Annotated in this window: 36 protein-coding genes and 1 pseudogene (1 of these 37 cut by a window edge); 25 read left to right on the top strand and 12 right to left on the bottom strand. The window is 71.0% G+C overall.

The window, feature by feature from the left end:
* Window positions 1-115 precede the first annotated feature (115 nt).
* From B4915_RS04215 to B4915_RS04205, 3 genes are all read right to left on the bottom strand, one after another.
* Window positions 116-340 (bottom strand): type II toxin-antitoxin system antitoxin, encoded by a 225-nt coding sequence (locus B4915_RS04215; protein ID WP_105804566.1) that lies wholly within the window; start codon window positions 338-340, stop codon window positions 116-118.
* Window positions 341-349: 9 nt separating this feature from the next.
* Entirely contained in the window at window positions 350-1,324 is a 975-nt protein-coding gene (locus tag B4915_RS04210) for an SPFH domain-containing protein (protein WP_105804565.1), read from the bottom strand.
* A 138-nt stretch (window positions 1,325-1,462) separates the two neighbouring features.
* Window positions 1,463-2,230, bottom strand: coding sequence for an aminotransferase class IV (locus B4915_RS04205; RefSeq protein ID WP_181158452.1), 768 nt, complete (start codon window positions 2,228-2,230; stop codon window positions 1,463-1,465).
* A gap of 140 nt (window positions 2,231-2,370) precedes the next feature.
* Between B4915_RS04205 and B4915_RS04200 the strand changes: the two genes are divergently transcribed.
* From B4915_RS04200 to holA, 5 genes and pseudogenes are all read left to right on the top strand, one after another.
* Window positions 2,371-3,777, top strand: a complete 1,407-nt coding sequence (locus B4915_RS04200) for an anthranilate synthase component I family protein (RefSeq protein ID WP_105804563.1) — start codon at window positions 2,371-2,373, stop codon at window positions 3,775-3,777.
* Window positions 3,778-3,901: 124 nt separating this feature from the next.
* Window positions 3,902-6,415: a leucine--tRNA ligase gene (gene leuS, locus B4915_RS04195; RefSeq protein WP_105804562.1), complete on the top strand. Its 2,514-nt coding sequence runs from the start codon at window positions 3,902-3,904 to the stop codon at window positions 6,413-6,415.
* A 634-nt stretch (window positions 6,416-7,049) separates the two neighbouring features.
* A complete protein-coding gene (locus B4915_RS04190) occupies window positions 7,050-7,751 on the top strand; it encodes a ComEA family DNA-binding protein (RefSeq protein ID WP_245907328.1) in 702 nt (233 codons plus the stop codon).
* A 476-nt stretch (window positions 7,752-8,227) separates the two neighbouring features.
* Window positions 8,228-9,691: pseudogene (locus B4915_RS14880) on the top strand (ComEC/Rec2 family competence protein); the annotation flags it as partial.
* Window positions 9,692-10,286: 595 nt separating this feature from the next.
* Window positions 10,287-11,300: a DNA polymerase III subunit delta gene (gene holA, locus B4915_RS04180; protein WP_105804602.1), complete on the top strand. Its 1,014-nt coding sequence runs from the start codon at window positions 10,287-10,289 to the stop codon at window positions 11,298-11,300.
* A 111-nt stretch (window positions 11,301-11,411) separates the two neighbouring features.
* Here holA and rpsT read toward each other — a convergent pair whose 3' ends face one another.
* From rpsT to chvE, 4 genes are all read right to left on the bottom strand, one after another.
* Entirely contained in the window at window positions 11,412-11,672 is a 261-nt protein-coding gene (gene rpsT / locus B4915_RS04175; protein WP_105804561.1) for a 30S ribosomal protein S20, read from the bottom strand.
* Window positions 11,673-11,808: 136 nt separating this feature from the next.
* Window positions 11,809-12,999, bottom strand: coding sequence for a multiple monosaccharide ABC transporter permease (gene mmsB / locus B4915_RS04170; RefSeq protein ID WP_105804560.1), 1,191 nt, complete (start codon window positions 12,997-12,999; stop codon window positions 11,809-11,811).
* 3 nt (window positions 13,000-13,002) lie between these two features.
* Window positions 13,003-14,517 (bottom strand): multiple monosaccharide ABC transporter ATP-binding protein, encoded by a 1,515-nt coding sequence (gene mmsA, locus B4915_RS04165; protein ID WP_105804559.1) that lies wholly within the window; start codon window positions 14,515-14,517, stop codon window positions 13,003-13,005.
* 167 nt (window positions 14,518-14,684) lie between these two features.
* Window positions 14,685-15,806, bottom strand: a complete 1,122-nt coding sequence (gene chvE / locus B4915_RS04160) for a multiple monosaccharide ABC transporter substrate-binding protein (protein WP_105804558.1) — start codon at window positions 15,804-15,806, stop codon at window positions 14,685-14,687.
* A 259-nt stretch (window positions 15,807-16,065) separates the two neighbouring features.
* Here chvE and B4915_RS04155 point away from each other — a divergent pair, with 259 nt between their 5' ends.
* Window positions 16,066-17,259 carry an ROK family protein gene (locus tag B4915_RS04155; protein ID WP_181158451.1) on the top strand — a complete coding sequence of 398 codons (1,194 nt, stop codon included), beginning with the start codon at window positions 16,066-16,068 and terminating at the stop codon, window positions 17,257-17,259.
* 13 nt (window positions 17,260-17,272) lie between these two features.
* Here B4915_RS04155 and xylB read toward each other — a convergent pair whose 3' ends face one another.
* Both xylB and xylA read right to left on the bottom strand, forming a co-directional pair.
* A complete protein-coding gene (xylB, locus tag B4915_RS04150; RefSeq protein ID WP_105804556.1) occupies window positions 17,273-18,712 on the bottom strand; it encodes a xylulokinase in 1,440 nt (479 codons plus the stop codon).
* A gap of 41 nt (window positions 18,713-18,753) precedes the next feature.
* The gene (gene xylA, locus B4915_RS04145) at window positions 18,754-19,941 is read right to left on the bottom strand and encodes a xylose isomerase (RefSeq protein ID WP_105804555.1); all 1,188 of its coding nucleotides are present in this window, start codon (window positions 19,939-19,941) and stop codon (window positions 18,754-18,756) included.
* 175 nt (window positions 19,942-20,116) lie between these two features.
* Between xylA and lepA the strand changes: the two genes are divergently transcribed.
* The 12 genes from lepA (at window position 20,117) to B4915_RS04085 (ending at window position 31,649) form a co-directional block, all read left to right on the top strand.
* The gene (gene lepA, locus B4915_RS04140) at window positions 20,117-21,967 is read left to right on the top strand and encodes a translation elongation factor 4 (protein ID WP_105804554.1); all 1,851 of its coding nucleotides are present in this window, start codon (window positions 20,117-20,119) and stop codon (window positions 21,965-21,967) included.
* Window positions 21,964-22,620: a DUF1990 domain-containing protein gene (locus B4915_RS04135; RefSeq protein ID WP_105804553.1), complete on the top strand. Its 657-nt coding sequence runs from the start codon at window positions 21,964-21,966 to the stop codon at window positions 22,618-22,620. The genes lepA and B4915_RS04135 overlap by 4 nt, the downstream gene beginning before the upstream one ends.
* 4 nt (window positions 22,621-22,624) lie before the next feature.
* The gene (gene hemW, locus B4915_RS04130) at window positions 22,625-23,863 is read left to right on the top strand and encodes a radical SAM family heme chaperone HemW (protein WP_105804552.1); all 1,239 of its coding nucleotides are present in this window, start codon (window positions 22,625-22,627) and stop codon (window positions 23,861-23,863) included.
* A 101-nt stretch (window positions 23,864-23,964) separates the two neighbouring features.
* Complete coding sequence (gene hrcA / locus B4915_RS04125) at window positions 23,965-25,002, top strand: heat-inducible transcriptional repressor HrcA (protein ID WP_105804551.1); 1,038 nt, start codon at window positions 23,965-23,967, stop codon at window positions 25,000-25,002.
* A 56-nt stretch (window positions 25,003-25,058) separates the two neighbouring features.
* Window positions 25,059-26,159 (top strand): molecular chaperone DnaJ, encoded by a 1,101-nt coding sequence (dnaJ, locus tag B4915_RS04120; protein ID WP_105804550.1) that lies wholly within the window; start codon window positions 25,059-25,061, stop codon window positions 26,157-26,159.
* Window position 26,160: 1 nt separating this feature from the next.
* Window positions 26,161-26,952, top strand: coding sequence for a 16S rRNA (uracil(1498)-N(3))-methyltransferase (locus B4915_RS04115; RefSeq protein ID WP_105804549.1), 792 nt, complete (start codon window positions 26,161-26,163; stop codon window positions 26,950-26,952).
* A gap of 70 nt (window positions 26,953-27,022) precedes the next feature.
* The gene (locus B4915_RS04110) at window positions 27,023-27,373 is read left to right on the top strand and encodes a histidine triad nucleotide-binding protein (protein ID WP_105804548.1); all 351 of its coding nucleotides are present in this window, start codon (window positions 27,023-27,025) and stop codon (window positions 27,371-27,373) included.
* A 106-nt stretch (window positions 27,374-27,479) separates the two neighbouring features.
* Entirely contained in the window at window positions 27,480-28,454 is a 975-nt protein-coding gene (locus B4915_RS04105; protein ID WP_105804601.1) for a PhoH family protein, read from the top strand.
* The gene (gene ybeY, locus B4915_RS04100; RefSeq protein ID WP_105804547.1) at window positions 28,451-28,912 is read left to right on the top strand and encodes an rRNA maturation RNase YbeY; all 462 of its coding nucleotides are present in this window, start codon (window positions 28,451-28,453) and stop codon (window positions 28,910-28,912) included. Before B4915_RS04105 ends, ybeY begins: the two co-directional genes overlap by 4 nt.
* Window positions 28,909-30,195 (top strand): hemolysin family protein, encoded by a 1,287-nt coding sequence (locus B4915_RS04095; protein ID WP_105804546.1) that lies wholly within the window; start codon window positions 28,909-28,911, stop codon window positions 30,193-30,195. Before ybeY ends, B4915_RS04095 begins: the two co-directional genes overlap by 4 nt.
* Window positions 30,192-31,154: a GTPase Era gene (gene era / locus B4915_RS04090; protein WP_105804545.1), complete on the top strand. Its 963-nt coding sequence runs from the start codon at window positions 30,192-30,194 to the stop codon at window positions 31,152-31,154. Before B4915_RS04095 ends, era begins: the two co-directional genes overlap by 4 nt.
* 90 nt (window positions 31,155-31,244) lie before the next feature.
* Window positions 31,245-31,649, top strand: a complete 405-nt coding sequence (locus B4915_RS04085) for a DUF5684 domain-containing protein (protein WP_181158450.1) — start codon at window positions 31,245-31,247, stop codon at window positions 31,647-31,649.
* A gap of 45 nt (window positions 31,650-31,694) precedes the next feature.
* Here B4915_RS04085 and B4915_RS04080 read toward each other — a convergent pair whose 3' ends face one another.
* Window positions 31,695-33,518, bottom strand: a complete 1,824-nt coding sequence (locus B4915_RS04080; RefSeq protein ID WP_105804544.1) for a DUF2207 domain-containing protein — start codon at window positions 33,516-33,518, stop codon at window positions 31,695-31,697.
* A 181-nt stretch (window positions 33,519-33,699) separates the two neighbouring features.
* Here B4915_RS04080 and leuA point away from each other — a divergent pair, with 181 nt between their 5' ends.
* From leuA to B4915_RS04045, 7 genes are all read left to right on the top strand, one after another.
* Window positions 33,700-35,466: a 2-isopropylmalate synthase gene (gene leuA / locus B4915_RS04075; RefSeq protein ID WP_105804543.1), complete on the top strand. Its 1,767-nt coding sequence runs from the start codon at window positions 33,700-33,702 to the stop codon at window positions 35,464-35,466.
* 122 nt (window positions 35,467-35,588) lie between these two features.
* Window positions 35,589-36,215 carry a Holliday junction branch migration protein RuvA gene (ruvA, locus tag B4915_RS04070; RefSeq protein WP_105804542.1) on the top strand — a complete coding sequence of 209 codons (627 nt, stop codon included), beginning with the start codon at window positions 35,589-35,591 and terminating at the stop codon, window positions 36,213-36,215.
* Window positions 36,212-37,231 carry a Holliday junction branch migration DNA helicase RuvB gene (gene ruvB, locus B4915_RS04065; RefSeq protein WP_105804541.1) on the top strand — a complete coding sequence of 340 codons (1,020 nt, stop codon included), beginning with the start codon at window positions 36,212-36,214 and terminating at the stop codon, window positions 37,229-37,231. Before ruvA ends, ruvB begins: the two co-directional genes overlap by 4 nt.
* 161 nt (window positions 37,232-37,392) lie before the next feature.
* Window positions 37,393-37,842 (top strand): preprotein translocase subunit YajC, encoded by a 450-nt coding sequence (yajC, locus tag B4915_RS04060; protein ID WP_105804540.1) that lies wholly within the window; start codon window positions 37,393-37,395, stop codon window positions 37,840-37,842.
* Between the two features lie 78 nt (window positions 37,843-37,920).
* A complete protein-coding gene (gene secD, locus B4915_RS04055) occupies window positions 37,921-39,753 on the top strand; it encodes a protein translocase subunit SecD (protein WP_245907327.1) in 1,833 nt (610 codons plus the stop codon).
* A gap of 2 nt (window positions 39,754-39,755) precedes the next feature.
* A complete protein-coding gene (secF, locus tag B4915_RS04050; protein WP_105804538.1) occupies window positions 39,756-40,793 on the top strand; it encodes a protein translocase subunit SecF in 1,038 nt (345 codons plus the stop codon).
* 67 nt (window positions 40,794-40,860) lie between these two features.
* Window positions 40,861-43,119 (top strand): RelA/SpoT family protein, encoded by a 2,259-nt coding sequence (locus B4915_RS04045; RefSeq protein WP_105804537.1) that lies wholly within the window; start codon window positions 40,861-40,863, stop codon window positions 43,117-43,119.
* A gap of 47 nt (window positions 43,120-43,166) precedes the next feature.
* On the opposite strand, the gene B4915_RS04040 is transcribed toward B4915_RS04045, so the two are convergent.
* Entirely contained in the window at window positions 43,167-43,685 is a 519-nt protein-coding gene (locus B4915_RS04040; RefSeq protein WP_146120021.1) for a hypothetical protein, read from the bottom strand.
* Window positions 43,686-43,818: 133 nt separating this feature from the next.
* Window positions 43,819-43,836: the 3' portion of a DUF349 domain-containing protein gene (locus tag B4915_RS04035; protein WP_105804535.1), read on the bottom strand. 1,218 nt of this gene lie beyond the right edge of the window; only the last 18 of its 1,236 coding nucleotides appear in the window; the start codon falls outside the window, past its right edge; it ends in the stop codon at window positions 43,819-43,821.

Here is a 43,836-nt window from a genome sequence, read left to right as displayed (position 1 = left end):
CCCGCCTGACCGCCAGCCACAGAATCCGGCCCGGCTTGCCCGAGCGGAGCGGGGCCCGGCCCGGGCAAACCGGGCCGGATTCCGGGGGACGGGGGAGCGGGAGGGGGGCGAGGGCTCAGGCGGGCGGACGGCCGCGGCGACGCGGGGGCGCGAGCGAGGTGGGGGTCCGTCCGGCGTCCGCGAGCGCGCGGCGGAGCAGCATCTCGATCTGGGCGTTGACCGAGCGCAGATCGTCCGCCGCCCACTTGGCGACGGCCTCGTGCACGGCCGGGTCGAGGCGGAGCAGCAGCTGCTTGCGCGCTGCGGCCCGCCTCGGCGCGTCCTCGTTCGGCTCGGTCATGATCTCGCTCTAGCTGTACAGGGATCCGGTGTTGATGACCGGTGTCACCCGCTGCTCGCTCGTGAGCACGAGCAGCAGATTCGAGACCATCTGCGCGCGGCGCTCGTCGTCGAGGCTCACGATGTCCTCGTTCTCGAGGCGGTCGAGCGCCTGCTCCACCATGGTGACGGCGCCCTCCACGATCTTCTCGCGCGCGGCGATGATCGCGCTCGCCTGCTGCCGCTGCAGCATCGCCTGGGCGATCTCAGGAGCGTAGGCGAGCGAGGAGATCCGCACCTCGACCACCTCGAGGCCGGCGATCGCGACCCGTGCCGCGACCTCCTCGGCGAGCTCCGCCGAGACCACGTCGGTGCTCCCGCGCAGCGACTGCTCGCCCGGGCCCGGCTCGTCGTAGGGGTGCGTGGTGGCGACGTGGCGCAGGGCCGCCTCGGCCTGGGTTTCGATGAACTCGCTGTAGTCCTCGACGGCGAAGACGGCCTTCGCGGTGTCGGCAACCTGCCACACCACGATCGCCGCGATGTGGATCGGGTTGCCGTCGGAATCGTTGACCTTGAGTTCGTTCGTCTCGAAGTTGTGCACCCTCACCGACACCTTGCGGCCGGTCGTGAACGGGGCGACGAAGCTGATGCCGTCGCGCCGCACGGTGCCGACGTAGCGTCCGAAGAACTGCCGGACGGAGGTCTGGCCCGGCGCCACGATCGTGAACATGGTGAAGACGAGGGCCGCCGCGATGACGAGGAGGATCCCGAGCGCGAGAACCGCTCCGCCCACTGCGTGGCCGGCGTCGAGCTGCACGCCGCCGAGGATCGCGATCGCGATCCCTCCGGGGACGGCGAGGACACCGAGCACGAAGGCGGTGATCCCGGCGGCGCTGCCCTTGTGCCACGCGGGCCGCTCCGCGATGTCGACGCGGACTCCGTCGTGGCCCACCGGCTCGGTGGCGACGCTCTCGGGCGGGGACGACGACTGCGGTTCGGTGTTCATGGGGCGGTCCTCTCTGGTGGGAAGCGATATTAAAGTGATATCACATTATCGCTTCTGCGGCGCAGGCGCGACACGGCGCCGGCCGCCGCCCCGTCCAGGGAGCCCGGCGGCGGCCCCTGGATCCGTGCAGAGCGCGCGTCACGAAGCGCCCGGCACCGGCTCCCAGCAGCGATCGAGGGCGGCACGGAAACGCCGCAGGCGCAGGAGCTCCGGAGCGGGGAGTGCGACGCCGTCGATGTGCGTGACGAGCCGGATGCCGTGCAGCGCGTTCACCGACCATACCTCGCAGCGTGCGAGCACCGCGGGCGGGCGCAGCCCCCGGGAGGCCGTCACTCCGTGCTCGGCCGCGATCCCGAGCAGCAGCGCCTCCGTCACCGAGGCGACCCGCGCCACGCTGTCAGCGGTCCACAGGCGTTCCCCCTCCCACCACGCGAGGCTCGTCGTAGCGCCCTCGACCGCGTGGCCGGCGCCGTCGAGCAGCAGGGCCTCGGCCCCGAGTTCGCGGTTCAGTGTCGTGAGCCGAGAGAGGTTCGGGCCCTTGCGCTCCGGGTGGACCAGCCGCGTGCCCGCCACGGTGCGCATCCGCAAGTCGTCCCGGAGCTCGGGCAGCGGCCGCAGCGAGAGCCCCGCGCGCGGCTCGCCGCCCTCCGTGCCGGCCCACAGCTCCAGGCGGGGGAATCCGGGCCCGTAATCCGCGATCCGCTCCGGGGCCTCGGTCAGGAACGCCTCAAGGCGCTTCCGCGCCGCCCCCTCGGCGGGCGCGGACTCGTCGAGCGCCTCCCGCGCCGCCGCCCCGAACCTGGCCAGGTGCCGGCGGAATCCCCTCACCTCGGGTGCCCCGCTCACCGGGTTCAGCCGCACCCGGAACGAATCCGCTGCGAGCAGCTCGGGAGAGTCGACGGTCACGCTCCCCACCCTACGCGCCCCGGCGAGTCCTCACCGGAGCGGGCGCACCGGAGCGGGCGCACCGGAGCGGGCGAGACCCGGAGCGGGAGCGGGGGAGACGGCGAGGACGGGCGACACCGCGAGGCCGCTACAGTGGTCCCGTGAGTGGGAGCGGGCTCGAAGCCGTCGACGCGCTCGCCGCGGCGCGTGCGCTCGCCGCGAGCGGCGTCGCCTGGTGCTGGCTCGACGGCGCCGGCGCCCCGGCCCGGGCGGGCGCCGAGGGGCCATCCCGCGTGAGCTACCTCGGCATCGCGAGCGAGGTGCGAACCGCGGAGCGCGGGCGTGAACGGGAGTTCCTCGCGGATCTGCGTCCGGCGGCCGGCGAGGGCCACGGAGCGCCGGGCGGCCCCGGCACAGTGCACGGCCCGGTCGGTTTCGACGGAGGCTGGGTGGTCGCCCTGGGCTACGAGTTCGGCGTCGCGCTGCTCGGCCTCGATCCCGCGGCCGACGACGCCAGCCCTGCCCTCGCGCTGCGCCTCGGGGCCGTGCTGGCCGTGGACCACGAGCGCGGCACCGCCGAGCTGCGGGGCGAGGAGGCCGCCGCGCGACGTCTGGCTGGGGCACTCGGGGGCGCGATCGGCGGGCCCTCGGCAGCTCGAGCGGTCCGGGATCCCGGATCCTCGGCCTCCGGACCCCGCGATCCCGGAGCCCCCGGCCCCGGATCCTCCGACCTCGGGCGCCCCGTGGCCCGCTGGCGGCGCAGCGACGCGGCCTACGCCGCGGAGGTGGAGGCCTGTCGCGCGGCCATCCGCGACGGCGAGGCCTACGTGCTGTGCCTCACCGACACCGCCGAAGCCGAGGGGGCGTTCGATCCTCTCGCCCTGTACGAGCGGCTGCGGTCAGCGGGCGCCGCGACGAGGGGCGGCCTCATCGTGGCCGGGGAGCGGGCGCTCGTCAGCGCGAGCCCGGAGCGCTTCCTGTCGCTGCGCGGGCGGCGGATCGCCACCCACCCCATCAAGGGCACGCGATCCCGCGGGACGACGCCCGCCGAGGACCGCGCGCTCGCCGCTGAGCTCGCCGGCGACCCGAAAGAGCGCGCGGAGAACCTGATGATCGTGGACCTCATGCGCAATGATCTGAGCCGGGTGTGCGAGCCCGGATCGGTGTCGGTCGAGGGCTTCCTCCGCGTGGAGACGCACGCGCACGTGCACCAGCTGGTGAGCACCGTTTCGGGGACGCTGCGGGCGGACGCGGACGTCTTCGACGCCGTCGAGGCGTGCTTTCCTGGCGGCTCGATGACGGGAGCGCCGAAGCGTCGCGCGGTCGAGATCCTGTCGGAGCTGGAGGCGGGCCCGCGTGGCCTGTACTCCGGCTGCTTCGGATGGATCGGACGCTGCGGCGATGCCGAGCTGGCCATGACGATCCGCGGAGTGGAGCTGCGCGGCTCGCGCGTGCTGATCGGTGCCGGCGGCGGGATCACGGCGGACTCGCGAGCAGCGAGCGAGGTGGCCGAGAAGCACCTGAAGGCGGCGGCGCTGCTGCGCGGGCTCGGGATCGCCGACGGCTGAGCGGCGGCGCGGTGCGGAGGCGCGCGACGGGCCGCGGCGTGGCGGGCTCCGCGCGCATGAGGCGGTATTCTGGTCGGGTGCGTGCCCGGGAGAGCGGGCGATCCCGAGCGAGAACGAGGTGGGCGTGAGCGAGCAGCCGGTACGGGCCAGTGAGCCGGAGGGCTACGACTTCCAGGCGATCCAGGATCGCTGGCTTCCGGTCTGGGAGGAGCTGAAGCCCTTCGAAGTGGGTGCGGAGCCCTCGGGGCGGCCGCGCAAGTACGTGCTCGACATGTTCCCGTACCCCTCCGGCGATCTGCACATGGGGCACGCCGAGGCGTTCTGCTTCGGTGACGTGCTCGCGCGCTACTGGCGGGGACGCGGCTACGACGTGCTGCACCCGATCGGCTGGGACTCCTTCGGTCTGCCCGCCGAGAACGCCGCGATCAAGCGGGGCGTGGATCCCCGTGAGTGGACCTACGCGAACATCGCGCAGCAGAAGGCGTCGTTCCGCGTCTACGCCCCGTCCTTCGACTGGAGCCGGGTGCTGCACACGAGCGACCCCGAGTACTACCGCTGGAACCAGTGGCTCTTCCTCAAGCTCTACGAGAAGGGCCTGGCCTACCGCAAGGCGAGCTGGGTGAACTGGGATCCGGTGGACCAGACCGTGCTGGCCAACGAGCAGGTGCTGCCCGACGGCACCTCGGAGCGCTCCGGCGCGATGGTCGTGAAGAAGAAGCTGACCCAGTGGTACTTCCGCATCACCGACTATGCGGATCGCCTGCTCGACGACCTCGACGCGCTCGAGGGCAAGTGGCCGGCGAAGGTGCTCAACATGCAGCGCAACTGGATCGGCCGCTCGCGGGGTGCCGAGGTCGAGTTCGAGATCGAGGGGCGCGAGGCCCGCGTCCCCGTGTTCACGACCCGGCCCGACACCCTGCACGGCGCGACGTTCATGGTCGTCGCCCCCGATTCGGATCTGGCGGCAGAGCTGGCCGCCGGAGCCTCGCCCGAGGTGCGGGCACAGTTCCAGGCGTACCTGGAGCAGACCCAGAAGCAGAGTGAGATCGAGCGGCAGAACGCGGACCGGGAGAAGACCGGAGTCTTCCTCGACCACTTCGCGGTGAACCCGGTCAACGGCGAGCGGATCCCCGTGTGGGCTTCCGACTACGTGCTCGCCGATTACGGGCACGGCGCGATCATGGCCGTTCCCGCGCACGACCAGCGCGATCTCGACTTCGCGCTCCGCTTCGAGCTGCCCGTGCGCGTCGTGGTCGAGGTGCGCGACGCTGATGGCGAAGCGCTGCCGCACCCCGGCGAGAGCGGCGTCGCGACCGCGGGAGACGGCGTGCTCGTCAACTCGGGCGAGCTGGATGGGCTCAGCAAGGCCGAGGCGATCCCGCGCGCCATCGAGATCCTCGAGGAGCGCGGCACCGGACGAGCGGCCACCACGTACCGCCTGCGCGACTGGCTGATCTCGCGCCAGCGCTACTGGGGCACGCCGATTCCGATCCTGCACGGCCCCGACGGTGCCATGCAGGCGGTCTCGGAGGACGCGCTGCCCGTCGAGCTCCCCGCCTCGGAGGGCCTCGACCTCAAGCCGAAGGGCTCCTCGCCGCTGGGCGCCGCGACGGAGTGGGCCACGGTCGTCGATCCCGCCACGGGCGAGGAGTGGACGCGGGACCCGGACACCATGGACACCTTCGTCGACAGCTCCTGGTACTACCTGCGCTTCCTCTCCGCCACGGACGACACCCAGGCCTTCGACCCCGAGCTCGCGAAGCAGTGGGGACCGATCGACCAGTACGCGGGCGGCGTGGAGCACGCGATCCTGCACCTGCTCTACTCGCGCTTCATCACCAAGGTGCTGCACGATCTCGGCTACCTCGACTTCGAGGAGCCCTTCACCGCGCTGCTCAACCAGGGCATGGTGCTGCAGGACGGCGCGAAGATGTCGAAGTCGAAGGGCAACCTCGTCGAGTTCGCCTCCGAGCTGCGGGCGCACGGCGCCGACGCGCTGCGCGTGACGCTCGCCTTCGCGGGCCCCCCGGAGGACGACATCGACTGGGCCGACGTCTCGGTGCAGGGCTCGGCGAAGTTCCTGGCGCGCGCCTGGCGCGTCGCGGGCGATGTGGCGAGCGAGCCCGGGGTCTCGTTCGCGGGCGGTGACGCGGGGCTGCGCAAGCACACCCACCAGCTCCTCGCCGATGTGCCGGGGCTCATCGAGGCGTACAAGTTCAACGTGGTCGTCGCGCGCCTGATGGATCAGGTGAACGTGACCCGCAAGGCGATCGACGCGGGCTGCGGTGCCGCGGACCCGGCGGTGCGCGAATCGGCCGAGACGATCGCCATGATCCTGTCGCTGTTCGCGCCCTACACGGCCGAGGACATGTGGGCGAAGCTCGGCCACGAGCCGACGGTCGCCCTCGCGGTGTGGCCGGAGGCGGATCCCTCGCTGCTCGTCGAGGACGAGGTGACGATGGTGGTGCAGGTGGACGGCAAGGTCCGGGATCGCCTGACGCTGCCCGCCTCGGTCAGCGCGGAGGACGCCGAGGCCGCGGCGCGCGCCTCTGCGGCCGTGCAGCGCTCGATCGGCGAGCGCGAGATCGTGAACGTGGTGGTCCGAGTGCCGAAGATCGTGAGCATCGTCACGCGCTGAGCGTGGTCGCCGGGCGGCGGTCGGGGGCGATCCGGGCGGCGGGCCGGGGTGCTCCGGCTCGCGCGCGGTGCTTCGTCCCCAGCCGGGAGAACGCTCCGTTCGGGCCGATCCCTCCACAATCCGGGGGGAACGGCTCCCCGGGACGCCCGGCGGTGCGTAGCGTGTCCACATGGACCTCGACGACACGCTCCCCGGCGCAGCACGCACGCCGCCATCGTTCCCCGATCCCACCCCCGATCCCCGCCTCCTCCTCTTACACACATACAACTCTGCCGACGCGTGTGTATCTTATACACATCTGACGCTGCCTATGATCTAAAGCATGATTCTTGAATACTTTAGACTTTTTTATCTTACTACACGCATACAGTAATCATTACGCTTAGTACGATCACGCACACGACCTAGAATCAAACTTGCTACTTTTTTTTTTAAATAAACACCGCTACCACGAAACCACCCCCCTTGCATACCGCCGGCAGGTTCGGATTTTTAAAGGGAAGCGGTGCTGGACCGCCTGAGCTGGCATGAACGACCAGCCGTGAACGGGCCGAGCGGACAGGGCGGGCCCCCTCGCGCGCTCGAAGCCCGCCCGCGGATGCCCGCCGGCCGCCTCCTCGCGCGAGCCGTTACCGTGCCGTTCGCGGCGGGCGCCGCAGCGCTGGTCATCGCGGTGGTGATCGCCGTGGTGCTCACCGTGGTGCAGCTGCGGCCGGCGGCCGAGGCCGCCGAGGCTCTGACGGCGATGCCCGTCGGGGCGTCCGAGGGCGGCGAACCGGCGATGCTGGAGACGGAGGGCGCACCCGCGGCGGAGCAGGACGCGGATCCGAGTGGGGGACCGACCGCCGACGGGGCCGCGGGCGGCGGCGAGCTGCTCGTGCACGTCGTCGGCGAGGTGAGCCTTCCGGGGGTGGTCGAGCTGCCGGCCGGCTCGCGCGTCGCGGACGCCATCGAGGCGGCCGGCGGAGCATCCGATGCGGCAGTCCTCTCCGCGGTGAACCTCGCCCGCGTGCTCGTGGACGGCGAGCAGCTGCTCGTCCCGAACGCGGAACAGATTGCTGCGGGCGCGGGCGCGGCTGGGGGTGCGGGCGCGGCTGCGGGGGCGCCGTCGGCGGTGGGGAGCGCTGCCGGTGGCGTGGCGGGAGGGCTCGTCGATCTGAACGCCGCTGACGCGGCCACGCTCGAAACGCTGCCCCGCGTGGGCCCGGCGCTCGCGCAGCGCATCATCGACTGGCGCGAGGCGAACGGCGGCTTCGCCTCCGTCGAGCAGCTGATGGAGGTGTCCGGCATCGGGGCGAAGACCTTCGAGGGGCTGGCCGGGCAGGTCACGGTGTGAGCCTCCACGACCTCGCGCGCCTCCGTTCACCGCCGGGCGCGTGGCGCCTGCTGCTCCCGGCTCTGCTCGCCTGGGCGGCTGCGGCCTTCGCCGTGGCGCACCCCGGCGCCGGGCGCGTGATCGCCGCGGGCGCGGCGAGCCTCGCGCTCGCGCTGCTCGTCGGGGCGACGACGCGAGTCTCTCGCCTCCGCAGCCTCGCGCGGCGCGTCCTTCCGTTCCTCGCCGTGTGCTGCGCAGTGCTGGTGCTCCTCGGAATCGGGATCGAACGGGGTGAGCGCGCACGCGCCGAGCCGCTGCTCGCGCACGCGGCCGAGTCTCGGAGCGAAGTGCAGCTCGACGTGCTCCTGGGCGGGTTCCCGAGGGCGGTGACCGGGGAAGAACCGCCGAGCGCCTGGGTTGCGGCAGAGACGGCCGGCAGCGGCGGCGGCTCCGTCCCGCTCGTGCTCTGGCTCGGCGGGGACTCTGCTGCGAGCGTGATGGGCTTCGCCGACGCAGCGGGGGACGCCGTCGGCTGGGGGCCGGGAAACCGTGCGTTCGTGCGCGGTCGGCTCGTCCAGCTGGAGGCGGGGTCGTCCGCGGCATACGGAGTGCGCGTGAGCTCGGCGAGCATCGCGCCCCCGGCGAAGGGGCCGGCCGGGCTTCCGTCCCGGGCCGCCCGGGCCGCAGCTGCGCTGCGCCTGGGCCTGCGGGAGGCGGCCTCTCGGGTCGCGGGCGCCGCGCTCGTTCCCGGCTTCGCGGTCGGTGACACCGCGCTCGTCGATCGCGCGCTCGACGAGCGGATGCGGCAGAGCTCCCTGACGCACCTCGTCGCCGTCTCGGGTGCGAACTGCGCACTCGTGACAGGGGCGATCGTCTGGGGCGCGGGGATGCTCGGCGCCGGGCGGCGGACGCGGCTCGCACTGGCGGCGGCAGCGCTCGCCTGCTTCGTCTTCGTCGTCGGCCCCGATCCGAGCGTGCAGCGTGCCGCCGTGATGGCGGTGGTCGTGCTCGCCTCGGGTTTCGGGGGCAAACGCGCGGTCGCCCTGCCCGCCCTCGGCGCCGCGGTGATCGTGCTGCTCCTGGCGGATCCGTGGCAGGCGCTGCAGCCCGGGTTCGCGCTGTCGGTCGTGGCGACGGCCGGCATCCTGCTGCTCGCGACCCCGCTCGACGGGGCCCTGGGCCGCCTGCTGCGGATGCCGCGCTGGCTGCGCCTGCCGCTCGCGGTCGCGCTCGCGGCGCAGCTCGCGTGCGGACCGCTGCTGCTCCTGCTCGAACCGGGCATCCCCGCGGTCGGCGTGCTCGCGAACGTGATCGCCGCGCCCGCCGCGCCGCTGGGCACCGGTCTCGGCCTGCTGGCGCTGCTGGCGCTGCCGCTCTCGGCGCCCCTGGGCGGAGCGCTGCTCGGCCTGGCAGCGCTGCCGGCCCGCTGGGTCGCTGCCACGGCCGAGGTGACCGCGGATCTGCCCCTGGCCCGGTGGCCGTGGCCTCAGGGGTGGCCGGGCGCGCTGCTGCTCGCGGGCATCGGCGCCGCCGTGCTGGCGGCGTGGGCGCTGCTCGCCCTGCGGCTGCCGTTTCGCGCCGACCGCCTCGCCGGGCCGTCGCCCTGGGAAGCTCGCCGTCCGCGCTCCACCGCGGGACGCGCGCTCATCGCCGTGCTGCTGTGCGCTGCGGGAGGGGCCTTCGCGGGCCCCACGCTGCTCGCGCCCCTCATCGTCTCGGCCGCGATGCCGGACGACTGGGGGATCGTGGCGTGCGACGTCGGCCAGGGCGACGCGATCCTGCTCCGCGATCGAGCGCAGCCGGATGCGGTGATGCTCGTCGATACGGGCGACGAGCCCGAGCTGCTGCGACGGTGCCTCGACCGCTTCGGCGTCCAGCGCATCGCTCTCCTCGTGCTGACCCACGACGACCGCGATCACGTCGGCGCGCTGGACGAGATCGCGGACGCCGTCGATGCCGCGCTCATCGCCCCTCCCACCCGGGACCGCGTCGGCGTTCGCCCGCTCGTCCAGCGGCTCGATGCCGCCGGGATCCCGCACCGCATCGGCGCGCGCGGGCTCGCGGGAGCGAACGGCGGCCTGCGCTGGCAGATCCTGGCGCCCGCGGCGGCGCCCGCCCCCGCCGACACGAACGCCGCGAGCCTCGTGCTCCGCGCGCAGGCGGGGGAGCTCTCGGTGCTGCTGCTCGCCGACACGGGCGAGGACGAGCAGCGGGCCCTGCGGGCGAGCGGTCAGCGCCTCGACGCGACGGTGGTGAAGGTGGCGCACCACGGGAGCAGGGACCAGGACGCCGAGCTTCCCGCCCGGATCGGAGCCGAGCTGGCGCTCGTCTCGGTCGGTGCCGGGAACGGCTACGGGCACCCGTCCGCCCAGACGCTCGACGCCTACGCCGCCGCCGGAGCCCGGACCGCGCGCACGGACCGGCTGGGATCGATCGCCGTCGCAGGGGCGCCCGGAGCGCTGCGGCTGTGGGTGGAGCGCGGCGGGGATCCCGCCGCCCGCGACGGGGGATCGGGCGTCGCCAGGAGCGCGGGCCAAAGCCCAGTAGGGTGGAGTGGTGGCAGCAGCACGTGGCGCGAAACAGCGGATCCCGCAGCTCGACTGGAGCGAGGCGAAGCCCGCCCCGGTGGTCCTGGTCAGCGGCCCCGAGTCCTTTCTCGCAGACCGGGCCATGCAGGCCATCCGGGCGGCGATGGTCGACGCTCACGCCGAGCTCGAGGTGCACGACGTGGATGCGGCCGCCTACACCGCCGGCGAGCTCTTCACCATCGCCAGCCCCTCGCTCTTCGCCGAGCCGCGGCTGATCCGCGTCGAGGGGGTCGAGAAGTGCTCGGACGCCTTCCTCGAAGACGCGAAGCGCTACGTGGCCGAGCCCGCCGACGACACCGTGCTCGTGCTCCGGCACGCCGGCGGCCAGCGCGGCAAGGCCCTGCTCGACCTCGTCCGCTCCGGCGCGGGCGGTGGCCTGGAGGTGCTCTGCGCAGAGGTCAAGAAGGATCAGGATCGTCTCGCGTTCGCGCAGGCCGAGTTCCGTCGTCTGGGAGCGCAGATCACTCCCGGGGCACTGCGGATGATCGTCGGCGCGTACTCGGGTGGGATCGGCGAGCTCGCGGGAGCGTGCGCGCAGCTGGTCTCCGACGCCGGCACCCGCCTGAGCGAGGACGAGGTGAACCGCGCGACCGAGGGCCGCGTCGAGACGAATGCCTTCAAAGTCGCCGACGCCGCGACGGCGGGCCGCGCGGCCGACGCCCTCGTGCTGCTGCGGCAGGCGCTCTCGACCGGCACTGACCCGATCCCGCTCCTCGCTGCGCTCAACATGAAGGTGCGCGGCATGGCGCGCGTGTACGGCGCCCGGGGATCGAGCGGTCAGCTCGCCAAGGAGCTCGGCATGGCACCCTGGCAGGTGGACCGGGCGCTGCGTGAGGTGCGCGGCTGGCGCGAGGAGGACCTCGCGCGCTGCATCGACCTCGCGGCCGAGACGGAGTGGATGCTCAAGGGCGGCACCCGGGACCCCGAATACGCGCTCGAGAAATACGTGCTGTTCGTGGCGCGTCGCGGCAGGGATCGCTGAGCCGGCGGTGTCGCACTCCCTAGGGGAAGCGCGGGCACGTGCGCCGATGCGGCGCCTGAGCGTAACGAAAAAGCCCCGCCGAGGCGGGGCTTTTTCTCGCGGGTTCTTCGCTCAGAGCGCGGCGACCTTCGCGGCGAGCTTCGACTTGCGGTTCGCCGCCTGGTTCTTGTGGATGACGCCCTTGGAGACGGCCTTGTCGAGCTTCTTGCCGGCAACGGCCAGCTTCGCCTCGGCGGCGGCCTTGTCGCCGGCGGCGATCGCCTCGCGGGTCGCCCGCACGACGGTGCGCAGCTCGCTCTTGTAGGCCTTGTTGCGCTCGGTCGCCTTGCGGTTGGTCTTGATGCGCTTGATCTGCGACTTGATGTTTGCCACGTTGAGTTGTGTCCTTAAAAACGTAAAGGTTGACGGTTGTTCCGCTCGGCGAGAGAGGGCGCCTCGCGGGATGTGTGGTGGTGACCACACGCAAGCCAAGAACCAAGCTTAGCAGAATCCGGCACCCCGCCGCGGTTCAGACGCCGGTGCGGCGCTTGTTCCAGATGTCGAAGGCGACGGCGAGCAGCAGCACGAGGCCCTTGATGGCCATCTGCCAGGCGGCGTCGACCGCGAGGATGGACAGCCCCATGTTCAGCACTCCCATGACGAGCCCGCCGATCACCGCCCCCACGACCGTGCCGACGCCTCCCTGGACGGCGGCCCCGCCGATGAAGGCCGCCGCGATGGCGTCGAGCTCGTAGTTCTGACCGGCGGACGCCACCGCGCCGCCGGCTCTCGCCGTGCTGACCACGCCCGCGACCGCTGCGAGCACTCCCATGTTCACGAAGATGAGGAAGTCGACGCGGCGCAGGTTCACGCCGCTCATCTCCGCCGCGAAGCGGTTGCCGCCGATCGCGTAGATGTGGCGCCCGAACACGGTGCGGTTCAGGACGAAGGAGTAGGCCAGGATGAGGACCCCGAGGATGACGAGGATGATCGGCGTGCCGTTGTAGCCGGCGAGCACCCAGCAGAGCGCCATGATGGCGACGACCGCGCCGATGTACTTGCCCCAGTAGAGGCCTGCCGGCTCGGCAGGCAAGGCGAGCCGGCGCAGGTTCCGGCGCGCCCGGTAGCGTTCGGCGAAGAGGAACGCGCAGGCGAGGAGGCCCAGCATGAGCGTGAGCGCATCGTGGTTCAGGATCCCGCCGAACACTCCGGGGAGCCAGCCGGAGCCGATCGCGATGAACGGACGGGGCAGGCCGCTGATGGTGCCGCCGGTGAGGAACACGAGGGTGAGCCCCCGGAAGAGCAGCATGCCGGCGAGCGTCACGATGAACGCCGGAATGCCCACGTAGGCGATCCAGAATCCCTGCCATGCCCCGATCACCGCCCCGCAGGCGAGTGAGAGCAGCACCGCGACCCACCACGGCAGCCCCCACTCCTGCATGGCGATGGCGGCGACGGCTCCCACCATCGCGACCACCGAGCCGACCGAGAGGTCGATGTGCCCGGCGATGATGACCATCACCATGCCGATCGCGAGAATCAGGACGTAGGCGTTCTGCTGGATCAGGTTGTTGACGTTTCCGGGCATCAGCAGCCTGCCGGCCGTCAGTGCCTGGAACAGCAGCACGATGACGACGAGGGCCACGAGGATCCCGTACTGGCGGACATTGAAGCTGATCTTCAGCCGGGGTGCCGTCCGTGCGGCGTTCTGCGAGTTCATCGCCTAGTGGTCCTTTCCTGCGGTCATCAGCGACATCAGCGACTCCTGGGTGGCGTCGGCCCTGGGCACTTCCCCGGCGACCCGCCCCTCGGCGATCGCGTAGATGCGGTCGCAGAGCCCGAGCAGCTCCGGCAGCTCGGAGGAGATCACGATCACCGCCTTGCCCTGTGCGGCGAGATCGTTGATGACGGAGTAGATCTCGTACTTCGCCCCGACGTCGATGCCCCGGGTGGGTTCGTCGAGGATCAGGATCTCGGGGCCGGTGTGCAGCCACTTCGACAGCACGACCTTCTGCTGGTTGCCGCCGGAGAGCTTGCCCGTGACTGCGGAGACGTCGCGCGCCTTGATCCCCATGCGCTCGCGGAAGCGGTTCGCGACGCCGATCTCGCGGACCCGGTCGACGACGCCGCGCCTCGAGACGCTGTGCAGCCCGGCGATGGAGATGTTCGCGGTGATGGTGTCGATGAGGTTGAGACCGTAGCGCTTGCGGTCCTCGGTGACGTACGCGAGACCGTGGCGTATCGCGTCGCTGACGCTGGCGAGCTGAATCTCCTGGTCGTCCTTGAACAGCTTCCCGGCGAGCACGGTTCCGTAGCTGCGGCCGAACACGCTCATGGCGAGCTCCGTCCGTCCCGCGCCCATGAGGCCGGCGAGCCCGACGATCTCGCCGGATCGCACGCTGAGCGATGCGCCGTCGACGACGATGCGCTCGCGGTCGACGGGGTGGCGCACCGTCCAGCCTTCGATGCGGAGCTTCTCGGGACCGATCTCGGGGGTGTGCTCGGGGAAGAGCTGCGAGATCTCCCGTCCGACCATGGCGCGGATGATGCGCGACTCGCTGGCCTCGGGGTCCGACATCGAGAAGCTCTCGACGCTGGATCCGTCGCGGAGGATGGTGACGGAGTCGGCGATGCGCTGAATCTCCTTGAGCTTGTGGGAGATGATGATGGAGGTGATGCCCTGCTCGCGCAGCTGCTCGATGAGGCCGAGCAGATGCGCGCTGTCGCGGTCGTTCAGGGCGGCGGTCGGCTCGTCCAGGATCAGGAGCCTCACCCGCTTGCTCAGCGCCTTCGCGATCTCGACGAGCTGCTGCTTGCCCACGCCGAGCTGCTTGACGGGCGTGGCGGGGTTCTCGTCGAGGCCCACCCGCTGCAGCAGCGTCCGAGCCTCCGCGTTGGTGGCGTTCCAGTCGATGATCCCGAATCTGGCGCGCTCATTGCCGAGGAAGATGTTCTCGGCGATGGAGAGATGGGGACTGAGTGCCAGCTCCTGGTGGATGATGACGATGCCGTCGCGCTCGCTGTCGCCGATGCCGCGGTAGTGCGCCGGGGCGCCGTCGAAGACGATCTCGCCCGTGAAGCTGCCGTGCGGGTAGACCCCGGAGAGCACCTTCATGAGGGTGGACTTGCCGGCGCCGTTCTCGCCGCAGATGGCGTGGACCTCGCCACGCGCGACGGAGAGGGTGACGCCATCGAGCGCGCGGACGCCGCCGCCGAAGACCTTGACGATGTCGCGCATTTCGAGGATGGGTGGTTCTGGCACGGGTTGCTCCTGAGGGTGCTGCCGGCTCGGCGCGCGCGGCTGCGCGGCTGCGCCGGGTGCGGCTGCGGTGGGTCGATGGGCGGTGCGCCGGCGGCCGCGGCGGGCTCGTCGTGGCCCTGCCGCGCCCGCCGGCGCCCCGTGGATCAGAGGCCGACGTCTCCTGCGCTGAGGAAGCCGGAGTCGACGAGCTTGCTCTGCACGAGCTCGGCGGTGACGACCTCGGGTGCGAGCAGGTAGGCGGGCACCACCTTCTCGCCGTTGTCGTAGCTCTCGGTGTCGTTGACCTCGGGTTCTTCGCCGGCGACGATCGACTGGATCATCTGGAAGACCCGGTCGCCGAGGGTGCGGGTGTCCTTCCAGACGGTCATCGACTGCTCACCGTCGAGGATCGCGCGCACGTTCGCCTTGTCGGCGTCCTGGCCGGTGAGCACCGGGTATTCGTCGCCGGGCGTGTAGCCGGCCGACTTCAGTGAGGCGATGATCCCGATCGCGAGCGAGTCGTTGGGGGAGAGCACCACGTCGACCTTCTCCTCGCCGGAGTAGAAGGAGGAGAGCCGGTTGTCCATCTCCGCCTGCGCTCGCGCCGAGTCCCAGCCCTGGATGCCGATGGAGGCCCAGTCGTCGTCGCTTGCGGGCGCCTTGCCGGAGGGGACCTCGAGGGTGCCGTCTTCGATGTAGGGGAGGAGCACGTCCCACGCGCCTGAGAAGAAGAACTTGGCGTTGTTGTCGTCGGGGCTGCCGGCGAACGGTTCGAGGGTGAAGGTCTCGTCGGTGTTCTCCAGATCGAGCTGCTCGGCGATGAACTGGCCCTGCAGCTTGCCGACCTCGTAGTTGTCGAAGGTGGCGTAGTAGTCGACGTTCTCGCTGCCGTTGATGAGGCGGTCATACGCGATCGTGACCACGCCCTGCGATGCCGCCTCCTCGAGGACGGGCGCCAGGGCCTCACCGTCGATCGCGGCGATGACGAGGATCTTCGCGCCGCCGGCGATCTGGTTCTGGATCTGGGAGATCTGCTGCTCGACCTTGTTGTCGGCGTACTGGAGGTCCGCCGTGCAGTCGGCGTCACGAAGCTCCGCCTGAAGCTGCTCGCCGTCGTTGATCCAGCGTTCGAGGCTCCGGGTCGGCATCGAGATGCCGACGTTGCACTCGACCCCCTCGCCTTCGGCGGATCCGTTGTCGTTCGCGGGGCTGCTCGAGCACGCGCTGAGTGCGAGAGCCGCGGAGCCGATCAGCGCGAGCGCGGTGAGTGCGCGTGGTGATCTCATGGTTGTTCCTCTCTGAACAAAGGGCGGTGGACAACGCGCACGGTCATCGGGCGCTTCCCTGCACCCCCGTGTTTGTTGTCTCTCACAACCTATTTGGGGGAGATGACGCTGTCAACGGTCGAAGCGCGCGCTCGGCGAGTCGTTTCCGATTCGTGTCCTGGCGGTGTCCGGGAGGGACCTCGACTTGCGCTCGGCCGGGCGGGCTGCAATCTTCATAGGTGCGAGCCGAGCCGGGCTCACGATGAGGAAGGCCCAGCCAGTGTCAGAGCAGCCACAGCACAGCAACGACCGCGTGCGGCGCAGCAACCTGGTCGCCGTGCTGCGAGCGCTCCACCTGGACGGTGCGCAGTCGCGGGCGCAGCTCACGCGGCGCACCGGCCTCTATCGCTCGACCATCGCCGCGCTCGTCGCAGAGCTCATCGAACGCGATCTCGTCGCGGAGTCGCTGCCCGAAACCCGGGTGGGCGTTGGCCGCCCGAGCCCGATCGTCACGATCAACCCTCGGGTCGTGGCCATCAGCGTCTATCCCGACGTGGACGCGCTGATCGGCGGGGTCGTCGGCCTGGGCGGGACCATCCACCGTCGATGGCGCAAGCCGCTGACCGCGAAGCCCACGCCCGAGGACGCGGTGGAGCTGATCGCCGAGGCGGTGTCGCAGGTCGAATCCGAGCTGGGGCGGGACCACCGGATCATCGGCCTGGGCGTCGCGCTGCCGGCCCTCGTGGACACCGACGCCGGCAGCGTGACCCTCGCGCCGAACCTCGACTGGCACGGCGTGCCCTTCGCTCAGATGCTGCGGGACCGCCTGGGGATCTCCGCGATGATCGCGAACGACGCGCAACTCGGCGCGACGGCGGAGCGCGAGTTCGGCTCGGCGAGTGGTGTCGGCAACATGATCTACCTCAACGGCTCGGGCGGTGGCATCGGCGGCGGCGCCTTCGTGGACGGGCGCGAGATGCGCGGTTTCCGCGGTTACGGCGCAGAGTTCGGGCACATCGTCATCGATCACGGGGGAGAGGCCTGCTTCTGCGGCCAGCACGGGTGCTTCGAGCGCTGCGTGCGGCGGGACGCGCTCGTCGCAGCGCTCGGGGTCGACTCCATCGACGACGAGGAGCTCGGCGAGCTGCTTGCCGGGAGCGACGACCCGCTCGTGCTCGGCGAGGTCGCGCGGCAGGTCGACCGGCTCGCCGCCGGAATCTCGATGCTCATCAGCGTCTTCGCGCCCGAGCGAGTGGTGCTCGGCGGCTTCCTGGCGAGTCTCTACGCGGCGCGCCGGGAGGAGCTGGTGCGGCTCGTGGCCGAGCGTTCGTTCACGCTGCTCGCCGACCGGGTGGAGATCGTCAGCGGCGGACTCGGCTCCCGGGAGGTGCTGCTGGGCGCCGCGGAACGGGTCTTCGAAGGCCTCTTCGCGGACCCCGCCCGTTTCCGGTCGGCGCGCGCGGACAGCGAGTGAGCGCCGCTCCCGCTCACCGCGCCCGGTACTGCTCGCGGATCACCGGCTCGTGCGCGGGCTCGAGCCGGGTGAGATGCTCGACGGGCCAGTGCCGCCACTCGCCGCGGAGGGCGGATGCCGCCTGCCGGGCCGCTCCGATCGCCACGTACTCGGCCGGCCGGGGGATCCGGATCGGGAGGTCGAACACCTGCGATGCCACGCGCTGCACGGCGGCGTTCTGCGCCGCGCCGCCCACGAGCGCCGCCGATTGTGCGCTGAACCCCGCGCGGCGCAGCGCGTTGAGACCATCGGCGAGCCCGCACAGCATTCCCTCGATCGCCGCGCGCGCCAGATGCTCGCGCCGGGTCGAGGCCAGGGTCATGCCGAAGAGCGTCGCCGTGGCATCGGGCCGGTTGGGGGTCCGCTCGCCCTCGAAGTAGGGCTGGAGGACGAGCCCGCGCGCACCCGGGGGAGAGGCCAGTGCGAGTCGTCCCAGCTCGGCGTGATCGACGCCGAGCAGGGCTGCGATGCCGTCGAGCACGCGTGCGGCGTTGAGCGTCGCGACGAGGGGCAGGAAGGCCCCGCGTGCGTCGGCGAACCCCGCGACGCTCCCGCTCGGGTCGTTCGCGGGCTGCGCCGAGACGCCGAAGACGGTGCCGCTCGTGCCGATGGAGATCACCGCTTCGCCGCTCGTCACGCCCAGGCCGAGCGCGGCCCCGGCGTTGTCACCGGACCCTGCGGCGATGGGAAGCCCGTCCGGGATCCCGTGCTCCGCCCCTCCCGCGGTGGTGGCGCCGAAACCGAGCGGCCCGACGACCTCCGGCAGCTGCGCGTCGTGGCCGAGCGCGGCGCGCAGCAGCTCACGATCGTAGTCGCCGCTGGATGCGCTCCAGTAACCGGTGCCGCTGGCATCGGAGCGGTCGGTCCGCAGGGCGTCGAGCCGGGGTCCGCGCGGGCTCGCGTGGCCGGGCCCGTAGCCGGCCAGGCGCCAGCTCAGCCAGTCATGGGGGAGCGCCACCGCGGCCGTGGAACGGGCACGGGCCGGCTCTGCGTCGCGCAGCCAGCGGAGCTTCGAGACGGTGAAGGAGGCGACGGGCACGAGGCCCGTGCGCGCGGCAAGCGCCGCTTCGCCGAACTCCGCGCGCAGCCGCTCCGCGGCTGCCGCGGACCGGGTGTCGTTCCAGAGCAGCGCTGGGCGCACGACTCGTCCCTGCTCGTCGAGGGCGACCATGCCGTGCTGCTGCCCGGCGACGGCGACCGCCGAGACGTCGGCGAGCCCGCCGGCCGCCGCCACGGCCTCGCGCAGGGCACGCCACCAGTGCTCGGGGTCCACCTCGCTCCCCGGAGGGTGGGGGGCCCGCCCCTGCCGCACGATCCGCCCGCTCGCGGTCTCGCACACCACGACCTTGCAGCTCTGCGTCGAGGAGTCGATTCCGGCGACGAGCTCCTCCGCTGCGCCCGCGTCCGCGCTCACGAGCTCGCCTCAGCTTCCGCGGGTGCGCCGGGCACCCGCATTCAGCGGGCGCCCATCAGGTGCTCGAGCGCCAGCTGCTGCAGGCGGACGAAGCCGAATCCGCGATCGCCGAAGTAGGCATCGGCGTCGAACTCCTCGAAGGCGGTGCGGTCCTGCAGCAGCCCGCGGTAGCCCTCGCCGTCGTCGAGCGTGGTCTCGCGGAGCTGAGCGACCTTCGCCTCGGCGAGCGCCGCCTGCACCTCGGGATCCGCGCGGAAGGCGGCGGCTCGTTCCTTGAGCAGCAGGTACATGCGCATGTTCGCGCGCACCGATTCCCACACGCCCGTGGCGTCCTCGGTGCGCGAGGGCTTGTAGTCGAAGTGGCGCGGGCCGTCGTAGACGGCGCCTCCCTCGGGGGATCCGAACTCGAGCAGGTCGACGAGCGAGAAGGCGTTCTGCAGATCGCCGTGACCGAAGACGAGATCCTGATCGAACTTGACCCCCCGCTGACCGTTGAGGTCGATGTGGAAGAGCTTGCCTGCGTCGAGCGCCTGCGCGATGCCGTGCGTGAAGTTGAGCCCTGCCATCTGCTCGTGACCGGTCTCGGGGTTCACGCCCACCAGCTCGGGGTGCTCGAGCGTCGCGATGAAACCGAGGGCGTGCCCGACGGTCGGCAGCAGGATGTCGCCGCGCGGCTCATTGGGCTTCGGCTCCAGGGCGAAGCGGAGATCGTAGCCCTGATCGATCACGTACTCGCAGAGCAGGTCGATGGCTTCCCGGTAGCGGGCGAGCGCGGCCTGCACGTCCTTCGCGGCGTCGTACTCGCTCCCCTCGCGGCCGCCCCACATGACGAATGTCTGCGCGCCGAGCTCGGCGGCGAGATCGATGTTGCGCAGCACCTTCCGCAGGGCGAAGCGCCGTACCGCGCGGTCGTTCGAGGTGAAGCCGCCGTCCTTGAAGACGGGGTGGCTGAAGAGGTTCGTGGTGATCATGGGGATCACCAGGCCGGTGTCGTCGAGGGCCCCGCGCAGCCGGTCGACGGCGCGACGCCGCTCCGTCTCGTCGCTGCCGAAGGGGAAGAGATCGTCGTCGTGGAGCGTCATGCCCCAGACTCCGAGCTCGCGCAGGCGGTGCACGGCCTCGACCGTGTCGACGGCCGGCCGCGTCGCGGATCCGAACTGGTCCTGCGCCTGCCAGCCGAAGGTCCAGAGGCCGAAGCTGAAGCGATCCTCGGGGGTGGGGGTGGTCATGTTCCGCTCCTTCGCGAGTGTGACACGGTGAATATGTCGTGGGTCACAACATATCCCAGGCGCGGTCGCCTGTCCAGGTTCCCGCGTACGCGCCCGCGGTGCGCCGCGAGGGGCGCCGGCCAGGGGCCGCGGCCGCGGGAGGACCGCGCGCCCCGCTGTGAGATAATTGCCGACAATGTCTCCTCGCAGTGTGAACCCCCCAGTGCCGGCGTCGACCGACCCCGCGAAGATCCGCAACTTCTGCATCATCGCGCACATCGACCACGGAAAGTCGACCCTCGCCGACCGGATGCTGCAGGTCACCGGCACCGTGCCCGACCGGGAGATGCGCGCCCAGTACCTCGATCGCATGGACATCGAGCGCGAGCGCGGCATCACCATCAAGTCGCAGGCCGTGCGCATGCACTGGGACGTGGACGGCGAGGCCTTCGCCCTCAACATGATCGACACGCCGGGGCACGTCGACTTCAGCTACGAGGTCTCGCGCTCACTCGCCGCCTGCGAGGGGGCGATCCTCCTCGTCGACGCGGCCCAGGGCATCGAGGCCCAGACGCTCGCGAACCTCTATCTCGCCATGGAGAACGACCTGGAGATCATCCCGGTCCTCAACAAGATCGATCTCCCCGCTGCGGACCCGGAGCGCGTCGCCGGTGAGATCGCCGAGCTGATCGGCGGCGACCCCGACGACATCCTGAAGGTCTCGGGCAAGACCGGCGCCGGCGTCGAGGAGCTCCTCGACCGCGTCGTCGCGCGCATCCCGGCGCCCGTCGGCGTGCTCGACGCCCCCGCCCGCGCCATGATCTTCGACTCCGTCTACGACCCCTACCGGGGCGTGGTGACCTACGTCCGCATGGTCGACGGCAAGCTGAGCCCGCGCGAGAAGATCCAGATGCTCTCGACCGGCGCCGAGCACGAGGCGCTGGAGATCGGCGTCTCCTCTCCGGAGCCGGTGCCGACGAAGGGTCTCGCCGTGGGCGAGGTCGGCTACCTCATCACCGGGGTGAAGGACGTGCGGCAGTCGAAGGTGGGCGACACGGTCACCGGCAAGCAGCGTCCCGCGAGCGAGCCCCTGCCGGGCTACACGGACCCGAAGCCGATGGTGTTCTCGGGCCTCTACCCGCTCGACGGCAGCGACTACCCGATCCTGCGCGAGGCGCTCGACAAGCTCAAGCTCTCCGACGCCGCGCTGCAGTACGAGCCCGAGACCTCGGTGGCACTCGGCTTCGGCTTCCGCTGCGGCTTCCTCGGACTGCTGCACCTGGAGATCATCTCCGAGCGACTGCGCCGCGAGTTCGACCTCGACCTCATCGCGACCGCGCCCAGCGTGATCTACGAGGTCACCACCGACGACGGCAAGCAGATCACCGTCACCAATCCCTCCGAGTACCCTGACGGCAAGATCGCGAGCGTGCGGGAGCCCGTCGTGAAGACGGCGATCCTCGCTCCCAAGGACTACGTCGGCGCGATCATGGAGCTCTGTCAGAGCCGCCGCGGCAGCCTGCTCGGCATGGAGTATCTCGGGGAGCGGGTCGAGCTGCGCTACAGCATGCCGCTCGGCGAGATCGTCTTCGACTTCTTCGATCACCTGAAGAGCCGCACGCAGGGCTACGCGAGCCTCGACTACGAGCCGATGGGGGATCAGGAGGCCGATCTCGTGAAGGTCGACATCCTGCTGCAGGGCGACAAGGTCGACGCCTTCAGCGCGATCGTGCACCGCGACAACGCCTACCACTACGGCACGATGATGGCCGAGCGCCTGCGCAAGCTCATCCCGCGCCAGCAGTTCGAGGTGCCGATCCAGGCGGCGATCGGCGCCCGCGTCATCGCCCGCGAGACGATCCGCGCGATCCGCAAGGACGTGCTCGCCAAGTGCTACGGCGGCGACATCAGCCGCAAGCGCAAGCTCCTCGAAAAGCAGAAGGAGGGCAAGAAGCGCATGAAGATGGTCGGCCGCGTCGAGGTCCCGCAGGAGGCCTTCATCGCCGCCCTCTCGGGCGACGTCGAGGGCAAGGAGGCGAAGAAGTGAGCGCTCCCGAGCCGCCCAAGCGCAGCACGCACGTCGACATGCCCGTCGCCTACGCTGCGGTCGGCGCGTCGAAGCTGCCCGACCTCATGCGTTTCCCGCCCGAGGGGAGCACGCCCTACGAGGAGCAGCTGCGACTCGGCAGCGGGCAGGAGCGCTTCCTCACCGCCTCGAACCTGCTGATGACCTGGGGCGCCCAGCGCGGCGCCGGGCTCGCCGTCGAGGACGTGGTGCGGGGCTCGGGGGCGCACTACCTGGGGCCGAGCTTCGACCAGAGCGGCGCGCCGCAGGCCGCTGACGCCCCCGAGGAGCACTTCGGCCCGGATGGCGAACCGTACCTGGTCGCCGGCAGCACCGCGACGCTCCGCGCCGAGGGCCAGGACGCCCGCTCGGTGCTCATCGTCTACACGATCGACGAGGAGCGGCGGGTCGGCTTCGCGTGGGGGACGGCCGACGAGAACGGGGCGGTCGGCGAGCAGCTCTTCGCCGTGGAGCGGCGCGAGGACGACACGGTGTGGGCGACCGCGCGCGGCTTCCTGTTCCCCCCGAAGGACGGCCTGCTGGGGCTGCGCGCCCGCGGTGCGGTGCGCGCGGCGATCGACTCGGTCCGGGATCAGCTGGCCTCGCTCGCCCCGGGAGCCCGGGGCTCGGTCTAGCGCCGTGCCGAGCATCCTGCCCGAGGGCGATCCGGCTCCCGCGGACGGCTCGCTGCCGGCGAGCGTCGCGGACGGGGCCGCCGGGCGTTCCTTCGGGGTCTACGTCCACGTGCCGTACTGCCGGGTGCGCTGCGGCTATTGCGACTTCAACACCTACACGGCGAGTGAGCTCGGCGGCACCAGCCGGGCCGACTATGCCGCGCAGGCGCAGTGGGAACTGCGCTTCGGCGCGGAGGTGATGCGGCGCGCGGGACTGCCCGATCGCCGTGTCGCGACCGTGTTCTTCGGCGGCGGCACGCCCACGCTGCTGCCCGCGGACGATCTCGCCGCCCTGCTGAGCACGGTGCGCGAGGAATGGGGCCTCGCGCCGGGGGCGGAGGTGACGACCGAGGCGAACCCCGACTCGGTCGACGAAGCGTATCTGGCCCGGCTGGCCGAGGCCGGCTTCACGCGGGTGAGCTTCGGCATGCAGTCGGCGGTGCCGCACGTGCTGCGCACCCTCGATCGCACGCACGCGCCCGAGCGGGTGCCGCTCGTGACGCGCTGGGCGCGCGAGGCGGGGCTCGACGTGAGCGTCGACCTCATCTACGGCACCCCGGGGGAGAGTCTCGCCGACTGGGAGCGATCCATCGACGCGGCGCTCGCGACGGAGCCGGATCACGTCTCAGCCTACGCGCTGATCGTGGAGCCGGGCACGAAGCTCGCGGCGCAGATCCGCCGGGGTGAGGTGCCGGAGCCCGACGAGGATCTGCACGCGGAGATGTACGAGCTGGCGGACGCCCGCTTCTCCGCCGCCGGTTTCGACTGGTACGAGATCAGCAACTGGGCGCGGGGCGAGGAGCATCGTTCCCGGCACAACCTGGCGTACTGGACGGGCGAGGACTGGTGGGCGGCCGGGCCGGGTGCTCACAGCCACATCGGCGGGGTGCGGTGGTGGAACGTGAAGCACCCGGGAGCCTACGCGCAGCGCATCGCGGCCGGGATCTCGCCCGCGCACGCGCGCGAGACGCTGAGTGAGGCTGCCCGACGTGAGGAGCGTATCCTGCTGGAGACCCGGATCGCGGCGGGACTCCCGGCGGAGGTACTGCTGCCTGCGGAGCGCCGCGCGATTCCGGAGCTCATCGCGAACGGCCTCATCGACGGCCGCTCAGCGATCGCGGCGCCCGGCCGGGCGGCGCGCGTGATCCCGACGCTGCGCGGGCGCCTGCTCGCGGACTCGGTCGTGCACCGCCTGCTGGGGTGAGCGGGCGGGCCGGACCGACCGGCGTTCTCGGAGTTCGCTGCGCTAGACTTGGCACTCTGGGCGCGTGAGTGCCAAGGAGGAAACGGAGCAGAGGAGGAGCGATGGTTTCCGAACGGAGTCTGGCGGTGCTGCACGCCATCGTGAGCGACTACGTCTCCTCGAACGAGCCCGTCGGGTCGAAGGCGATCGTCGACCGGCACAGCTTCGGCGTGTCGGCCGCGACGATCCGGAACGACATGGCGCTGCTCGAGGAGGACGAGCTGATCGCGCAGCCGCACACCTCATCCGGGCGGGTGCCCACCGACAAGGGCTACCGCCTCTACGTCGACACGCTCACGAAGATCCGGCCCCTCACCACGGCGCAGCGCACCGCGATCGAGCGCTTCCTCGGCGAGTCGAGCGACCTCGACGACGTCATGGCACGCACGGTCCGGCTGCTCGCGCAGCTCACCAACCAGGTTGCGGTGGCGCAGTACCCCTCGCTGCGGCGGACGGTCGTCCGGCACATCGATCTCGTGGCGATCGGCGAGGACCGGGTGCTCTGCGTGCTCATCCTCGGCAGCGGCGTCGTCGAGCAGCAGGTGGCCTGGCTGCCGGCCTCGCGGGTGACGGAGGCGTGGGTGCACGGACTCCGCGACCAGATCGCGGCCGCCGCGGTCGGGGCCGACGTCGAGTCGGCGGTGGCGGCGGTGTCCGAGCTGGAGGACCGGATGGCGGCCGGCCGCGGCGCCGACGAGGCGGACGTGGTCGCGCGGGTCATCGAGGTGGTGCGCAGCCAGCTGCAGGCCAACCGCACCGACCGGATCGCGGTGGCGGGGGCGGCGAACATCTCCCGTCCGGGAGAGTTCGGCGTGGCCCTGCCCGCCGTGCTCGAGGCGATCGAGGAGCAGGTGACCCTGCTGCGCCTGCTCGGCGAGCTCGTGCAGGACGACCGCGAGGTCGCCGCGTCCATCGGCCGCGAGAACGAGGTCTACGGTCTCGCCAGCACCTCGGTGATCGTCTCCAACTACGAGCAGGAGGGCGCCTCCGCCTCGAAGCTCGGCGTGCTCGGCCCCCTCCGCATGGACTACGCCGGCAACATCTCCGCCGTGCGCGCCGTCGCGCGATACGTCAACCGCCTGCTGGCAGAGGACCAGTAGCGGCCATCCGCCACGACCGAACACCCGAACATCACCACCCCTGAGGAGCTGACATCTTGGCCGACCACTACGAGACCCTCGGCGTGTCGCGCGAGGCGACCGCCGAAGAGATCAAGAAGGCCTACCGGCGGCTCGCCCGCGAGCTGCACCCCGACGTGAACCCCAGCGAGGACGCCGCAGAGCGCTTCAAGAACGTGACGCACGCCTACGACGTGCTCAGCGACCCCGAGCAGCGGCAGCGCTACGATCACGGCGGCGGCCAGGCGGGCATGGGCGGTTTCGGCGACATCTTCGAGACCTTCTTCGGCGGCGGATTCGGCGGTTCCGGCCAGCGCGGTCCGCGCTCGCGCGCCGAGCGCGGCGACGACGCCATGATCCGCGTCGACGTCACCCTCGAAGAGGTCATCTTCGGGGTGCAGCGCGACATCACGGTGAACACGGCGGTGCTGTGCCCCACCTGTCAGGGCAGCTGCTGCCAGCCGGGCACCCACCCGGTCACCTGCGACGTCTGTGGGGGGCAGGGGCAGGTGCAGCGGCAGGTGCGCTCGCTCTTCGGCAACGTCGTGACGATGCACCCGTGCGGCAGCTGCCACGGCTACGGAACGGTGATCGAGCACCCCTGCGTCGAGTGCGCGGGCAAGGGGCGCGTGCGCGAACGTCGCACCATCCCCGTCGACGTCCCCTCGGGCATCGACACCGGCACGCGCCTGCAGATGCGCGGCGGCGGCGAGGTCGGTCCGGGCGGGGGCCCGAACGGCGACCTCTTCATCGAGTTCCGGGTGCTCCACCACGACGTGTTCAGCCGCGACGGCAACGACCTCCTGTGCACCATGCAGGTGTCCATGACGGACGCCATTCTCGGCACTGAGGCCACGCTGCAGGGGCTCGACGGCGAGGTGGGCGTCGAGGTGGCCCAGGGCACGCAGTCGGGCGACGTGATCACGGTTCGCGGGCGCGGGATCCAGGGCCTGCGCAGCACGACGCGCGGCGATCTCAAGATCGCGGTGCAGGTGAACACCCCCACGAAGCTGTCCAAGCGCGAGCAGGATCTCGTGCGGCAGCTCGCCTCCTTGCGCAGCGACGAACCGCCGCACCTCGGCGAGTTCCAGCAGGGGTTCTTCGGCAAGCTGCGGGACCGCTTCTTCCGTCAGGGCTGACGTGGCGAACCTCTACTATCGCGAGACACCGGCCGGCACCGCCGAGCTCGAGCCGAGCGCGATCGAGCCGGGCGCGCTCGTCGAGGTGGCCGGCGAGGAGGCGCGCCACGCGGTGCGCGTGAGCCGCCTGCGGCAGGGGGAGCGGATCCTCGTCGGGGACGGACGCGGAACGGTCGGATCCGGGACGGTCGAGGCGACGGCTCGCGAACGCTTCGCCGTGCGGATCGAGAAGGTGCGGCGCGAGCCCGCGCCCGAGCCGCGGCTGGTGCTGGTGCAGGCCCTCGCGAAGGGGGACCGCGACGAGCGGGCCGTGGAACAGGCGACCGAGTTCGGCGTCGACGCGATCGTGCCCTGGCGCGCCGCCCGGTCCGTGTCACGTTGGGACGACGCGGAGAAGGCGGAGAAGGGGCGCGCCAAGTGGGCGCGGATCGCGCGGGAGGCGTCGAAGCAGTCGCTCAGGCCGTGGGTCCCCGAGGTGCGCGAGCCGATCGATACGGAGGCCCTGTGTCTCCTGGCCGCCCGTGAGGAGATCGCGGTGCTGCTGCTCGATCCGCGCGGTGCGCGGACGCTGTCCTCCTGGGCCGCGGATCGTGCGCCGCAGCCGCACCTTCCCGGTGCCGTCGCCGAGTACTGCGTGGTGGTCGGACCGGAGGGCGGCTTCGCGGAGGAGGAGCTCTCCCGGCTCACCGAGGCGGGGGCCACTCCGCTCGTGCTGGGGGCGACGGTGCTGCGGACCTCGTCCGCCGGTCCCGCGGCCCTCGCGGTCCTGAACGTCGCGCTCGGCCGGTGGTAGCGGGGGCGCGCCTCATGTCTCGCGCCCGGAGCGCGCGCGGGGTTTGGCAACACGCCCTAGACTGGTCGGCATGGCACAGGACACCATTTTCGGCAAGATCGCATCGGGCGAGATTCCCGTCGAGATCCTTGCGGAGACCGACCGGGTGATCGCGTTTCCCGACATCGCGCCGCAGGCGCCGGTGCACGTCCTCGTGATCCCCAAGACGAGCGCCTATGAGAACGTGACGGAGCTCGCCGCCGGGGACCCCGAGCTGCTGGCGGAGATGGTCGCGGTCGCGAAGCAGGTGGCGGAGGAGCACGCGAACGGGGACTTCCGTCTGCTCTTCAACAACGGGCGGAGCGTCGGTCAGACGGTCTTCCACGTGCACGCCCACGTGCTCGCCGGCGCACTCGAGGAGCGATCGCTCGTTGGCGTCTGAACGGGAGCTTCCGCGGCCCGGCGCGGGCGGCGGATCGGAATCGGACGGCGGGGGGACCGGCGTCGAGGCCTCGGCTGCGGTCCGCGAGCCGGAGCTCCAGCGCACCGTGACACTGAGCGGGGTCGAGCTCGCGAGCTTCCTCGGGCACCGTGACCGCCTGCTGCGCGATCTCGAGGCGCAGCACCCGGAAGTGGTGTTCCATGCGCGCGGCGAGGTGCTGACCCTGCGGGGGCCCGCAGCGGCGGTGCGCGCCGCCGAGGAGGTGGTGCGCGAGATCCTGGAGGTCGCCCGGCGCAGCGGACCGGTCTCGCACCACGACGTGAGAGAGGTGACCCGGATGGTCAACGAGGGCAGGGGACCGACCGCGGCGCAGCTGCTCAGCGAGCCGATCCTCACGGTGCGCGGGCACGCGGTGCGACCGCAGACGCGCGGGCAGCGGGCCTACGTCGACGCGATCGACGCGCACACGATCGTGTTCGGGATCGGGCCGGCGGGCACCGGGAAGACCTATCTGGCGATGGCGAAGGCGGTGCAGGCGCTGCAGCGGCGCGAGGTCGCGAAGATCATCCTGACCCGGCCCGCGGTCGAGGCCGGGGAGCGGCTCGGCTACCTGCCCGGCACGCTCGAGGACAAGATCGATCCCTACCTGCGTCCGCTCTTCGACGCGATCGGCTCGATGATGGACCCGGACGTCGTCCCGAAGCTGCTCGCGAGCGGCACGATCGAGGTGGCGCCGCTCGCGTACATGCGCGGGCGCACGCTCAACGAGTCCTTCGTGATCCTCGACGAGGCCCAGAACACGACGCCGGAGCAGATGAAGATGTTCCTGACGCGCCTCGGCTACGGCTCGAAGATGGCGGTGACCGGAGACATCACGCAGCTCGACCTGCCGATCGCCGCAAGCGGGCTGCGCGTCGTGAACCGGATACTGCGCGGCGTCGACGACATCCACTTCGCGGAGCTCGGCTCGGACGACATCGTCCGCCACAGCCTGGTGAGCCGCATCGTCGACGCCTACTCGGCGCATGACGAGCAGCGGCAGCGCGGCGCGCAGCAGGAACAGAGAGGAGACGCCGGGTGAGCGTCGAGATCAACAACGAGTCGGGCATCGCGGTCGAGGAGGCGCGCCTGCAGCGGCTGGCGGCCTTCGTGATGGAGTCGCTGCACGTCCACCCGGACACGGAGCTGGGCGTGGTGCTCGTCGACGAGTCCGCGATCGAGCAGCTGCACGTGCAGTGGATGGATGAGCCCGGCCCCACCGATGTGCTCAGCTTCCCGATGGACGAGCTGCGGCCGGGGCGGGTCGATGCGCAGACCCCGGCGGGCCTGCTCGGCGACGTGGTGATCTGCCCGCAGGTCGCCGAGACGCAGGCCGAGGCGGCGGGTCACGATCTGCCGCAGGAGCTCGCCGTGCTGCTCACCCACGGCATGCTGCACCTGCTCGGCTTCGACCACGCCACGCCCGATGAGGAGGCGGAGATGTTCGGCCTGCAGCGCGACCTGCTGCTCGCCTTCGCGATGCACGAGCGGTCGAGGTGAGCCTCGGACTCGCGCTGCTGCTGCTTGCGGCCGCGGTGGCGCTGATGGTCGTGGGCGGGCTGCTCGCCGCGACCGACGCGGCCCTCGGGGTGCGGTCTCGCGCCGAGCTGCTCGCGCTGGCGGAGGATTCGCCCCGCACGGGGCGCGCCATCCGCGCGATCGCCGCCGACGAACCGGCGCACGTGGGGGCGCTCGGCTTTGCCCGCGTCTTCGCGGAGACCCTCTCCGCCGTGCTCATCACGCTCGTCGTCGCCTACTCGCTGCACGCGCTCTGGCTCGAACTGGTGATCGCGACGCTGGTGATGACCGCGACCACCTTCGTGCTGGTCGGTTCGAGTCCCCGCACCGTGGGAACGCATCGCCCGGACGCGGTCATCCGCTTCGCCGCGCCCACCGTGCGGGCGATCCGCGTGCTGCTCGGGCCGATCGCGATCGGGCTGTCCCGGCTCGGCGACCGGGTCACCCCGGGACGGGTGTCCGGGCGGATCCGCGACGAGCATCAGCTGCTCTCGATGGTGGATCAGGCCGCCGAGTACGCGGTGCTCGAGGACGACGATCGCGAGTACATCCACTCGCTCGTGGAGTTCGGGGACACGCTCGTGCGCGAGGTGATGGTGCCCCGCATCGACATGGTCACCGTTCCCAGCGAGGCCAGCGTCCACGAGGCGCTGGAGCAACTGCTCGCCTCGCGGCACTCGCGGATGCCCGTGGTCGCCGGAGAGGTGGACGACATCGCGGGGGTGATCTACCTGCGCGACGCGAGCGGCTTCGCGCTCCGCCGCCCCGAGGAGGCCGCGGAGGCCCCCGTGACCCGGATCATGAAGCCCGCCAAGTTCGTGCCGGAGCTGCAGCGCGCCGACGAGCTGCTGCGCCAGATGCAGCGCGAGGCGAACCACCTGGCGCTCGTGGTCGACGAGTACGGCGGGATCTCCGGCCTGGTCACCCTCGAAGACCTCATCGAGGAACTGCTCGGCGAGATCTCGGACGAGCACGATCGTGAGCTGCCGGAGGTCGAGCTGCAGGAGGACGGATCCTTCCTGGTCAACGCGCGCCTCCCCGTCGAGCGCCTCGGCGAGCTCTTCGACATCGAGCTCGAAGACGACGAGGTCGACAGCGCGGGCGGTCTGGTCGCGAAGCACCTGGGCCGCCTGCCCGAGACGGGCGATAGTGTGGTCGTCGCCGGGATCGAGCTGACCGCGGCCGGGATGGAGCGGCGGCGCCAGCGCCTGCTCACGGTCGAAGCGCGATGGGTGGGGGAGCCGGATGAGGAGAGGGACGCATGAGCGAGCACGCGGGTGACACGGGAACAGGCGGAGAGACGGCGGCCGCCGCGCCGGGGGATGCGCCGTACCGAGCCGGATTCGTCTCATTCGTCGGCCGCCCGAACGTCGGCAAGTCGACGCTGACGAATGCGCTCGTCGGCGAGAAGATCGCCATCACCAGCCCGAAGCCGCAGACGACCAGGCGCGCGATCCGCGGCATCGTGCACCGGCCGGACGGCCAGCTCATCATCGTCGACACCCCTGGCATCCACCGTCCGCGCACGCTGCTCGGCGAGCGGCTGAACGCGCTCGTGGAGGCGACGCTCGGGGACGTCGACGTGATCGGCTTCTGCGTACCGGCGAACGAGAAGGTGGGCCCGGGCGACCGCTTCATCAACGAGCGGCTCAACGATTTTCCCCGGGCGCGCAAGGTCGCGATCCTCACGAAGGTGGACGAGGCTTCCCGCAGCGAGATCATCGATCAGCTCGCGCAGCTCGGCGCGCTGCGGGAGTGGGACGCCGTCGTGCCGATCTCCTCGGTGGCCGGGGAGCAGCTCGATGTGCTCGCCGATGTGCTGCTCGGGCTCATGCCCGAGTCGCCCCCGCTGTACGAGGCCGCGCAGACCACCGATGAGGGAGAGGACGACCGGATCGCGGAGCTGATCCGGGAGGCGGCGCTCGAGGGGGCCCGGGAGGAGCTGCCGCACTCCCTGGCGGCGACGGTGGACGACCGGGTTGAGCGCGAGGGCGAGGACGGCAGGCCGGGCCTGCTCGAGCTCTACGCCTCCATCTACGTGGAGCGCGACAGCCAGAAGGGCATCGTGATCGGCAAGGGCGGAGCGCGCCTGCGCGAGGTGGGCGAGCGGGCCCGGCGGGAGATCGAGGCGCTGCTCGGCCGCCGCGTGTACCTCTCGCTGCGGGTGAAGGTGCTCAAGGAGTGGCAGCGCGACCCGAAGGCCCTCGGCCGGCTCGGCTTCTAGCGCCCCGGAATCGAGCGGCGTCGCGCAGCTTCGAGCGGGGCCGAGCAGCGGTTCTTCCCATGCTGAACCCCGTCCACTATGCTCAGCGGCATGTGGATTGCGGAGAGCATTACCGACCAGGCCGGCATCAATCGCCTCACCGAGCAGTTCCTCGCCGGCGGGGGAGGCATCGTGCTCCTCATCTGGTACCTGCTCGTCGCGATCGCGCTGTGGCGCGTCTTCTCGAAGGCCGGCTACCCGGGGATCCTGGCGCTCATCCCGATCGTCAACGTGTTCTTCCTGGTGAAGGTCGGAGGCTACTCCGCCTGGATGACGCTGCTCTTCGCGATCCCGATCGTCAACATCGTGTTCGGGATCATCCTCGCGATCCGGGTGGGGGAGCGCTTCGGAAAGGGCCCCTGGTTCTCGATCATCCTGCTGTGGCTGTTCTCGGCGATCGGCTATCTGATCCTCGGCTTCGGGGACGCGCGCTACACCCCCCGCCGCCGTAACTGAGACCGTTCCCGCTCCGCCGCTCGCCGGCGCCGGCGAGTGGCGGCGTCATCGGCCGCCGCTGAAGCCGCCGCCCCCGCCGCCGCCCGCGAAGCCGCCGCCCGTGGATCCGCCGGAGCTGCTGGAGGTGTAGCTGACGGCGGAGTCGAGCGAGCTCGTGAAGGACGAGATCGTCGAGCCGACGCCGGCCGCGGCCGCGAAACCCGTCGCACCCGTGAGCCACGTCGGCGTCATTCCCGGTTCTTCGGCGTATCGCACCTCCAGCACCTTGCTCCACTCCCGCTCGAGCCCGAAGAGCGCCGCGTACGGCAGCAGCCGTTCGTAGAGGTGGATCACGTCGACGCTGCCGTCCGTGCGCCGCTCCGCGCCGCGATAGGACTGCAGCATCCGCATCCGCTCCGCCTCCGCCACCTCGATGAAGAGCTTCACGCCCTCCAGATGCTCCCGCTGCTCCGCGCCCAGCGGCGTGAAGACGCGGTGCCTGGAGACGCTCATGAGCGAGAGCACGAGGGCCACGACGCCCAGGCCGAGGCCGACATAGACGGCGGGGGACCCGCGAAGCGCGAGTCCGAAGCCGACGAGCACCGCGAGCACCGCCGTGATGCCGAGTCCGATGAGTCCGAGAACGAGCGCCGTGCGGTTGCGCTCGCGTGTGAAGTACCCGCGCTCGGCCGCCTCCCGCTTGCCCTCCTCGCCCAGCTCCGACATCCGCTCGGCGAACTTCTCGTCCTCCTCCGGCACCTCCGCGGTGGCGCCCGCGGCGGCGTTCGCGCCGAAGATCGCGTCGAGCGCGCGGCGATCGAGGGGATCTTCCACCCGTTCCGAGTCCACGAGGCGCAGCACCGGCCGGCCCGGCTTGCTGCCGAAGAGGCCGCGCTCCGGCTCGCCGTCCTCGATGCGGATGGCGCCGTTCACCGCGAGATGCAGGATCTGCGCCGGCACCGCCCGGTCCTCCGCGCCGACGAGCGGAGCCGCCGCGAGCGGGGGCAGCGAATCGGGCACCTCGTACTGCGCGATCACGGTTCCGCGCCCGGTGCGCCTCCGCCGCTGCATCGCGCCCACCGCCACGATGCCCGCTCCCGAGGCCAGCACCGCTGCCCCCGCGACCCCGTAGGGGACCACATCGAAGACGGGGTTCGGCACGCGCTGCGGGGGCTGCGTCACGCTGCCGGGTTCCAGCCCGATGGCGACCGTGACGCCCTCGCGGGGGGCCAGCGGGCCGTGCTCGACGGAGAAGACGCCCCCGTCCGCCGTGATCTCGCATTCGGCGTCCGTTCCCGCCGGTCCGGCATAGCAGCGCTGAGCGCCGTTCAGCCGCTCCGCGAGATCGGGCGAGAACGCGATGCGCGCAGAGAACGAGCCGATGGGCTGCAGGTGCTCGAAGTCGACGAGATCCCAGTTGAACTCGTCGGCGGTGCCGTCGTCGCGGGCGAGGACCACGTCGCTCAGGGTGTACTCGATCCGGTAGCTCTGTACGCCGTGCACGTAGCGGTCATCGCCCGTCAGCACCGCCACGAAGCCGTCCTCGCGCTCGATCTCGAAGGGCACCGGATCGCCGTCGCCGTCGGTCACGGAGAAGTCGCGCGGGTCGGTCGAGGCGCCCTCGTAGTCGATGGGAAGACCCCGCACGATGCCACGGTTCTGGTCGAAGTCGGGGAAGCGGGCGGTGAGGGTCTCGGTCACCTGTGCGACCGCGCGGCCCTCCGCATCGGTGCCGATCCGGTAGTCGACATCCCAGCTCTCATAGCTGAAGTCGGAGACGTCGGCGGCCGCGGGCGCCGGAACGCCGAGGCCGAGGCCGAGCCCCGTGAGCGCCGCGCCCGCGAGGGCGATGCCGAGCACGGTGAACCGTCTGCGCAGTCGTGACTCCATGTCTTCCAGGCTATCGACCTCGGGCCGCCGGTCGGCCTCCCACTCGGTGGTATAGTGACTTCCATGCTGTTCGGCTCGCTCCTCCTTAGCTGCCGCGACGAGTCCTAATTCCCAGGCCTCCCTCGTCGCGGAGTTTCGCGTTGGCTGAACCCAGGACCCAGACGAGAGAGTTTCCGAGCCCATGAAGAACACGCAGCAGCCCTCGGGTATGCCGATCCACCGGTACCGCCCGTTTCACGAGATCATCAAGGTCGATCTGCCCGACCGCAGCTGGCCCGACAAGCGCATCACCGAGGCACCCCGCTGGTGCGCGGTCGATCTGCGCGACGGCAACCAGGCCCTCATCGACCCGATGAGCCCCGAGCGCAAGCGCATCATGTTCGAGCTGCTCGTCAAGATGGGCTACAAGGAGATCGAGGTCGGTTTCCCGAGCGCCAGCCAGACCGATTTCGACTTTGTCCGCCAGCTCATCGAGGACGGGGCGATTCCCGACGACGTCACGATCCAGGTGCTCACCCAGGCCCGCGAGCACCTCATCAAGCGCACCTACGAGTCGCTGATCGGCGCGAAGCGCGCGATCGTGCACCTGTACAACTCGACGAGCGTGCTGCAGCGGGATGTCGTGTTCCGCTCCGACCGGGCGGGCATCAAGCAGATCGCCGTGGACGGGGCGAAGCTGTGCCGCGAGAGCGAGCACATCGCCGCGGGCACCGAGATCTTCTACGAGTACTCGCCCGAGTCCTACACGGGCACCGAGCTGGAGTACGCGCTGGAGGTCTGCAACGCCGTGCTCGAGGTCTTCGAGCCGACGCCGGAGCGCAAGGTCATCATCAACCTGCCCGCCACCGTCGAGATGGCGAGCCCCAACGTCTATGCGGACTCCATCGAGTGGATGAGCCGCCACCTGAACCACCGCGAGAACGTGATCCTCTCGCTGCACCCGCACAACGACCGCGGCACGGCGGTCGCCGCCGCCGAGCTCGGCTACCTGGCGGGCGCCGACCGCATCGAGGGCTGCCTCTTCGGCAACGGGGAGCGCACCGGCAACGTCGACCTGGTGGCGCTCGGCATCAACCTGTTCACGCAGGGCATCGATCCGCAGATCGATTTCTCGCGGCTCGATGAGGTGCGCCGCACGGCCGAGTACTGCAACCAGCTGCGGGTGCCCGAGCGCAGCCCCTGGGCCGGCGATCTCGTCTACACGGCCTTCTCGGGTTCGCACCAGGACGCGATCAAGAAGGGCTTCGAGCGCATGGCGGCCGACGCCGAGGCGGCGGGGGTCTCGGTCGACGAGATCGAGTGGGCGGTGCCCTACCTGCCGGTCGACCCGAAGGATCTGGGCCGCTCCTACGAGGCCGTGATCCGCGTGAACTCCCAGTCGGGCAAGGGCGGCGTCGCCTATCTGCTGAAGACCGACCACTCGCTCGATCTGCCGCGCCGGCTGCAGATCGAGTTCAGCTCCGTGGTGCAGAGCGTGACCGACAGCGAGGGCGGTGAGGTCTCGAGCGAGGAGATCTGGCGGATCTTCCAGGACGAGTACCTGCCCACGACCGGAGACTCCTTCGAGCAGTGGGGGCGCTACGAGCTCTTCCGCACCTCCTCGACGAGCGCCGGCGACGGCGTCACCGAGCTCGTCGTGGACTATCGCGACGGCGAGGGCGAGCATCAGATCGTGGGCCGCGGCAACGGGCCGGTCGACGCCTTCATCTCCGCGATCAACGAGAACGGGCACGAGGTGACCCTGTTCGACTACGTGGAGCACGCGATGAGCGCGGGCGGTGACGCGGTCGCGGCGGCCTACGTCGACCTCGAGGTGGATGGGCAGCGGCTGTGGGGCGTGGGGATCGACCCGGATACCACTCGGGCGACGCTCAAGGCGATCGTCTCCTCGGTGAATCGTGCCGTGCGCGCCCGCCAGGGCTCGGAGCCGGTGGCCGTCGAGGCCTGAGGCTGCTCCGGCGCCGGGACCCCGGGACCGTGCGTCCCGGGGTCCCGTGCTGTTCGGAGATATCTTCGAATGGCCGGTGTGGCGGCGGGCCCGCTGCCGGGGGACGGCCCTAGGGTGTGAGTGTGATCGCTTCGATTCGCGGGCCGGTGCTCGCAGCAGGTGCCGGGTGGGTCGTCGTCGGCGTCGGCGGGATCGGGATGCGCGTCGAGGTGCCCAGCGGCCGGGTCTCGCAGGCCGTGCCCGGCGAGGAGGTCGAGCTGCGCACCTCCCTGGTGGTGCGCGAGGATTCGCTCACCCTCTTCGGCTTCGGCACGCAGGACGAGCTCGACGTCTTCGGCCACCTCATCGCCGTCTCCGGGGTGGGGCCGCGCAGCGCGCTCGGTGTGCTCTCGGCGCTCGCTCCGGCCGAGATCGCGCGCGCGGTGGCCGCGGAGGACGAGAAGCCCTTCCGCAAGGTCTCGGGCATCGGCCCGAAGACGGCGAAGCTCATCGTCGTCTCGCTCGCGGGCAAGCTCGCGGAGCTGGCGCTGTCGGCTCCGGGACCGGGGGCGCCGGACTCCGCGTCCGACCCGGCCCTCGCGACCGCCGAAGCGGTGCGCGATGGGCTCGTCGGCCTGGGCTGGGGCGAATCCGATGCCTGGCAGGCCGTCCAGGACGCGCGCGAGGCGGGCGCTCCCGCGGACAGTGCCGGCCTGTTGCGCGCAGCGCTCGCCCTCCTGCAGGCGGCTCGCGGGGGAGCACGCCGATGAGCGGGGAGCTCTCACCGCAGGCGGCGCCGTCCGAGCAGGGCTACGAGGGGGCGCTGCGGCCCTCGACGCTGGCGGAGTTCGTCGGCCAGTCGAAGGTGCGCAGCCAGCTCGGCCTGCTGCTCGACGCCGCGACCATGCGTCAGCACACGCCGGATCACATCCTGCTCGCGGGCCCGCCCGGGCTGGGTAAGACGACGCTCTCGATGATCGTCGCGGCAGAGCTCGACAAGCCCCTGCATCAGACCTCCGGTCCGGCGATCCAGCACGCCGGGGACCTGGCAGCGGTGCTCTCGGCGCTGACTCCGGGCGAAGTGCTGTTCGTCGACGAGATCCACCGCATGGCGCGCAGCGCCGAGGAGATGCTCTATCTCGCGATGGAGGACTTCAAGGTGGACATCATGGTCGGCAAGGGGGCGGGGGCGACCTCCGTGCCGCTCGAGCTCGCGCCCTTCACGCTCGTCGGCGCCACCACGCGGGCCGGTCTCCTGCCCAATCCGCTGCGCGACCGCTTCGGCTTCACCGCTCACCTCGAGTTCTACTCCGACGACGAGCTCGCGAGCGTGGTGCGCCGTGCCGCACGCCTGCTCGACTTCGGGATCTCCGAGCAGGGGGTCGAGGAGATCGCCCGCCGTTCGCGCGGCACGCCGCGCATCGCGAACCGCCTGCTGCGCCGGGTGCGCGACTACAGCCTCGTGCACGAGACGCCCGGCGACACGGAGAGCGTGCACGCCGCGCTTGCGCTCTACGACGTGGACGAGCACGGCCTGGACCGGCTCGATCGCGAGGTGCTGCGCGCCGTGGTGGAGCGCTTCTCCGGGGGGCCGGTCGGCCTCTCGACGCTGGCCGTCTCGGTCGGTGAGGAAGCCGAGACGATCGAGGCCGTCGTCGAGCCCTTCCTCGTGCGCGCCGGCCTGCTCACCCGCACGCCGCGCGGCCGGGTCGCGACCCGCCTGGGCTGGGAGCACGTGGGCATCGTCCCGCCGGGCGCCGCGGGCGGCGCTCCGGCGCTCATCTGAGCCGGAGCCGAGGCCGGAGCCGGAGCCGGGGCCGAGGCCGGAGCCGGAGCCCGCGTGGATCGCCGCCCCGGTGCGGATCCGGGGCGGGCTCGCAGCTTCCGCACTGTAGACTGCTGGAGTCTGTGCCCCGGCTGCGTTCAGCGCGCCCATTGAAAGGACCAATGTTGGACCCGATTATTCTCGTGATGTTCGCGCTGATGGCGCTCCTCATCTTCTTCATGTTCCGCAACGGCAAGAAGCGCCAGCAGGCGATGCAGGAGTTGCAGAGCGGCCTGCGCCCCGGCGCCGAGGTGATGCTGCAGTCGGGCATCTACGGGACCGTCGAATCGGTCGACGAGGCCGAGAACCGCGTGGTGCTGCGCAGCGGCACTACGACCCTCGTCGCCCACCGCAACGCGGTGGCGCAGATCGTCAGCCCGAGCGAGGCGCCGGAGGAGCCGACGGCGGATTCCGCCCTCGCGCCCGACGACGATCCGGCCTTCGGTGAGCGCTTCCCGAGCAGCGAAGGAACCGCGGCGGATCGCACCGAGCTCGAGAACGGCACTGATTCGGATGGGGAGCCGAAGACGGACCGGGGCGAGCCGGGGGACCCGCAGGCACCGAAGGCCTGAGCCGGTGCCGCGGGCGACCGCGGCACCGTCATCACCGCAACAGAGAGAAAGCAGTCAGTCTTGGCGTCCACACCCGCCGTGCGGAGAGCCCGTCGCTCCCTCGTATTCCTCCTCGTGATCCTCGTCGGCCTCGCGGGCCTCATCACGCTCGGCGTGTTCCGCAGCGACGCGACCTGGACTCCGAAGCTCGCCCTCGACCTGCAGGGCGGCACCCAGATCCTGCTGGCCGCTGAGCAGCCCGACGGCGAGGCCGTCAGCGGCGAGCAGCTGCAGCAGGCCGTCTCGATCATCCGCCAGCGCGTCGACGCGGCCGGGGTCTCGGAAGCCGAGATCACCACCCAGGGCAGCCAGCACATCTCGGTCTCGATCCCGGGCAAGGCAGACGAGGCGACGCTGCAGCGGATCGAGGCGTCCGCGAAGCTCGACTTCCGTCCCGTGCTCGCGACGGGGATCGGCATCGACGTGACCCAGCAGCAGGGCGCCGAAGGAACCGAGGAGGGCGGCGCGGAGGCGGATCCCGCCGAGGCGAATCCCTCTGACGCGAAGAGCGAAGAGGGCACGGGAGCCGAGGGGGACGCGGGCGAGCCGGCCGCCGAATCCGGCTCCGGCGCCGAAGAGGCCGCCGGGGGCGCCGAAGGGTCCGAGGATCTCGGACCGCTCGACCCGGATCCCCTCCCCGAGGGTGCGGGCGACCAGGCCTGGATCACGCCCGCCCTGCAGCAGAAGTTCACCGATTTCACCTGCGATTCGGATGCGGCGCTCGACACCCGCGAGCAGCCCGCGGACCGTCCGCTCATCACCTGCGACGAGACGGGCACCGCCAAGTACCTGCTCGGACCCGTCGAGCTCAGCGGCGACGTGATCACCGACGCCACCGCGCAGATGGGAACGACCCAGACCGGCGCGACGACGGGTGAGTGGGTCGTGCAGATCACGATGAACCGGGAGGGCGCCGACACCTTCGGCAAGATCAGCACCCGCCTGTACGGCGCGCCCGAACCGCAGAACCAGTTCGCCTTCGTGCTCGACGGCCGCGTGCTCTCGGCGCCGACCATGCAGGGGCAGATCCTCGACGGCCGGCCCTCCATCAGCGGCGCGTTCACGCAGGACTCGGCGAAGGCGCTCGCGGACCAGCTGAAGTTCGGCGCGCTGCCCATGGACTTCACGGTGCAGAGCCAGGAGGACATCTCCGCGACCCTCGGCACGAGCCAGCTCTCCGCCGGTCTGCTGGCGGGTCTGATCGGCCTGCTGCTCGTGGTCGTGTACTCCATGTTCCAGTACCGCGCGCTCGGGACGCTGACCATCGCCTCGCTGGTGATCGCGGGCGTGCTCACCTACCTGCTGCTGACGTTCTTCTCGTGGCGCCAGGGCTACCGGCTCTCGCTCGCGGGCGTCGCGGGCATCATCGTGGCGGTGGGCTTCACCGCCGACTCCTTCATCGTGTACTTCGAACGCATCCGCGATGCGCTGCGCGATGGCTTCGCGATCGAGAGCGCCGTCGAGCACGGCTGGAAGAAGGCGCTGCGCACCATCCTCGCCTCGGACGGCGTCAACTTCCTCGCTGCCGTGATCCTGTTCATCCTCGCGGTCGGCAATGTGAAGGGCTTCGCGTTCACGCTCGGGCTCACGACGCTCGTCGACGTGATCGTGGTCGCGCTCTTCACGCACCCGATGATGACGCTGCTGGCACGCACGCGCTTCTACCGCGGCGGTCACCCGGCCTCGGGCCTCGACCCGCAGCGCCTCGGCGCCGTCTACCGCGGGCGGGCGCAGTTCCGCGAGCCGGTGCTCACCAGCAAGAAGAACGAGCGCAGCCGTCGCGAGGCCGCGCGCCGCCAGACCATCGCCGAGCGCAAGGCTGCTGAGGCCGGCGCGCCGGCGTCCTCGGCCACCGCAGGGAAGGAGAGCTAGCCATGGCTCGTTCATTCGCCGAGTTCGGCAACGCCCTCTACACCGGTGAGAAGTCGATCGACTTCATCGGAAAGCGCAAGCGGTGGTATCTCATCTCGCTCGTGCTCATCGCCATCGCGATCCTCGGCCCGATCCTCAAGGGCGGCTTCACCTTCGGGATCGAGTTCACGGGCGGCAGCCAGTTCCAGGTGCACCTCGCGGAGGGGCAGGACCGGGATCCCGCGATCGCCGAGCGGGCGGTCGCCGAAGTGCTCTCCGGCAGCGCGCCGCGTGTCAGTCAGCTCGGTCCCACCGATCTGCGCGTGCAGACGGAGGCGCTCAGCGACAGCGAGAACCGCGAGGTGACCGACGCACTGGCCTCCGCCTTCGACGTGAGCCCCGACGAGGTCACCTACTCCTACATCGGCCCGACCTGGGGGCAGGACGTCTCGAAGCAGGCGATCATCGCGCTGATCGTGTTCGTCATCTTCGCCGCGCTGGTGATGGCGCTCTACTTCCGCACCTGGAAGATGTCGCTCGCGGCGATCGTGGCCCTGTTCCACGACCTGATCATCACCGCGGGGATCTACGGGATCTCCGGTTTCGAGATCACGCCGGCGGCGATGATCGGCTTCCTCACGATCCTCGGCTACTCGCTCTACGACACCGTCGTGGTCTTCGACAAGATCCGGGAGAACACCGCCCCCGGTGAGCTGAACGACCGCCGCACCTTCGCCGAGTCCGTGAACCTCGGGGTGAATCAGACCCTGGTGCGCTCGATCAACACCTCCGTCGTGGCATTGCTGCCCGTGGGGTCGATCCTGTTCATCGGCGCCTTCGTGCTCGGCGCGGGAACGCTGCGCGACATCGCGCTGGCCCTGTTCATCGGCATCTTCGTCGGCGCCTACTCGACGATCTTCATCGCCGCACCCGTGTACGCGCAGCTGCGGGCCGGCGAGGAGGGGATCAAGCGGCGCGACGAGAAGGTGCTCCGCGCGCGCGCGAAGCGGGGCGATTCGGCGGGCGAGACGGAGGAGGCCGAGGGCGTCCAGGCGCGGTGAGCACGGGGCCGCCGTCGCTTTGGCGGCGGCGGCCCCCCGCGTGTAGTGTTCAAGCATTCGAGAGGGGATGCAGGTGGTTACTCAGGATGTCTCACCCGGCGGTACGACCGCGCTGCGACGCCTCGTGCCGCGCATCTTCTCCCGGGGGAGCTCACCGGGCGCCGTCGACCAGCTGGTGCGGACGGTGCGCAGCAACTACCCGCGCGCCGATCTCTCGATCATCGAGCGCGCCTACACGGTCGCCGAGCGCGCCCACCGCGGCCAGAAGCGGCGCAGCGGTGAGCCCTACATCACGCATCCCATCGCCGTCGCGCAGATCCTCGCGGACCTCGGCGTGGCCCCCGTCGCGATCGCGGCGGCGCTGCTGCACGACACGGTCGAGGACACCGACTACGGCCTCGAGCAGCTGACGCAGGAGTTCGGCGAGGAGATCGCGATGCTCGTCGACGGCGTCACGAAGCTCGACAAGGTCAAGTACGGCGACTCGGCGCAGGCCGAGACGGTGCGGAAGATGGTCGTGGCGATGTCGCGCGACATCCGGGTGCTCGTGATCAAGCTGGCCGACCGCCTGCACAACGCGCGCACCTGGGGCTTCGTGCCCGGAGATTCCGCGAAGCGCAAGGCACAGGAGACGCTCGAGATCTACGCACCGCTCGCGCATCGGCTCGGCATCCAGTCCATCAAATCGGAGCTTGAGGATCTGTCCTTCGCCGTCCTCAAGCCGAAGCTCTACGCGGAGATCCAGAACCTCGTCTCGCAGCGCAACCCGCAGCGCGATGAGCTCGTGGGCGATGTGATCCGCTCGATCGAATCCGATCTGCGCGAGGCGAAGATCCGCGGCGAGGTCACCGGCCGGCCGAAGGAGCTCTACTCGATCTATCAGAAGATGATCGTGCGCGGCCGCGACTTCGACGACATCTACGATCTGGTGGGCATCCGCGTCCTCGTGCAGTCGATCCGCGACTGCTACGCGGTGCTCGGCGCGGTGCACGCGCGGTGGACGCCGATCCCGGGGCGCTTCAAGGACTACATCGCCACCCCGAAGTTCAATCTCTACCAGTCGCTGCACACCACCGTCATCGGGCCCGACGGGCGCGCGGTGGAGATCCAGATCCGCACGGTCGAGATGCACCAGCGCGCCGAGTACGGCGTCGCGGCGCACTGGAAGTACAAGCAGCGTCAGGCCGGCCAGCAGGACGGGCCGAGTTCCAACGACATGGCGTGGCTCGCGCACATCTCGGACTGGCAGGCGGAGACTGAGGATCCGGGCGAGTTCCTCGACGCGCTGCGCTACGAGATCGGGGCGAAGGAGGTCTACGTCTTCACCCCGAAGGGCCGGGTCATCGGCCTGCCGGCGGGAGGCACCACCGTCGACTTCGCCTATGCGGTGCACACCGAGGTGGGGCACCGGACGATGGGGGCGCGGGTCAACGGCCGCCTGGTGCCGCTGGAGACCGCGCTGCAGAACGGTGACGTGGTCGAGGTGTTCACCTCGAAGGATCCGAATGCCGGGCCCAACCAGAACTGGCTGAACTTTGTCAAGAGCAAGCGTGCGCAGAACAAGATCCGGCAGTGGTTCACGAAGGAGCGCCGCGAGGAAGCGGCCGAGACCGGCAAGGTCGAGATCACGAAGGCGCTGCGCAAGCAGGGCCTCCCGCTGCACCAGGTGATGAACTCCTCCGCCCTCCAGCAAGTCGCGCTGCAGTTGCGCTACGCGGATGTGACGGCGCTCTACGCTGCGGTGGGCGAGGGGCACGTCTCGGCGCAGTCGGTGGTGGAGAAGGCCACCGCGCTCGTCTTCGACGAGCAGGTGTCGACGGAACCGGCCCTCGCCACGCTCCCGATCATCGAGGCGCCGCGCGCGCCGAGCACCGGTGTGGAGAGCGGCGTCGTGGTGACGGGCGCCTCCGATGTGCTGGCGAAGCTGGCGAAGTGCTGCACCCCGGTGCCGGGGGATGAGATCCTCGGCTTCGTCACCAAGGGACAGGGCGTCTCGGTCCACCGGGTGGACTGCCACAACTTCCAGAAGCTGCGCGAGCAGGAGGACCGGGTCGTCTCCGTGGAGTGGGCGCCGAGCGCGAAGAGCGTGTTCCTCGTGCAGATCCAGGTCGAGGCGCTCGACCGCTCGGGCCTGCTCTCCGATGTGACGCGCACCCTCTCCGAGCATCACGTCAACATCCTCTCCGCATCGGTCAACACCTCCAGTTCCCGGCTGGCGATCAGCCGCTTCCTCTTCGAGATGGCGAACGCCACGCACCTGGACCACGTACTCAATGCCGTGCGCCGGATCGACGGCGTCTACGACGTCTACCGCATCACTACCTAGGGCTCCGCGCTCGGAGGGCGCTGAGCTCCCGGGGCGCGCCGCGGGGCTCAGAGCTCCGCGAGCCGGCGCCTGGCGAGCGCGCGGAACTGGGCGTGCTGCTGCTCGAGTCGCGCTGCGAGACCCGCTCGGCCGCCGGACACGAGCTGGGCGAGCAGACGGCAGGCGAGACGCTGCCGATCGCCGAAGTCGCCGGGGGAGCGGAGCAGATCGTAGACCGTCTGCTCGGGTACGGTGACCAGCAGGCCGTCGAGCGGTACGACCGTGCCTTCCGGATAGTGGTACTGCCGCAGGACGAGCTCGGAGCGGCGCTGCGCGGAGGGGCGGCGCCGGCCCGCGGTCGAGAACTCGAGCGGGCGGCCGGGATCGCGGGCGGCGCCCCACACCCAGGCCGCGACCATGCGGATCGCGATGCGATCCGGGGTGAGCCACGGCGCGAGCGCCGCCGCGCGCACCCGCGGCGTCTCCGGCCACGCGGCGAGGCGGACGCCCGGTCCGCATCGCAGCAGCGTTCCCCGCATCAACTCGGCGGATCGCACCGCCTCGGGCCAGTGGTCGACGCGCGTCACCGGAGCGAGCCTCGCCTCGCGCTCGGCGGGGCGGCAGGGGTGCGAGCACATACCCTCATCGTGCGCGATGAGAGCGCTTCCCGCCAGACGGGGGCCGCAATCTGTGGAAAACCGGGTCCGCGGGCGAAGCTTGTCAGTCGCCGATCGCGGC

The organism is Leucobacter massiliensis, assembly GCF_002982315.1.
Taxonomy (GTDB): Bacteria; Actinomycetota; Actinomycetes; order Actinomycetales; family Microbacteriaceae; genus Leucobacter; species Leucobacter massiliensis.
Note: the sequence above shows the minus strand (reverse complement) of the source record. Positions and strands in the feature narration are given on the sequence as shown.

Coding starts and splice junctions, on each gene's coding strand:
- B4915_RS04215 (WP_105804566.1), bottom strand. CDS start 340: ATGACCGAGCCGAACGAGGACGCGCCGAGGCGGGCCGCAGCGCGCAAG.
- B4915_RS04210 (WP_105804565.1), bottom strand. CDS start 1,324: ATGAACACCGAACCGCAGTCGTCGTCCCCGCCCGAGAGCGTCGCCACC.
- mmsB (WP_105804560.1), bottom strand. CDS start 12,999: ATGAACTCGCAGAACGCCGCACGGACGGCACCCCGGCTGAAGATCAGC.
- mmsA (WP_105804559.1), bottom strand. CDS start 14,517: ATGCGCGACATCGTCAAGGTCTTCGGCGGCGGCGTCCGCGCGCTCGAT.
- chvE (WP_105804558.1), bottom strand. CDS start 15,806: ATGAGATCACCACGCGCACTCACCGCGCTCGCGCTGATCGGCTCCGCG.
- xylA (WP_105804555.1), bottom strand. CDS start 19,941: ATGACCACCCCCACCCCCGAGGATCGCTTCAGCTTCGGCCTCTGGACC.
- lepA (WP_105804554.1), top strand. CDS start 20,117: ATGTCTCCTCGCAGTGTGAACCCCCCAGTGCCGGCGTCGACCGACCCC.
- hrcA (WP_105804551.1), top strand. CDS start 23,965: ATGGTTTCCGAACGGAGTCTGGCGGTGCTGCACGCCATCGTGAGCGAC.
- B4915_RS04110 (WP_105804548.1), top strand. CDS start 27,023: ATGGCACAGGACACCATTTTCGGCAAGATCGCATCGGGCGAGATTCCC.
- era (WP_105804545.1), top strand. CDS start 30,192: ATGAGCGAGCACGCGGGTGACACGGGAACAGGCGGAGAGACGGCGGCC.
- B4915_RS04085 (WP_181158450.1), top strand. CDS start 31,245: ATGTGGATTGCGGAGAGCATTACCGACCAGGCCGGCATCAATCGCCTC.
- B4915_RS04080 (WP_105804544.1), bottom strand. CDS start 33,518: ATGGAGTCACGACTGCGCAGACGGTTCACCGTGCTCGGCATCGCCCTC.
- leuA (WP_105804543.1), top strand. CDS start 33,700: ATGAAGAACACGCAGCAGCCCTCGGGTATGCCGATCCACCGGTACCGC.
- ruvB (WP_105804541.1), top strand. CDS start 36,212: ATGAGCGGGGAGCTCTCACCGCAGGCGGCGCCGTCCGAGCAGGGCTAC.
- yajC (WP_105804540.1), top strand. CDS start 37,393: ATGTTGGACCCGATTATTCTCGTGATGTTCGCGCTGATGGCGCTCCTC.
- secF (WP_105804538.1), top strand. CDS start 39,756: ATGGCTCGTTCATTCGCCGAGTTCGGCAACGCCCTCTACACCGGTGAG.
- B4915_RS04045 (WP_105804537.1), top strand. CDS start 40,861: ATGCAGGTGGTTACTCAGGATGTCTCACCCGGCGGTACGACCGCGCTG.